Origin of the sequence: Nocardia niigatensis NBRC 100131, assembly GCF_000308655.1 — a bacterium.
Lineage (GTDB): Bacteria > Actinomycetota > Actinomycetes > Mycobacteriales > Mycobacteriaceae > Nocardia > Nocardia niigatensis.
In genome coordinates this window covers 1-56174 of the sequence record NZ_BAGC01000035.1, presented here as the reverse complement: position 1 = coordinate 56174, position 56174 = coordinate 1, and the positions used below count along the sequence as shown (strand labels likewise).

General features: G+C 66.7%; 59 protein-coding genes and 3 pseudogenes. 36 read left to right on the top strand and 26 right to left on the bottom strand.

Annotated features, from left to right (window positions below):
• Positions 1-55 precede the first annotated feature (55 nt).
• A complete protein-coding gene (locus tag ON33_RS09820) occupies positions 56-271 on the bottom strand; it encodes a hypothetical protein (protein WP_040857640.1) in 216 nt (71 codons plus the stop codon).
• A gap of 127 nt (positions 272-398) precedes the next feature.
• On the opposite strand from ON33_RS09820, the gene ON33_RS09815 reads away from it, so the two are divergent.
• The 14 genes from ON33_RS09815 to nuoN all read left to right on the top strand — a co-directional run bounded on the left by ON33_RS09815 (position 399) and on the right by nuoN (position 16829).
• Positions 399-818, top strand: a complete 420-nt coding sequence (locus ON33_RS09815; protein ID WP_040857638.1) for an Rv3143 family two-component system response regulator — start codon at positions 399-401, stop codon at positions 816-818.
• Between the two features lie 329 nt (positions 819-1147).
• The gene (locus ON33_RS09810) at positions 1148-1528 is read left to right on the top strand and encodes an NADH-quinone oxidoreductase subunit A (protein ID WP_033090134.1); all 381 of its coding nucleotides are present in this window, start codon (positions 1148-1150) and stop codon (positions 1526-1528) included.
• A 74-nt stretch (positions 1529-1602) separates the two neighbouring features.
• Positions 1603-2157, top strand: a complete 555-nt coding sequence (locus ON33_RS09805) for a NuoB/complex I 20 kDa subunit family protein (RefSeq protein WP_040857637.1) — start codon at positions 1603-1605, stop codon at positions 2155-2157.
• The gene (locus ON33_RS09800) at positions 2154-2900 is read left to right on the top strand and encodes an NADH-quinone oxidoreductase subunit C (RefSeq protein WP_051151852.1); all 747 of its coding nucleotides are present in this window, start codon (positions 2154-2156) and stop codon (positions 2898-2900) included. Before ON33_RS09805 ends, ON33_RS09800 begins: the two co-directional genes overlap by 4 nt.
• Positions 2900-4231, top strand: coding sequence for an NADH dehydrogenase (quinone) subunit D (gene nuoD, locus ON33_RS09795; protein WP_051151851.1), 1332 nt, complete (start codon positions 2900-2902; stop codon positions 4229-4231). Before ON33_RS09800 ends, nuoD begins: the two co-directional genes overlap by 1 nt.
• Positions 4228-4944 (top strand): NADH-quinone oxidoreductase subunit NuoE, encoded by a 717-nt coding sequence (gene nuoE / locus ON33_RS09790; RefSeq protein WP_040857635.1) that lies wholly within the window; start codon positions 4228-4230, stop codon positions 4942-4944. The genes nuoD and nuoE overlap by 4 nt, the downstream gene beginning before the upstream one ends.
• A complete protein-coding gene (gene nuoF / locus ON33_RS09785) occupies positions 4941-6260 on the top strand; it encodes an NADH-quinone oxidoreductase subunit NuoF (RefSeq protein WP_040857634.1) in 1320 nt (439 codons plus the stop codon). The genes nuoE and nuoF overlap by 4 nt, the downstream gene beginning before the upstream one ends.
• Complete coding sequence (locus tag ON33_RS09780; protein WP_083868788.1) at positions 6257-8728, top strand: NADH-quinone oxidoreductase subunit G; 2472 nt, start codon at positions 6257-6259, stop codon at positions 8726-8728. The genes nuoF and ON33_RS09780 overlap by 4 nt, the downstream gene beginning before the upstream one ends.
• A gap of 7 nt (positions 8729-8735) precedes the next feature.
• Positions 8736-10496: an NADH-quinone oxidoreductase subunit NuoH gene (nuoH, locus tag ON33_RS09775; protein WP_040858035.1), complete on the top strand. Its 1761-nt coding sequence runs from the start codon at positions 8736-8738 to the stop codon at positions 10494-10496.
• 38 nt (positions 10497-10534) lie between these two features.
• The gene (locus ON33_RS09770; RefSeq protein ID WP_051151896.1) at positions 10535-11386 is read left to right on the top strand and encodes an NADH-quinone oxidoreductase subunit J; all 852 of its coding nucleotides are present in this window, start codon (positions 10535-10537) and stop codon (positions 11384-11386) included.
• Entirely contained in the window at positions 11383-11682 is a 300-nt protein-coding gene (nuoK, locus tag ON33_RS09765) for an NADH-quinone oxidoreductase subunit NuoK (RefSeq protein WP_040857632.1), read from the top strand. Before ON33_RS09770 ends, nuoK begins: the two co-directional genes overlap by 4 nt.
• Before the next feature lie 19 nt (positions 11683-11701).
• Positions 11702-13573, top strand: coding sequence for an NADH-quinone oxidoreductase subunit L (gene nuoL / locus ON33_RS09760; protein WP_040858031.1), 1872 nt, complete (start codon positions 11702-11704; stop codon positions 13571-13573).
• On the top strand, positions 13570-15219 hold the full coding sequence (locus ON33_RS09755) for an NADH-quinone oxidoreductase subunit M (RefSeq protein WP_245550454.1): 1650 nt from the start codon (positions 13570-13572) through the stop codon (positions 15217-15219). Before nuoL ends, ON33_RS09755 begins: the two co-directional genes overlap by 4 nt.
• Positions 15216-16829, top strand: coding sequence for an NADH-quinone oxidoreductase subunit NuoN (gene nuoN / locus ON33_RS09750; protein WP_040857629.1), 1614 nt, complete (start codon positions 15216-15218; stop codon positions 16827-16829). The genes ON33_RS09755 and nuoN overlap by 4 nt, the downstream gene beginning before the upstream one ends.
• A gap of 70 nt (positions 16830-16899) precedes the next feature.
• Here the strand turns inward: nuoN and ON33_RS09745 are convergent, their stop codons facing one another.
• The gene (locus ON33_RS09745) at positions 16900-17430 is read right to left on the bottom strand and encodes a hypothetical protein (RefSeq protein ID WP_157184463.1); all 531 of its coding nucleotides are present in this window, start codon (positions 17428-17430) and stop codon (positions 16900-16902) included.
• Positions 17431-17805: 375 nt separating this feature from the next.
• On the opposite strand from ON33_RS09745, the gene ON33_RS09740 reads away from it, so the two are divergent.
• Complete coding sequence (locus ON33_RS09740) at positions 17806-18516, top strand: SDR family NAD(P)-dependent oxidoreductase (RefSeq protein WP_040857625.1); 711 nt, start codon at positions 17806-17808, stop codon at positions 18514-18516.
• A 308-nt stretch (positions 18517-18824) separates the two neighbouring features.
• On the top strand, positions 18825-19427 hold the full coding sequence (locus ON33_RS09735; RefSeq protein WP_063710966.1) for a recombinase family protein: 603 nt from the start codon (positions 18825-18827) through the stop codon (positions 19425-19427).
• Positions 19428-19431: 4 nt separating this feature from the next.
• Here the strand turns inward: ON33_RS09735 and ON33_RS09730 are convergent.
• Positions 19432-20352: pseudogene (locus ON33_RS09730) on the bottom strand (SAM-dependent methyltransferase).
• 125 nt (positions 20353-20477) lie between these two features.
• Positions 20478-21056, bottom strand: coding sequence for a TetR/AcrR family transcriptional regulator (locus ON33_RS09725; RefSeq protein ID WP_040858029.1), 579 nt, complete (start codon positions 21054-21056; stop codon positions 20478-20480).
• Between the two features lie 59 nt (positions 21057-21115).
• Between ON33_RS09725 and ON33_RS09720 the strand changes: the two genes are divergently transcribed.
• Positions 21116-21466 (top strand): VOC family protein, encoded by a 351-nt coding sequence (locus ON33_RS09720; RefSeq protein ID WP_040857623.1) that lies wholly within the window; start codon positions 21116-21118, stop codon positions 21464-21466.
• 94 nt (positions 21467-21560) lie between these two features.
• Here the strand turns inward: ON33_RS09720 and ON33_RS09715 are convergent, their stop codons facing one another.
• Positions 21561-22625, bottom strand: a complete 1065-nt coding sequence (locus ON33_RS09715) for a Tn3 family transposase (RefSeq protein ID WP_051151895.1) — start codon at positions 22623-22625, stop codon at positions 21561-21563.
• A gap of 115 nt (positions 22626-22740) precedes the next feature.
• Here ON33_RS09715 and ON33_RS43225 point away from each other — a divergent pair.
• The 3 genes and pseudogenes from ON33_RS43225 to ON33_RS43220 all read left to right on the top strand — a co-directional run.
• Positions 22741-22965: pseudogene (locus ON33_RS43225) on the top strand (helix-turn-helix domain-containing protein); the annotation flags it as partial.
• 410 nt (positions 22966-23375) lie between these two features.
• The gene (locus ON33_RS41060) at positions 23376-23909 is read left to right on the top strand and encodes a hypothetical protein (protein ID WP_040857622.1); all 534 of its coding nucleotides are present in this window, start codon (positions 23376-23378) and stop codon (positions 23907-23909) included.
• A 31-nt stretch (positions 23910-23940) separates the two neighbouring features.
• Positions 23941-24141, top strand: a pseudogene (locus ON33_RS43220) (integrase core domain-containing protein); the annotation flags it as partial.
• A 121-nt stretch (positions 24142-24262) separates the two neighbouring features.
• Here ON33_RS43220 and ON33_RS09695 read toward each other — a convergent pair.
• Both ON33_RS09695 and ON33_RS09690 read right to left on the bottom strand, forming a co-directional pair.
• Entirely contained in the window at positions 24263-24802 is a 540-nt protein-coding gene (locus tag ON33_RS09695) for a hypothetical protein (RefSeq protein ID WP_051151848.1), read from the bottom strand.
• Between the two features lie 972 nt (positions 24803-25774).
• Positions 25775-26503 carry a VIT1/CCC1 transporter family protein gene (locus ON33_RS09690; protein WP_051151847.1) on the bottom strand — a complete coding sequence of 243 codons (729 nt, stop codon included), beginning with the start codon at positions 26501-26503 and terminating at the stop codon, positions 25775-25777.
• Between the two features lie 236 nt (positions 26504-26739).
• On the opposite strand from ON33_RS09690, the gene ON33_RS09685 reads away from it, so the two are divergent.
• Positions 26740-27060 (top strand): hypothetical protein, encoded by a 321-nt coding sequence (locus ON33_RS09685; protein ID WP_040857618.1) that lies wholly within the window; start codon positions 26740-26742, stop codon positions 27058-27060.
• Positions 27061-27067: 7 nt separating this feature from the next.
• Here the strand turns inward: ON33_RS09685 and ON33_RS09680 are convergent, their stop codons facing one another.
• The 4 genes from ON33_RS09680 to ON33_RS09665 form a co-directional block, all read right to left on the bottom strand.
• Complete coding sequence (locus tag ON33_RS09680) at positions 27068-27409, bottom strand: hypothetical protein (RefSeq protein WP_157184461.1); 342 nt, start codon at positions 27407-27409, stop codon at positions 27068-27070.
• A 134-nt stretch (positions 27410-27543) separates the two neighbouring features.
• Entirely contained in the window at positions 27544-28371 is an 828-nt protein-coding gene (locus tag ON33_RS09675) for an alpha/beta fold hydrolase (RefSeq protein WP_040857615.1), read from the bottom strand.
• Between the two features lie 97 nt (positions 28372-28468).
• Positions 28469-29020 (bottom strand): carboxymuconolactone decarboxylase family protein, encoded by a 552-nt coding sequence (locus ON33_RS09670; protein ID WP_040857613.1) that lies wholly within the window; start codon positions 29018-29020, stop codon positions 28469-28471.
• A 102-nt stretch (positions 29021-29122) separates the two neighbouring features.
• Complete coding sequence (locus ON33_RS09665; protein WP_040857612.1) at positions 29123-29605, bottom strand: NUDIX domain-containing protein; 483 nt, start codon at positions 29603-29605, stop codon at positions 29123-29125.
• 150 nt (positions 29606-29755) lie between these two features.
• Here ON33_RS09665 and ON33_RS09660 point away from each other — a divergent pair, with 150 nt between their 5' ends.
• Both ON33_RS09660 and ON33_RS09655 read left to right on the top strand, forming a co-directional pair.
• Complete coding sequence (locus tag ON33_RS09660) at positions 29756-30604, top strand: alpha/beta hydrolase (protein WP_040857610.1); 849 nt, start codon at positions 29756-29758, stop codon at positions 30602-30604.
• 9 nt (positions 30605-30613) lie between these two features.
• Positions 30614-30973, top strand: a complete 360-nt coding sequence (locus ON33_RS09655) for a VOC family protein (RefSeq protein WP_040857608.1) — start codon at positions 30614-30616, stop codon at positions 30971-30973.
• A gap of 46 nt (positions 30974-31019) precedes the next feature.
• Here ON33_RS09655 and ON33_RS09650 read toward each other — a convergent pair whose 3' ends face one another.
• Both ON33_RS09650 and ON33_RS09645 read right to left on the bottom strand, forming a co-directional pair.
• A complete protein-coding gene (locus ON33_RS09650; RefSeq protein WP_040857606.1) occupies positions 31020-31310 on the bottom strand; it encodes a DUF418 domain-containing protein in 291 nt (96 codons plus the stop codon).
• 146 nt (positions 31311-31456) lie between these two features.
• Positions 31457-32479, bottom strand: coding sequence for a helix-turn-helix transcriptional regulator (locus ON33_RS09645; protein ID WP_040857605.1), 1023 nt, complete (start codon positions 32477-32479; stop codon positions 31457-31459).
• 113 nt (positions 32480-32592) lie between these two features.
• Between ON33_RS09645 and ON33_RS09640 the strand changes: the two genes are divergently transcribed.
• On the top strand, positions 32593-33060 hold the full coding sequence (locus ON33_RS09640; RefSeq protein WP_040857603.1) for a VOC family protein: 468 nt from the start codon (positions 32593-32595) through the stop codon (positions 33058-33060).
• Positions 33061-33110: 50 nt separating this feature from the next.
• Here the strand turns inward: ON33_RS09640 and ON33_RS09635 are convergent, their stop codons facing one another.
• The 4 genes from ON33_RS09635 to ON33_RS09620 all read right to left on the bottom strand — a co-directional run bounded on the left by ON33_RS09635 (position 33111) and on the right by ON33_RS09620 (position 37317).
• The gene (locus ON33_RS09635) at positions 33111-33995 is read right to left on the bottom strand and encodes an NAD(P)-dependent oxidoreductase (protein ID WP_040857602.1); all 885 of its coding nucleotides are present in this window, start codon (positions 33993-33995) and stop codon (positions 33111-33113) included.
• Positions 33996-34605: 610 nt separating this feature from the next.
• Positions 34606-35382: a nitrate reductase molybdenum cofactor assembly chaperone gene (gene narJ / locus ON33_RS09630; RefSeq protein WP_218001394.1), complete on the bottom strand. Its 777-nt coding sequence runs from the start codon at positions 35380-35382 to the stop codon at positions 34606-34608.
• A gap of 157 nt (positions 35383-35539) precedes the next feature.
• Positions 35540-36106 (bottom strand): DUF308 domain-containing protein, encoded by a 567-nt coding sequence (locus ON33_RS09625; protein WP_051151846.1) that lies wholly within the window; start codon positions 36104-36106, stop codon positions 35540-35542.
• A 20-nt stretch (positions 36107-36126) separates the two neighbouring features.
• The gene (locus tag ON33_RS09620) at positions 36127-37317 is read right to left on the bottom strand and encodes a helix-turn-helix transcriptional regulator (RefSeq protein WP_157184460.1); all 1191 of its coding nucleotides are present in this window, start codon (positions 37315-37317) and stop codon (positions 36127-36129) included.
• 191 nt (positions 37318-37508) lie between these two features.
• Between ON33_RS09620 and ON33_RS09615 the strand changes: the two genes are divergently transcribed.
• Positions 37509-38786: a GH25 family lysozyme gene (locus tag ON33_RS09615; RefSeq protein WP_040857598.1), complete on the top strand. Its 1278-nt coding sequence runs from the start codon at positions 37509-37511 to the stop codon at positions 38784-38786.
• A gap of 52 nt (positions 38787-38838) precedes the next feature.
• On the opposite strand, the gene ON33_RS09610 is transcribed toward ON33_RS09615, so the two are convergent.
• Together ON33_RS09610 and ON33_RS09605 are read right to left on the bottom strand one after the other, a co-directional pair.
• Positions 38839-39492 carry a maltokinase N-terminal cap-like domain-containing protein gene (locus ON33_RS09610; protein WP_040857596.1) on the bottom strand — a complete coding sequence of 218 codons (654 nt, stop codon included), beginning with the start codon at positions 39490-39492 and terminating at the stop codon, positions 38839-38841.
• A gap of 56 nt (positions 39493-39548) precedes the next feature.
• Complete coding sequence (locus tag ON33_RS09605) at positions 39549-40697, bottom strand: epoxide hydrolase family protein (protein ID WP_040857594.1); 1149 nt, start codon at positions 40695-40697, stop codon at positions 39549-39551.
• A 127-nt stretch (positions 40698-40824) separates the two neighbouring features.
• Here ON33_RS09605 and ON33_RS09600 point away from each other — a divergent pair, with 127 nt between their 5' ends.
• Complete coding sequence (locus ON33_RS09600) at positions 40825-42162, top strand: cytochrome P450 (protein ID WP_040858018.1); 1338 nt, start codon at positions 40825-40827, stop codon at positions 42160-42162.
• Here ON33_RS09600 and ON33_RS09595 read toward each other — a convergent pair whose 3' ends face one another.
• The gene (locus tag ON33_RS09595) at positions 42163-42786 is read right to left on the bottom strand and encodes a DUF4232 domain-containing protein (protein ID WP_083868784.1); all 624 of its coding nucleotides are present in this window, start codon (positions 42784-42786) and stop codon (positions 42163-42165) included.
• A gap of 99 nt (positions 42787-42885) precedes the next feature.
• Positions 42886-43308, bottom strand: coding sequence for a MerR family transcriptional regulator (locus ON33_RS09590; RefSeq protein ID WP_051151845.1), 423 nt, complete (start codon positions 43306-43308; stop codon positions 42886-42888).
• Between the two features lie 47 nt (positions 43309-43355).
• On the opposite strand from ON33_RS09590, the gene ON33_RS09585 reads away from it, so the two are divergent.
• On the top strand, positions 43356-44312 hold the full coding sequence (locus ON33_RS09585; protein ID WP_040857590.1) for an MBL fold metallo-hydrolase: 957 nt from the start codon (positions 43356-43358) through the stop codon (positions 44310-44312).
• 4 nt (positions 44313-44316) lie between these two features.
• The gene (locus tag ON33_RS09580; RefSeq protein WP_040857589.1) at positions 44317-44925 is read left to right on the top strand and encodes a GNAT family N-acetyltransferase; all 609 of its coding nucleotides are present in this window, start codon (positions 44317-44319) and stop codon (positions 44923-44925) included.
• 53 nt (positions 44926-44978) lie between these two features.
• Here the strand turns inward: ON33_RS09580 and ON33_RS09575 are convergent, their stop codons facing one another.
• Both ON33_RS09575 and ON33_RS40520 read right to left on the bottom strand, forming a co-directional pair.
• A complete protein-coding gene (locus ON33_RS09575; RefSeq protein ID WP_040858014.1) occupies positions 44979-45770 on the bottom strand; it encodes an SAM-dependent methyltransferase in 792 nt (263 codons plus the stop codon).
• A 116-nt stretch (positions 45771-45886) separates the two neighbouring features.
• Positions 45887-46204 (bottom strand): hypothetical protein, encoded by a 318-nt coding sequence (locus ON33_RS40520; protein ID WP_085996712.1) that lies wholly within the window; start codon positions 46202-46204, stop codon positions 45887-45889.
• A gap of 142 nt (positions 46205-46346) precedes the next feature.
• Between ON33_RS40520 and ON33_RS09565 the strand changes: the two genes are divergently transcribed.
• Positions 46347-46529 (top strand): hypothetical protein, encoded by a 183-nt coding sequence (locus tag ON33_RS09565; protein ID WP_040857583.1) that lies wholly within the window; start codon positions 46347-46349, stop codon positions 46527-46529.
• 213 nt (positions 46530-46742) lie between these two features.
• Here ON33_RS09565 and ON33_RS09560 read toward each other — a convergent pair whose 3' ends face one another.
• The gene (locus ON33_RS09560; RefSeq protein WP_245550452.1) at positions 46743-47657 is read right to left on the bottom strand and encodes a coiled-coil domain-containing protein; all 915 of its coding nucleotides are present in this window, start codon (positions 47655-47657) and stop codon (positions 46743-46745) included.
• Between the two features lie 545 nt (positions 47658-48202).
• Here ON33_RS09560 and ON33_RS09555 point away from each other — a divergent pair.
• The 5 genes from ON33_RS09555 to ON33_RS09540 all read left to right on the top strand — a co-directional run bounded on the left by ON33_RS09555 (position 48203) and on the right by ON33_RS09540 (position 53133).
• The gene (locus ON33_RS09555; RefSeq protein ID WP_245550451.1) at positions 48203-49015 is read left to right on the top strand and encodes a TnsA-like heteromeric transposase endonuclease subunit; all 813 of its coding nucleotides are present in this window, start codon (positions 48203-48205) and stop codon (positions 49013-49015) included.
• Positions 49012-51105: a Mu transposase C-terminal domain-containing protein gene (locus ON33_RS09550; RefSeq protein WP_040857579.1), complete on the top strand. Its 2094-nt coding sequence runs from the start codon at positions 49012-49014 to the stop codon at positions 51103-51105. Before ON33_RS09555 ends, ON33_RS09550 begins: the two co-directional genes overlap by 4 nt.
• Positions 51102-51710, top strand: a complete 609-nt coding sequence (locus ON33_RS43215) for an AAA family ATPase (protein ID WP_245550450.1) — start codon at positions 51102-51104, stop codon at positions 51708-51710. Before ON33_RS09550 ends, ON33_RS43215 begins: the two co-directional genes overlap by 4 nt.
• 182 nt (positions 51711-51892) lie before the next feature.
• Positions 51893-52129 carry a hypothetical protein gene (locus ON33_RS43210; RefSeq protein WP_245550449.1) on the top strand — a complete coding sequence of 79 codons (237 nt, stop codon included), beginning with the start codon at positions 51893-51895 and terminating at the stop codon, positions 52127-52129.
• Positions 52126-53133 carry a TniQ family protein gene (locus ON33_RS09540; protein WP_040857577.1) on the top strand — a complete coding sequence of 336 codons (1008 nt, stop codon included), beginning with the start codon at positions 52126-52128 and terminating at the stop codon, positions 53131-53133. Before ON33_RS43210 ends, ON33_RS09540 begins: the two co-directional genes overlap by 4 nt.
• A 41-nt stretch (positions 53134-53174) precedes the next feature.
• Here the strand turns inward: ON33_RS09540 and ON33_RS09535 are convergent, their stop codons facing one another.
• Positions 53175-54077 carry a helix-turn-helix domain-containing protein gene (locus ON33_RS09535; RefSeq protein WP_083868783.1) on the bottom strand — a complete coding sequence of 301 codons (903 nt, stop codon included), beginning with the start codon at positions 54075-54077 and terminating at the stop codon, positions 53175-53177.
• Positions 54078-54180: 103 nt separating this feature from the next.
• On the opposite strand from ON33_RS09535, the gene ON33_RS09530 reads away from it, so the two are divergent.
• Together ON33_RS09530 and ON33_RS09525 are read left to right on the top strand one after the other, a co-directional pair.
• Positions 54181-54936, top strand: coding sequence for an SDR family oxidoreductase (locus tag ON33_RS09530; protein WP_040857576.1), 756 nt, complete (start codon positions 54181-54183; stop codon positions 54934-54936).
• A gap of 229 nt (positions 54937-55165) precedes the next feature.
• On the top strand, positions 55166-55531 hold the full coding sequence (locus ON33_RS09525; RefSeq protein WP_051151840.1) for a hypothetical protein: 366 nt from the start codon (positions 55166-55168) through the stop codon (positions 55529-55531).
• A gap of 271 nt (positions 55532-55802) precedes the next feature.
• Here the strand turns inward: ON33_RS09525 and ON33_RS09520 are convergent.
• The coding region (locus tag ON33_RS09520) for a zinc-binding dehydrogenase (protein WP_157184459.1) at positions 55803-56174 on the bottom strand (372 nt) is incomplete at its 5' end.

The window sequence follows — 56174 nt, the reverse complement described above, 5'->3', positions numbered from 1 at the left end:
CTCCGTGAATGCCTGCCCGCTCGTGGCGTGGAGAATTCGGCGAAATCCGGCTCCGTCAGCACATTACATTCCACAGCGGCTTCAGCGATCGTTCAGCTAACTTCGCCCGCGGAATCCGGTAGATCCGCAAAGTGTCGAACAGGGTGAAGGATCCGAGCCCGCTACCGACCGTCACCAACGGCACATCGATGACCGGGATCCCCGCCTGCCCCGCCAACCCGTCGGTCCACACGTCGGTTTCGATGGGGAGTTGCGTGATGTCTCCCCTCATTCGCCGGGATGGTACCGGTCGTGGATTACGAACAACCGGCCATCGACATATTGCGCGACAGGCGATTCCGCGACGCGCGCGCGACTTCGGGCGAAGCTGCCCCGCACTCCCCCACCAGCGACGTAGCATGCGGAACGTGGCCGATGCGAAACGTCCCGCCGCGGTGCGGGTCCTCGTCTACAGCAATGACGCCGATACCCGGAGCCAGGTGATGCTGGCCCTGGGCAGACGGCCGCACCCGGATCTGCCGCCCATCGAATACCTCGAGGTGGCGACCGGGCCGGTCGTCCTCGAGCGCATGGACGCCGGTGATCTGGATCTGCTGATCCTGGACGGCGAGTCGGCCCCGGAGGGCGGTCTCGGCCTGGCCAAGCAGCTGAAGGACGAAATCGCCGACTGCCCACCGATTGTCGTGCTCACCGGCCGCCCGGACGATGCCTGGCTGGCCAATTGGTCGCGCGCCGAGGCCGCGGTGTCCCACCCCATCGACCCCATCCGCCTGACCGGCGCTGTCCTGAGTGTGCTCGGTAATAGCTTCGCGGCCTGATCTTCGTTCGCCCTCGTGATCAGGGCAAACCCGTGTCACGTGACATTCGCGATTGCGTCCGATCGGTCATAAAAGACCATTCCGAATTCGATCAAACGCATTCGCGAATCGTCATGTATCTTCGCATCCGAGTTGTAGGCTGTGCCGTAGCTCACACGAGCGCGGGCATCGGTATCAATGAAGCCGCCGCCTCACTCCCCGTACGTCCGTGCCGTAGCTGAGCGGTGCCCGGGGAACGAGACTGGCCCGGCGGACGACGATGTCAGCCCGCGCCTCGGCAGCTGCCGTCCGTATTGCGTCGTCCAGCTCGCAGGAGGGGTAGTGCTGTTGTGAATATCGAGGTACCGACCCTGGTGCTCGGCGCGGTAGCCGCCGCGTTCGGGGTGTTCTCCATCTTCCTGGCGGCCCTCATCGGCCCCAAACGCTACAACCGGGCCAAGCTCGAAGCCTATGAATGCGGTATCGAACCCACCCCCCACGCTGTCGCGGGCGGGCCGGGAAATGCTGCGGGCCAGCGCTTTCCGGTGAAGTACTACCTCACCGCCATGCTGTTCATCATCTTCGACATCGAGATCGTCTTCCTCTACCCGTGGGCCGTGCACTTCGACGCGCTCGGAGTGTTCGGACTGGCCGCCATGGCGTTGTTCATCTTCAACGTCTCGGTCGCCTACGCCTACGAGTGGCGGCGCGGCGGCCTCAGCTGGGATTGATCGGCGCACAGGGGATTTCCAATGACACACCCTGCGCGAGGCGGGGTGTCCCGATCCGGGAGATGTAGTCCGACATGGGTCTCGAGGAGAAACTGCCCAGCGGGTTCCTGCTGAGCACGGTGGAAGATTTGGCCGGCTATCTGCGCAAGAGTTCGCTCTGGCCGGCCACGTTCGGCTTGGCATGCTGCGCGATCGAGATGATGGCCACCGGCGGCGGGCGATTCGATATCGCCCGCTTCGGCATGGAGGCGTTCCGCGCCTCGCCGCGCCAGGCCGATCTGATGATCGTCGCGGGCCGGGTGAGCCAGAAGATGGCCCCGGTGCTGCGCCAGGTCTACGACCAGATGACCGAACCGAAATGGGTGCTGGCCATGGGTGTCTGCGCATCCTCGGGCGGCATGTTCAACAACTACGCCATCGTGCAGGGCGTCGACCACATCGTGCCGGTCGACATCTACCTGTCCGGCTGCCCGCCGCGGCCGGAGATGCTGTTGAACGCGATCCTGAAGCTGCACGAGAAGATTCAGGAGATGCCGCTCGGCGTCAATCGCGAGGAAGCGATTCGCGAGGCCGAGCGCGCCGCGCTCGCCAGCACCCCGACCATTCAGTTGAAGGGGCTGCTGCGATGACCTTCGATACACCTACCGGCACGGAGAGCCCCCCGGAGGCGGCGGTGGAACCCAGCGAAAACAGCCCGGAGACAACCGAAGCCGAGCCCGCCGATGAGGTGATCGGCGTCCGCAAGGGCATGTTCGGCGTCTCCGGCACCGGCGACACCTCCGGCTACGGCCGGCTGGTGCGCACGGTCTCCATGCCCGGCGGCACGCCCGCGCCCTACGGTCCCGTCTTCGACGAGATCGTCGCGAATCTGCACCTGGCGCTGGCGAAGACCTTCGACGAGGCGGTGGAGAAGATCGTCGTGTTCCGCGGCGAACTGACGCTGCACATCCGCCGCGAGCACCTGGTGCTGGTGGCGAAGACGCTGCGCGACAACGAAGCCCTGCGCTTCGAACTGTGCCTGGGCGTCAGCGGCGCGCACTACCCCGGCGACACCGAGCGCGAATTGCACGCGGTGTATCACCTCAACTCCATCACCCACAACCGCCGGGTGCGGCTGGAAGTCTCGGTGCCGGACACTGATCCGCACCTGCCCTCGCTGTTTTCGGTGTATCCGACGGTCGACTGGCACGAGCGGGAGACCTACGACTTCTTCGGCATCCTGTTCGACGGTCACCCCTCGCTGACCCGCATCGCCATGCCCGACGACTGGCGTGGCCACCCGCAGCGCAAGGACTATCCGCTCGGCGGAATCCCGGTCGAATACAAGGGCGCGCGCATCCCGCCGCCCGACGAGCGGAGGACGTACAGCTGATGAACGACATCGACACCAAGTCCCGTCGCGACACCGGGGAACGACCCGAACGCCAGGTCACCGTGGTGGGCAACGATTGGGACGAGATCCGCTCTGCCCTGAACGGGGTCGCGGAGGAACGCATCGTCGTGAACATGGGCCCGCAGCACCCCTCCACGCACGGGGTCCTGCGGCTCATTCTCGAAATCGAGGGTGAGACCGTCATCGAGGCCCGCTGCGGCATCGGGTACCTGCACACCGGCATCGAGAAGAACCTCGAGTACCGCAGCTGGGTGCAGGGCACCACCTTCGTGACCCGCATGGACTACCTGTCGCCGTTCTTCAACGAGACGGCCTACTGCCTGGCGGTCGAGAAGCTGCTCGACATCACCGACGATATTCCCGAGCGCGCCAATGTCATCCGGGTCATGCTCATGGAGCTCAACCGCATCTCCTCACATCTGGTCGCGCTGGCGACCGGCGGCATGGAGCTGGGTGCGCTCACCCCGATGCTGTTCGGTTTCCGCGAACGCGAGCTGATCCTGGACGTGTTCGAGACCATCACCGGTCTGCGCATGAACCACGCCTTCATCCGCCCCGGCGGCATCGCGCAGGACCTGCCCGACGACGGCGTGCAAAAGGTGCGCGAACTGCTGGACCTGCTGCCGAAGCGCCTGCGGGACATGGAACTGCTGCTCAACCAGAACCCTATCTGGAAGGCCCGCACCCGCAATGTCGGCTACCTGGACCTGACCGGCTGCATGGCGCTGGGCGTCACCGGCCCGGTGCTGCGTGCTACCGGCCTGCCGCACGATCTGCGCAAGTCCCAGCCCTACTGCGGATACGAGGAGTACGAGTTCGACGTCCAGGTCGACACCGGCTGTGACTGCTACGGCCGCTACCTCATCCGGGTCAACGAGATGAAGGAGTCGGTGAAGATCGTCGAGCAGTGCCTCGACAAGCTGCGGCCGGGCCCGGTCATGGTGGAGGACAAGAAGATTGCGTGGCCTGCCGACTTGCAGCTCGGGCCGGACGGCCTCGGCAATTCGCCGAAGTACATCGGCGAGATCATGGGCACCTCCATGGAGGCGCTCATCCACCACTTCAAACTGGTGACCGAGGGCCTGCGGGTCCCGCCCGGCCAGGTGTACGTGGCGGTCGAATCGCCGCGCGGTGAGCTGGGCGTGCACATGGTCAGCGACGGCGGCACCCGGCCCTACCGGGTCCACTATCGCGACCCCTCCTTCACGAATCTGCAAGCGGTGGCGGCAATGTGCGAGGGCGGCCTGGTCGCGGACGTCATCGCGTCCGTCGCCTCCATCGACCCCGTGATGGGTGGTGTCGACCGATGACCGAGATCCTGCTCAATCTGACCACGCGCCCGATTCCCTACCCGGAGAAGGTACGCGACGGTCTCCAGGTCGAGGCCCGGGAGATCATCGAGCGGTACCCGCACTCGCGTTCCGCACTGCTTCCCCTGCTGCACCTCGTGCAATCGGTGGAGGGGTACGTGTCGGGCACCGGCATCGAATTCTGTGCCGAGCAGCTGGGATTGACCGATGCCGAGGTGACCGCGGTGGCCACCTTCTATTCGATGTACCGGCGCACGCCGACCGGCGACTATCACGTCGGGGTCTGCACGAACACGCTGTGTGCGGTCATGGGCGGCGATCAGATCCTCGCCGAACTGAAGCAGCACTTGGGCATCGAGCATGGCGAGACCACCGCCGACGGCGCGGTCACCCTCGAGCACCTCGAGTGCAACGCGGCCTGCGATTACGCGCCGGTCGTGATGGTCAACTGGGAGTTCTTCGACAACCAGACCCCGGAATCGGCCCGGGGACTGGTGGATGCGCTGCGACGCGGGGACGAGGTGACCGGATCGCGTAGCGGCATCCCGCTGTGCACCTTCCGCGAGACCGCCCGCATTCTCGCCGGCTACGAGGATCAGCGGCCCGGGGCCACCAATGGCGCCGCCGGGCCCGCCACCCTCGCCGGGCTGCATGCCGCCGAACAGCATCCGCATGGCGCCGAACAGCATTCGACCGACGGAGGCACGCAGTGACGACCGCTCTGACTCCCGTCCTCTCGAAGCACTGGGCGGACCCCGAAGGCTGGACCCTGGAGGCCTATCGCCGCCAGGGCGGGTACCTCGCGCTGCCGAAGGCGCTGCGCATGCACCCGGACGAGGTCATCGCCACGGTGAAGGACTCCGGTCTGCGCGGACGCGGCGGCGCGGGCTTCCCCACCGGCATGAAGTGGGGCTTCATCCCGCAGGGCCCCGGCCCGGACGGCATCACCAAGCCGCACTACCTGGTGGTCAATGCCGACGAGTCGGAACCGGGTACCTGCAAGGACATTCCGCTCATGCTGGCGACCCCGCACACCCTCGTCGAGGGCGTCATCATCGCCGCCTACGCCATTCGCGCCTCGCACGCCTTCATCTATGTGCGCGGCGAGGTGGTGACGGTGCTGCGCCGACTGCAGGCCGCGGTCCAGCAGGCCTATGCCGCAGGCTATCTCGGCCGCAATATCCAGGGCTCCGGCTTCGACCTGGAGATCGTGGTGCACGCCGGTGCGGGCGCCTACATCTGCGGCGAGGAGACGGCACTGCTGGATTCGCTCGAGGGCCGCCGCGGCCAGCCACGCCTGCGGCCCCCGTTCCCGGCGGTTGCCGGTCTCTACGCCTGCCCGACCGTGGTCAACAATGTGGAATCCATCGCGTCCGTGCCGTCCATTCTCGCCCATGGCGTGGACTGGTTCCGGTCGTTCGGCACCGAGAAGTCGCCGGGCTTCACGATCTACTCGCTCTCCGGTCACGTGACGCGACCGGGGCAGTATGAGGCGCCCCTCGGAATCACGTTGCGGGAGTTGCTGACCTACGCGGGCGGCGTCCGCAGGGGACACGCCCTCAAGTTCTGGACCCCGGGCGGCTCGTCCACCCCGATCTTCACCGGCGAGCACCTCGACGTCGCCCTCGACTACGAAGGCGTGTCGGCCGCGGGCTCCATGCTCGGCACCAAGGCGCTGCAGATCTTCGACGACACCACCTGTGTCGTGCGTGCGGTGCTGCGCTGGACCGAGTTCTACGCCCACGAATCCTGCGGCAAGTGCACCCCCTGCCGCGAGGGCACCTACTGGCTGGTCCAGCTGCTGCAGCGGCTGGAGAACGGCCAGGGCCACGAGACCGATCTGGACAAGCTCGCCGACATCGCCGACAACATCAACGGCAAATCCTTCTGTGCTCTCGGTGACGGCGCGGCCAGCCCGATCTTCTCCTCCCTCAAGTACTTCCGCGACGAGTACGCCGAGCACATCCGCATCGGCGCCTGCCCGTTCGACCCGGCCCGGTCCACCGTCTGGGCTGAAGGAGCGCGATGACCTCGACAGTGAGCTCCACGACCGGCGGCGGGGTGACCCCGACCGACATGGTGACCGTCACCATCGACGGCGCCACGGTGTCCGTGCCCGCCGGCACGCTGGTGATCCGGGCCGCCGAACTCATCGGCACCCAGATCCCGCGGTTCTGTGACCATCCACTACTCGATCCCGTCGGCGCCTGCCGCCAGTGCCTGGTCGAGATCGAGGGACAGCGCAAGCCTGTCGCCTCCTGCACCCAGACGGTGGCCGAGGGCATGGTGATCAGCACCCAGCTGACCTCCCCCGCCGCCGCCAAGGCCCAGGAGGGGGTGATGGAGCTGCTGCTCATCAATCACCCGCTCGACTGCCCGGTCTGCGACAAGGGCGGCGAATGCCCGCTGCAGAACCAGGCCATGTCCACCGGCCGCGCCGAATCCCGCTTCGACGGCGAGAAGCGCACCTATCCCAAGCCGATTCCGCTGTCGGCGGCCATCCTGCTGGACCGGGAACGCTGCGTGCTGTGCGCGCGCTGCACCCGGTTCTCGCAGCAGGTGGCCGGTGACCCGTTCATCGAGCTGATGGATCGCGGTGCGCTGCAACAGGTCGGTATCGCCGCCGGGGAGCCCATGGACTCCTACTTCTCCGGCAATACCGTGCAGATCTGCCCGGTCGGCGCGCTCACCGGCTCCACCTACCGCTTCCGCGCCCGGCCCTTCGATCTGGTGTCCAGCCCCGCGGTGTGCGAGCACTGCGCGTCGGGGTGCGCCCAGCGCACCGACCATCGCCGCGGCAAGGTCATGCGCCGGCTCGCCGGTGACGACCCGCAGGTCAACGAGGAATGGAACTGCGACAAGGGCCGTTTCGCGTTCGCGTACATCACCGAGCGGGACCGGCTCACCACACCCATGGTGCGCAGCTGGAAGGACGGGACGCTGCAGCCCGCCTCCTGGTCCGAGGCGATCACGGCCGCGGCTCGCGGACTGGCTTCGGCGCGCGGCAATGCCGGTGTGCTGATCGGCGGCCGCGTCACGCTCGAGGACGCCTACGCCTACTCCAAGTTCGCGCGAGTCGCGTTGAACACCAACGACATCGACTTCCGCGCGCGCGAGCACTCGGGCGAGGAGGCCGACTTCCTCGCGGCCCGCGTTGCGGGACAGGGCATCACGGTCGACTACGCGGCGCTCGAACGGGCGCCCTTCGTGCTGCTCGTCGGCTTCGAGGCCGAAGAGGAATCGCCGATGGTGTACCTGCGGCTGCGCAAGGCGGCCCGCAAGAACGGCACTCCGATCTACTCGCTGGCGCCTTACCTCACCCGGGGCCTGCAGCGTATGTCCGGCACCCTGCTGTTCACCGCGCCCGGCGCCGAACCCCATGTCCTGGAAGCGATTCGCACCAGCGAGACCGAAGGCTTCACCGCCGGATACGCGCGCCTGCGCGAGGTCGCGGACCAGCTGCGCGAGCCCGGCGCGCTCATCCTCGCCGGTGAACGCCTCGGCGGCATCCCAGGTGGCCTGTCCGCGGCCGCCCGCCTGGCCGACGAGACCGGCGCCGCCCTGGCCTGGATCCCGCGCCGCGCCGGTGAGCGCGGCGCACTGGAGGCGGGCGCGCTCCCGGTGCTCCTCCCAGGCGGCCGTCCCGTCGCGGATCCCGCTGCGCGCCGGCAGGTTCGCGAAGCGTGGAACGTCGACGACCTGCCCGCGACCCCGGGCCGGGACACCACCGCCATCCTGGCCGCCGCGCCGGCCCTGGGCGCACTGCTCATCGCCGGTGTGGAGGCCGGCGACCTGCCCGACCCGCACGCCGCCCTGACGGCCATCGACGCGGCGAGCTTCGTGGTGTCGATGGAACTGCGCCGCAGCGATATCAGCGACCGCGCCGATGTCGTCTTCCCCGTCGCCTCGGCCATGGAGAAGACCGGCACCTTCCTCACCTGGGAAGGCCGGCACCGCCAGTTCGACGCGGCCCTGCGCGACGCCACCGTGCGCCGCGAGGCCGCTCCGCTGCCCGAATATCGGGTGCTCGACGCCATCGCCACGGACATGGGCATCCGGCTCGGCCTGCCCGACGCCGCCAGTGCCCGAGCCGAATTGGCCGATCTGGGCGCCTGGGACGGACCGCCCGCCGCCACGCCCGTGCACCGCCCGCACCCCATCGCCCAGCCGCACGCGGGTACCGCGGTCCTCGCCTCGTGGCGGATGCTCATCGACCGCGGCCGCCTCCAGGACGGCGAGCCCAACCTGGCCGGCACCGCCCGCACCCCCGTGGTGCGGCTCTCGGCGCACACCGCCGCCGAGATCGGTGCCACCACCGGCGATCCGGTGACGGTCGGCAACGACCACGGCCATATCACCCTGCCCCTGGTCATCACCGAGATGCCCGACCGCGTGGTGTGGCTGCCCATGAATTCCCCCGGCTCCGACGTGCTGGTGCAGCTCGGCACCACACCCGGCCACCTCGTGCGCATCCGACGGGAGGACCACCGTGAGTGACCTGTCCATGTTCGGCCACGACCCCTGGTGGCTGGTGCTGGTCAAATCGATCGGCATCTTCGTATTCCTGCTGCTGATCCCAATGCTCGCGGTGTACGCCGAACGCAAGATCGTGGCGTTCATGCAGATGCGTATCGGCCCCAACCGGGTCGGCCCGCGCGGCAGCCTGCAGTCCATCGCAGATGGTGTGAAGATGCTCCTCAAGGAGGACATCGTCCCGGCCATCGTGGACAAGCCCATCTTCATTCTGGCGCCGGTCATCTCGCTCATCCCGGCCGTGATGGCGTTCGCGGTGATCCCGTTCGGGCCGGAGGTCAGCATGTTCGGGCACCGGACGCCGCTACAGCTGACCGACATGCCGGTCGGCGTGCTCTACATCCTGGCCATGACCTCGGTCGGCGTGTACGGCATCGTGCTGGCCGGCTGGGCGTCGGGCTCCACCTACCCGCTGCTCGGCGGTCTCCGCTCGACCGCGCAGGTCATCTCCTACGAGATCGCGATGGCGCTGTGCTTCGCGGCGGTGTTCCTCCTCTCGGGCACCATGGCGACCTCGGGAATCGTCAAGGCGCAGCACGGAACCTGGTACGTCTTCCTGCTGCTGCCCTCGTTCCTGATCTACGCGGTGTCCATGGTCGGTGAGACCAACCGCGCGCCCTTCGACCTTCCCGAGGCCGAGGGCGAGCTGGTCGGCGGCTTCCACACCGAGTACTCCTCGCTCAAGTTCGCCATGTTCATGATGGCCGAGTACATCAATATGGCGACGGTGTCCGCGCTGGCCACCACGCTGTTCTTCGGCGGCTGGCACGCGCCGTTCCCGATCAGCCTGTGGGCGGGCGCCAACTCCGGCTGGTGGCCCGTGCTGTGGTTCATCGCCAAGGTGTGGGCGTTCCTGTTCGTGTTCATCTGGCTGCGCGGCACGCTGCCGCGACTGCGCTACGACCAGTTCATGAATCTGGGCTGGAAGGTCCTCATCCCGATGTCGCTGGCCTGGGTGATGTATGTCGCCACCCTGAAGGTGCTGCAGGACAACGGAACCCACATCCAGACGCCGGGCATGGTGATCGGCGGCCTCGTGGTCGCGGTGGTGCTGCTGGCGCTGGTCCTGCGGGCCGGGAACGCGGGCTCCGACCGCACCGAGGCCGCCCCGGATCCGGACTCCACGCGCGCCTACTCGGAGTTCCCGGTGCCCCCGATGCCCGCCGAACCGCCCGCGGCCACGGCGAAACCCGGTCTGCTGGAACCGCTCGGCGGCTTCCTGGTCACCGCCTCCACCATGTTCAAGAAGCCGAACACCGAGCTGTACCCCGAGGTGAAGACCCCGACCGCGCCGCGCTATCACGGCCGGCACCAGCTCAACCGGCACCCGGACGGTCTCGAGAAGTGCATCGGCTGCGAGCTGTGCGCGTGGGCCTGCCCGGCCGACGCCATCTACGTCGAGGGCGCGGACAACACCGACGAGGAGCGTTTCTCGCCCGGTGAGCGGTACGGCCGCGTCTACCAGATCAACTACCTGCGCTGCATCGGCTGCGGCCTGTGCATCGAGGCCTGCCCGACCCGGGCGCTGACCATGACCAACGAGTACGAGCTCGCCGACGACAATCGCGCCGATCTCATCTTCGAGAAGGACGACCTCCTCGCGCCGCTGCGGCAGGGCATGCTCGCCCCGCCGCACGCCATGTACCCCGGCGCCGACGAAGGCTCCTACTACCGCGGTGAAGTTCCCGGCGCCGCAAGCGAACTCGCCGGAGCGGAAGGGGCGCAGCAATGATCGGCACAGGACGCGTCGATGCGGTGACGATCACCCACATGTCCCAGCCCGCCCAGCAGATCGTCACCCACACCTCCACCGGTGAGGCGGTTCAGTTCTGGATCCTCGCCGTGGTCGCGGTGCTGGGTGCGCTCGGCATGGTCTGCGCGCGCAAGGCCGTGCACTCGGCACTGTGCCTGGCCGCTACCATGATCACGCTGTCCGCGTTCTACATCGCCCAGAGCGCGCTGTTCCTGGGCATCGTGCAGATCGTGGTGTACACCGGCGCGGTGATGATGCTGTTCCTGTTCGTGATCATGCTCGTCGGCGTGGATTCCGCGGAGTCTCTGCGGGAAACGCTGCGCGGGCAGCGGCTCGCGGTCATCGTGGTGGGCATCGGGTTCGGCATGCTGCTCATCGGCGGCATCGCGCACGGCATGTCCGGCAAGAGCGTCGCCGAGACCGGGCCCGGGCTGGGCGGCAACTACTCCATCGGGGCGCTGGCCGAACTCATCTTCGTGCGCTACGTGTGGGCGTTCGAACTGACCGGCGCGCTGCTCATCACCGCCACCATGGGCGCCATGGTGCTCGCGCACCGCGAACGATTCGGGCCGCCGACCGACCAGCGCACGCTGTCCAAGCAACGGTTCCGGCAGGGCACCCGGGTCACGCCGCTGCCCACCCCCGGCGTGTACGCCCGCCACAACGCCGTCGACGCCCCCGCACGACTGCCGGACGGCTCCTTCGAGGAGCTGTCGGTCAGCACCATCCTGCGGCATCGGCGCAATCGCGCCCACACCGAAGCCGTGGTGCTCACCGTCGGCAATGGCAACGGCAATGGCGACGGCCACAACGGCGCCGACGCGCACGGCAAGAACGGCAACGACTCCCACGAGGAAGGCTTGCGGTGAATCCGGACAACTATCTGTATCTCTCGGCGCTGCTCTTCACCATCGGCGCGGCCGGAGTCCTGTTGCGCCGCAACGCCATTGTGGTGTTCATGTGCATCGAGCTCATGCTCAACGCGGTGAACCTGGCCTTCGTCACCTTCGCCCGCACCCACGGCAACCTCGACGGCCAGGTGTTCGCCTTCTTCACCATGGTGGTGGCCGCGGCCGAGGTCGTGGTCGGCCTGGCCATCATCATGAGCATCTTCCGTGCCCGCCGCTCGACCTCGGTCGACGACGCGAACCTGCTGCGGTACTGACATGGATACCGCACAGATGATGCTGTGGCTGCTGCCGGCGCTCCCCCTCGCCGGCGCCGTGAGCCTGCTGCTGCTCGGCAAGATCAGCGACGCCTGGGGCCACCTTCTCGGCACTCTGTTGGCGCTGGCCTCGTTCGGGGTGGCGGCCTGGGCGTTCAGCGACATGCTGGACCGGACCGATGCCCGGCGGGCCGTGCACTACAGCCTGTTCGAGTGGCTGCCGGTGACCGGACTGAAGGTGGACTTCGCGCTGCAACTCGATCAGCTGTCGATGTGCTTCGCACTGCTGATCACCGGCGTCGGCTCGCTGATCCACCTCTACTCGGTCGGCTACATGGCCCACGATCCGGGACGACGGCGATTCTTCGCCTACCTCAACCTGTTCCTGGCCGCCATGCTGGTGCTCGTCCTCGCCGACAACTATCTGGTGCTCTACCTGGGCTGGGAAGGCGTCGGCCTGGCGTCCTACCTGCTCATCGGGTTCTGGTACGAGAAGCCCTCCGCCGCAACGGCGGCCAAGAAGGCGTTCGTCGTCAACCGGGTCGGCGACATGGGTCTGGCCATCGCGCTCATGATCATGTTCGCGACCTTCGGCACCGTCGACTTCCGGGCCGTGTTCGGGGCCGCCGACCAGGCGAGCACCGGAATCCTCACGGCCATCGGGCTGCTGCTGCTCCTCGGAGCCTGCGGTAAATCTGCGCAGGTGCCGCTGCAGTCCTGGCTCGGGGACGCGATGGAGGGCCCGACTCCCGTGTCGGCGCTCATCCACGCGGCCACCATGGTCACCGCCGGTGTCTACCTGATCGCACGGTCCAACCCGATCTTCGATCTGGCCCCCGGCGCGCAGGCCGCCGTAATGGCCGTCGGCGCAATCACTTTGCTGTTCGGCGCCATCATCGGCTGCGCCAAGGACGACATCAAGAAGGCCCTCGCCGCCTCGACCATGAGCCAGATCGGCTACATGGTCCTCGCCGCCGGCCTCGGCCCGGTCGGCTATGCGGCGGCCATCATGCACCTGCTCACCCACGGCTTCTTCAAAGCCGGACTGTTCCTCGGCGCGGGCTCGGTCATGCACGCGATGAACGACGAGACCGACATGCGGCGCTACGGCGGACTGCGCAAGCTGCTCCCGGTCACCTACGCCACCTTCGGACTGGGATACCTTGCCATCCTGGGTGTTCCGCCGTTCGCGGGCTTCTGGTCCAAGGACCGGATCATCGAGGCGGCCTTCGCGCACGGCGGATTCGGCGGCATCATCACCGGTCTCGCCGCCCTGTGCGGCGCGGGCATCACCGCCTTCTACATGACCCGGGTCATGATCCTCACGTTCTTCGGCGAACGCCGCTGGCGTGCGGGCGTGCACCCGCACGAGGCGCCCGTCTCCATGACCGGTCCGATGATCCTGCTGGCGTTCGGCTCGGTGTTCTCCGGCATGCTGTTCGCCTACGGCTCCTCGCTCACCAACTGGCTGGCCCCGGTGGTCGGCGAGCACCACGGCGAGCCGTTCATCCCGTCCTGGGCGATCACCTTCTTCGCGCTGGCCGTCGTCGCTGCCGGCATCTGGGTGGCCTACGACCAGTACGCCCGCGCCGAGATCCCCGAAACCGCGCCCGCCGCAGGCCCCCTCGTCGAGGCCGCCCGCCGTGACCTCTACGGCGACGCCGCCAACGAGGCCGCGTTCATGCGCCCCGGTCGGCACCTGACCCGCTCGCTGGTTTTCGTCGACAACCGAGGCATCGACGGCCTGGTCAACACCACTGCGGCCGTCATCGGTGGTCTGTCGGCCCGGATCCGGCGGGTGCAAACCGGTTTCGTGCGCTCCTACGCCCTGTCCATGTTCACCGGCGCGGCCCTGGTGGTCGCCGCCCTGCTGGCGGTGAGGTTCCTGTGAACGACCTGGCTAGTTCCTCGTTGGGCGCCGCGCGCGAATTCCCGTGGCTCACCACGTTGTGGGCGGTTCCCCTCGCGGGAGCCGCACTCGCACTGCTGTTTCCGGCGGGCCGGCGGACCGGGGTGCGGATCTTCGCGCTGCTGGTCTCGCTCGGCACCCTCGGCATCGCCATCTGGCTGGCCACCCAGTTCGAAACCGGTGGCGAGCAATACCAGTTCGTCGAGAACCAGAAGTGGATCCCGGCCTTCGGGGCGGGCTACACCCTCGGCCTGGACGGCATCGCACTCGTCCTGGTCCTGCTGACCGCCGGGCTGGTGCCGCTGCTGCTGCTCGCCGGCTGGCAGGACGAACGCGAGGTCGGCACCGGCCCCCGGGTCACGCACTACTACGTGGCGCTCACCCTCGTCGTCGAATCCATGGTGCTGGTCTCGTTCACCGCGTTGGACATTCTGCTGTTCTACGTGTTCTTCGAGGTCATGCTCATCCCGATGTACTTCCTCATCGGCGGCTTCGGGCCGCGGACCGGGGACGTCACGGTACGACAGCAGCGATCGCGGGCCGCGGTGAAGTTCCTGCTGTACAACCTGTTCGGCGGGCTCATCATGCTGGCCGCGGTAATCGGGCTCTACGTCATCACCGCCCGCGACAAGCTCGGCAGCAACGGCGGCGGCACCTTCGACTTCCGGGCGGTCATGGAGGCGGCCAACTCCGGCCATCTCGGCGCGACCCCGGCGGTCCTGAACGCACTGTTCCTGGGCTTCATGTTCGCCTTCGCGGTGAAGGCCCCGCTGTGGCCGCTGCACACCTGGCTGCCCGACGCCGCGGTATCGGCGACACCGGCCAGCGCGGTGCTCATGATGGCGGTGGTCGACAAGGTCGGCACCTTCGGCATGCTGCGCTACTGCCTGCTGCTGTTCCCCACGGCCACGTCGACCTACGCGCCGCTGATCAGCGTGCTCGCGGTCATCGGCATCATCTACGGCGCGCTGCTGGCCATCGGCCAGACCGACGTCATGCGACTGATCGCCTACACCTCGATCTCGCACTTCGGGTTCATCATCCTCGGCATCTTCGCGCTCACCACCCAGGGCGGCACCGGCGCCACGCTGTACATGGTCAACCACGGCATCTCCACCGCGGCGCTGTTCCTGATCGCCGGATTCCTGGTGTCGCGCCGCGGATCCCGGCTCATCGCCGCGTTCGGCGGCGTCCAGAAGGTCGCGCCCATCCTGGCGGGCACCTTCCTCATCTCGGGCCTGGCCACCCTCTCGCTGCCCGGCCTGGCACCGTTCATCAGCGAATTCCTGGTCCTCATCGGCACATTCACCCGGTACCCGGTGGCGGCCGTGCTCGCAGCCTCCGCGCTGGTGCTGGCCGCGCTGTACGTGCTGTGGATGTACCAGCGCATGATGACCGGCCCGGTGAAGGAGGGCAACGAGCGGCTCTACGACCTGCTCCCCCGCGAAATGGTCGTCGTGGTCCCGCTCATCCTCGCCCTGCTGTTCCTGGGCGCGTACCCGAAGCCGGCGCTGGACCGGATCGATCCGGCCGTCGCCAAGACCCTCTCCACCATCGGACAGCACAACCCGGCGCCGGCCGTGCAGCCGGAAGCCGCCCAGACGACCACCGGAGGTGCCCACAAATGAGCGGAGGTCTGCTGCTCGCCGCGACAGTCCCGGCACCGAGCATCGAATACCGGGACCTGTCGCCGATGCTGATCGTGTTCGCCGTCGCCGTCGCGGGCGTGCTGGTGGAAGCGTTCGCGCCCAGGCGATCCCGATACGGCATCCAGCTGGTGCTCGGGCTGGGCGGTCTGGCCGTCGCGCTCGGCGCGGTGATCGGACTCCGCGACGTCCGTGAGACGGCCGTCGTGGGCGCCGTCGCCATCGACGGGGTGTCCCTGTTCCTGCAGGGCACCATCCTCGTGGTCGGCATCCTCGGACTGCTGTTCATCGCCGAGCGCCGCGCCGACCGGATGCCGGTGCGCCGCGAAGGGCCCGGCACCTGGAGCCTGACCGCCTCGCGCGCCGGAGTCGACGCCTTCACCCCGCAGGCGGCGTCCACACCCGGCAGCGTCGACGAAATCGCCGCCACCCGAGCCGGAATCGCGACCACCGAGGTCTTCCCCCTCACCCTGTTCGCGCTCGGCGGTCTCATGCTGTTCCCCGCGTCGAACGACCTGCTCACCATGTTCGTGGCGCTGGAAGTGCTGTCGCTGCCGCTGTACCTGCTGTGCGGCTTGGCGAGGCGGCGCCGGCTGCTGTCGCAGGAGGCCGCGCTGAAGTACTTTTTGCTGGGCGCGTTCTCGTCGGCCTTCTTCCTCTACGGCATGGCGCTGCTGTACGGCTATGCCGGAACCATCCGCCTGGGCGGCATCGCCGAAGCGGTCACCCGGGACAGCGGAAACTCGCACACCCTGGCCCTTCTCGGCGTCGCGATGCTGGCGGTGGGCCTGCTGTTCAAGATCGGCGCGATCCCGTTCCAGTCCTGGGTGCCCGACGTCTACCAGGGCGCGCCGACCTCGATCACCGCGTTCATGGCCGCCGCCACCAAGATCTCGGCGGTCGGCGCGCTGATGCGCGTGCTGTACGTGGCGGTGCCCGACCTGCGCAACGACTGGCGGCCGGTGCTCGCGGCGGTCGCCATCGCAACCATGGTCGTCGGCGCGATCCTCGCCATCACCCAGACCGACATGAAGCGGATGCTCGCGTACTCGTCGGTGGCACACGCCGGATTCATCCTCACCGCACTGGTGGCCGCCACTACCGCCGGTGTCTCGTCCACGCTGTTCTACCTCGCCGTCTACGGCCTCGGCACGCTCGGCGCCTTCGCCGCGGTCAGCCTGGTCCGCGACGAAAACGGCGACGAGGCAACCTCATTGCCCGCCTGGGCCGGCATGGGCCGCCGCTCGCCCTGGCTGGCCACCATCTTCTCGCTGTTCCTGCTGTCCTTCGCCGGCATCCCGCTCACCAGCGGCTTCATCGCCAAGTTCGGCGTCTTCGCGGCTGCCACCGGCGGCGACGCCGCCACGTTGGTCATCGTCGGTGTCATCTCCAGCGCCATCGCGGCCTTCTTCTACATCCGCGTGATCGTCCTGATGTTCTTCACCGATCCGGCGGCCACCCCGCCCACCGTTGTCTACCCGACCCTGACCAGCACCGTCATCGCCCTCACCGCCGCGGCCACCCTGGTCCTCGGCATCTTCCCTCAGCCCCTGCTCGACCTGGCCAAGAGCGCCTCGAGCTTCACCCGCTGAGCATCGGCCAATGAATCGGGCCCGCCGCGAGATTCGCGGCGGGCCCGATTCCTGTCGGGTCCAGTCCGACTCACGGCGTCGGACCGTTGGCGATCCAAACCCGGTACTTGGTCTGCACGCTGTGGTACAGGTCGGTGAGAATGCCGTCGGGTCTCGCGGCCAGTTCGCGGGGACGGCCTTCCACGATGGCTATCTCGAGCGCGCTGCGAGGTGCGATGGGAGTGAGGTAGCCGCCGCAGCGGACCATCGGCCAGACCAGCACATCGGGCGGTGCGTTGTCGAGCACGTTGCACCACGATCCAGCGAACTGGCGCACGAACACTTCCCCGGCGAACCGGCCGAATCGATCGATGAGCGCCCGGTTGGCCGGGTCGAGGACACCGGCGCGATCGGTGATCCGTTCTCGCGCCACCCGAACCGCGGCCTGCAGTCCTCGTAATGTCCAGGGGTCGTCGAGCGCGGCCACGCTCGGCGCGTCCTGCGTGAAGAACACATCGAGCGCGACGGATCGCCCGGCGAGCCAGGCCTGATAATCGTCCATTCGCGGTTCGGCAGGAGCCGAAAGCTGTTGTGCGACCACAGCAGCATCAAGAATCGTCACGACGCTACCCCTTTCGAATTCGGGCACCTGCCATCGAACTCGACATCAGCCCTATCACTGACAGCACGCCCCCGGCCACTGCACACCGGTCCTCCTGCTCGACATCTGACCGGTGGATGGCAAACCATGAGCCTTCTTCGCGTCCATGTGCGATTCCTTGCCAGTGAACACAGCCCGAACAGGAAGTTCACCGTAAGGGACAGATCATCGAAACGGCTCACACCGAGATCGAATGGATACCGAACTAGAAATCGGCTACCTCCTGGCGATCGAAGTGGCGACTGCGTCCCGGACGCGGGATTCCCCGGCCGGCCACGGCTGAACTCCAAAATGCGGGGTTGACCTGGAGTGTGCTCCAAATTCTAGGTTCGAGGCATGAGCAGAATTCTTGTCACCGGCGCGAACAAAGGGATCGGCTTCGAGACCGCGCGGCGGCTCCGCGCGGCCGGGCACACCGTGTACCTGGGCAGCCGGGACGTAGAGCGGGGCGAGCGGGCGGCGAAAGAGATAGGGGCCCGGCCGATTCGGATCGACATCACCGACGAGGGGTCGGTGTCCGCCGCCGTCGAGGCCATCCGGGCCGAGGGCGGACTGGATGTGCTGATCAACAATGCCGGCATCCAGACGGAGATGGGCGCCGATGGGACCGTGGTCGGAGCGGCCCACCTGACGGCCGACGTCATGCGGGAGACGTTCGAGACCAATGTCTTCGGCACCGTGCGGGTGCTGCACGCGTTCCTGCCGGTCCTGCAGGAATCCGCGACGCCGGTGGTCGTGAATGTCAGCAGCGGGCTGGCCTCGCTGACAGGCGTCGCCACCCCCGGCAGCATCATCCACGCCTATCCCGGTGTCGCCTATCCGGCTTCGAAGACGGTCGTCAACATGCTGACCATCCAGTACGCCAAGGCTTTCCCGCGGCTGCGCATCAACTCGGTCGAGCCCGGGTACACCAAGACAGATCTGAACAACTTCAGCGGCCATCAGACCGTTCAGGAAGGGGCCGAGATCATCGTGCGCATGGCCCTCATCGACGCGGACGGCCCGACCGGCGGCTACTTCGACATCAATGGGCCGCTGCCCTGGTAGGGGCTGAAGATCACCCGAAGCAATGCTCGGGCCGTGGCCGTGCGGTGCTGGGTATGTTCGGATGCTGTGGATGGACAGTTGGGGTTCCAGTAGTAACCGCGCGAAAAACAACGGATATGGCCTGACGTCTGGTCGTTGATCCGCCCGCACGGCGGGTCGAAAACGATCGTATTTGTCCCACGCCCAGCCCACCCGTTCCGCGATCGAGAACCCGCAGTTCACGGAGCTCTCAAAACGGGACACAACCCATGTGCGATATCTACGGGACAGAACCTGATGTGTCGGCCCTTTATGGGACAGTTCGGGGCATGGGCCGGTTCGGGTACGCGCGGGTGTCCACGCGCGGGCAGAAGGATGATTCCCAGATCGATGCGCTCACCGCTGCCGGGTGCGAACGGATCTGGGTGGACAAGGCGTCGGGCAAGCTGGCGCGCCGCCCGGAGTGGGACAAGTGCTTCGACCATCTGCGCCGCGGTGACGAACTGGTGATCACGCGGCTGTCGCGCCCTTTTCGTTCGGTGCGGCACATGACCGAGCTCGCCGCCCAGCTCGATGAGCGTGGAATCGATTTGATCGTGCTGAAACAGGGCATCGACACCACTACTCCGGCCGGGCGGTTCTTGTTCCACGGCATCGCCGCCATGGACGAGATGACCGCAGATTTGATCAGCGAGGGCACTCTCGAGGGCCTGGAATCGGCCCGGGCCCGTGGACGATCGGGAGGCCGGCCACCGGCGCTAACCGAGCTGCGGGTACTCAAGGCGCGGGAGATGTACGACGAGCTCGACGCCCGCGGCAAACGCAAGTACACCCTCATTAGATTGCCGAAACCTTTGGAGTGTCACGCAAAACGATCTACCGCCACCTGGACCGAGGCGAGCACGATGCGGCCCGGAGAGCGAGTGAGGTGAGAAGTCAGGCTTCCGGTTCGGCAAGGGTGCCGCTGACATAGAGCATGTCGCCCATCCGCAGGTCGTCGTCCTTCAGTGGCGGGATGTCGTTGGCGGCCAGCAGGTCTCGGACGCTGAATCTGTCCAGAGCCCAGCCGCGGTCGGTCAGGTAGGGAGCGGCTTCGTCGCGGTCTCCGAAGTATCGCAGCCTGTCCATCCCGGGATCGAAATCGTCCGTGCGGAGGTTTTCGGAGATGCGGTGCAGGCGTTCCTTCGTCCTGTCGTCCTGGCCCTGTTTCGGGTTGGGCCTGCTCTCGGTGGCCACTCTGCTTCCGGGCGCGCTGAGGTGAGTGATGGTGTCCAGCAGGCGATCCTGTTGCCTCGGGCGGCAGGTAGCCCAGCAGCCCTTCAGCGCTCCACGCGGTCGTGCAGGAGGGGTCGAACCCGGAGGGGCGCAGGGCAGTGGGCCAATCGTCACGCAGATCGACCGCGGCCACTCGACGGTCGGCAGCCGGTACCGCGCCCAAATCGGCCAGCGTGCAGGTTTTGAATTCGATGACCTGCGGCTGGTCGACCTCGTACACCACGGTCCCGGTCGGCCAGGACAACCGGTATGCGCGCGAATCCAGCCCCGAGGCCAGGATCACTACCTGTGTGATGCCCGCGTTCGTAGCGTCGCGGAAGAATTCGTCGTAGAACCGGTACGCACCTTGGCCAGGTCGATCCACATCTGCTCCACCATCTCATCGGGAGCCGCGTCACCGGACGCCAGCCGGGTGAGCAGGTCGATGCCGACCGCCCGGACGAGCGGTTCGGCGAACGGGTCGTCGATGAGCGCATCATCGGCGCGGGTCGCGATCGCCCGGGCCACGGCCGCCATGGTGGCGGTAGAGCCGACGCTGGATGCCAAGTCCCAGCTGTCTCCGTCGTACCTGGTCGAAGTCATGTTCTGCCCCATCCTTGTCCTGGCTCGGTGTGTATTCGGCAAGTGACAGAACCCTTTTCAGGGTTCAGTTCGACGTGTCGGATTGTTGGTGCGAGGTTCGGGCCGTCGGTGGTCACCCGGTCGAGCTATGTGGTGGCGCTTCGGAGGATCGCGTCCAGCTCTTTCCGGATGGCGGGTGGCGTGGCCGGCTGTACTTGCTGTTGCACAACCGTGCCCAGCAGCCACGACAACACCATGCGCGCCGTCGCAGCGGAATCCTCCACGGGCAGTTGGGCGATGACGTCGCTCAGCAGCGTGTGCATATCGCCGAGGGTGGCACCGACGGCTCCGGAGGAGCTCCGTCGGCCGCTGTCGATCCAGTACTCGAACCATAAGAAGGCCGCGTTGGGTTGCTCGGCGAACATCCTCAGGTAGGCGTCCACCATGGCCCAGACCTTTTCGGCCGGATCGGTTTCGGCGTCGACGGCCCGACGCAGCGCCACCACCATCGCGGCCACATGTTCACCCATGGCGAGATCCACAATCTGGTGGATGTCGTCGAAGTAGTAGTGCACCGCGCTCTTGCTGAGGGGGCTCGCCTCCGCGACCGACCGTGCTGTGCATGCGGCCAAACCATCGCGTGCGAGGACATGTTTGGCCGCGTCGATGATCTGCTCGCGCTTACCGCGCCGGTTGGCCTCGATCACCGGTCTCGTCGCTGTCACGCGACCCAATCTACCCATCCCGTTGCCAAGTTGGGACACTCGACCTAAAGTCAGGACGCATGTCCCAAGTTTTCGTTTTCCACGATGTCCGGACCACTGACCTCGATGCGTCGCGACGCTTCTACTCCGAGCTGTTCGGCTGGCCGATCACCGAATCCCCCGCAGGCCCGATGTTCGGCAATGGCGACGGTCTCTGGGGTGGATTCACCCCGCTCGCGGACGACGATTCGCGTCGCCCGCAATGGATTCCGTACGTGCCTGTGTCCGATGTGGATGCCGCCGCCGAGCAGGCGGTCGCGCTCGGCGCCCGAATCGTCAAGCCCCGCATCGACCTTCCGCCAGGGTCGGTGGTCGTGATCGACGAACCCGGCGGCGCGACATTGGCGCTGTGGCAGGCAACGCAGCAATAACGGCCGGGCCCGTCCCGCGCGGTACCGCCGCGTCGGGCTCTCGCCGACCATGCCCACGACGCCGGACGGCCATCAAATCTCTGGTACTGGTTACCTATCCGCCGAGTGCGAGCCGGGAGTTCATGTTGAGTTTGACCTCGCCGTAGGGCAGGACATGAGACCAGAACAGCGGGGTCAGGCCGCGTTCGTCCTCGGCGGTGAGCACGCCGTCCCATTCGGGGTCGGCAAGGATGTCCTGGATCATCAGGACGTTGACGTAGACGAGGGCGGCCTGGCAGATCCGCAGGCACAACACGCTCATCTCCTGCTCATCGCGCCGGTTGGACGCGATCTCGGAGGTCTTGCCGTAGTAGATGACCGAGTTGGCCCCGTTCCAGGACTCGACCACGTTCAGACCACTGTTGATCTCCCGTTGAAGTTCACGACTGCGCAGGTAGCGACACAGGAAGATGGTCTTCTGGACCCGGCCGAGTTCGATCATCGCCTGATAGGTGGGGTGGGCGGCGTTGGCCTTCATGAATCGGCGCAGGATCGCCTCGGTGGAGGCGGTGCGGGTGCGGATCGCGGTGGCGTACTTCATCATCTGGTCGTACTGCTGGGCGATCAACTCCCACCTGATGGGCCGAGTCATGGCTGGTTTCAGGCCCGGCCACAGATCCGGTTCCCCGGGAGCGGGCCGGTAGAGCCTGCATTTGTTGATGCGCTTGATCCGCGGCAGCAGATCGAATCCCAGGAGCTTGGTTACGCCGAATCCGATTTCGGACTGGCCGTGGGTATCGACATAGGAGGATTCCACTTCCATGTCGGTGCCGTGGTGCATCGCGCCCTCGACCATGGCATGAACCTCCGAGGCCGAGCAGTTGAGCAGCTGGGAGTGGATGACCACCGATCCGTTCTTCTCCACGCTCCAGTAGATGAGCACGCCGCGACGCCCGTAGCGGGAGTGGTGTTCGGTGAAGATGTTCTGGTCGTATGCCCCGAAATGCGTTGAGTCGCTGGCGATAGCGGTCGACGACTCACCCCAGATCGAGGGTTTGCGGGCGGCGAAGGTGGCGTTGGCGATCTCGATCGCGATCCGCCGTGCCGCTTCGGCGTTGAGGTAGCGGCGGCGGGTGTAGCGGATATCGTCCTCGCTGTGTCGGTCGGTGCCGCCGGCCACCGTCCCGCAGATTATGACCACAAGCTGAGACGCCAGTTCTCCGGTTTCACTTCGACGGGACGCCAGTGTCGGTTTGGGGTAGTTAGGTTGGCCATCGGGGTGTCGTCGCCGGTGATTGTTGAACATGATGGGCGCGGTCGCCGAATTCGAACGCGCCCTGATCCTCGAGCGCCAGCGCGAGGGCATCGCCAAGGCCAAGGCCCGCGGCGTCTACAAGGGCCGCAAACCCTCCCTCACGACCGAGCAGGCCCACACCCTGCGCGCCCGCGCCGCCGCCGGTGAGTCGAAAGCGAAGCTGGCCAAGGAATTCGGGGTACACCGCGACACTGTCTACAGCTATCTCAACACCCGCCCTGCCCTCCCGAGGATCATCGGCCGTTGCCCGACGTCGCGGTGTAGGACCACGGGCGGGCGAAACCTGGTACCGCCGCGCCGCCGACAAAGGCAACACCGATGCGATGAACAGCCTTGGGGTCCTGTCCCAGAACCGAGGTGATCGCGACGAGGCCGAAACCTGGTACCGCCGTGCCGCCGATGAAGGCAACACCGATGCGACGGTCAACCTCGGGAAACTGCTCAAGAAACGAAGACGCTGAGCCGAGTGTCAGTCTTCTTAGGCCGGAACCAATTCCGCGGCACACGCGAGGAACCAGTAGTGGCGGGGGGCGTCCTCGACCGATTCCGCCGTCGCGGCGCCGTCAGGGCTGAGCTGCTCAAGCTGAAGTGCGGGCCGTGCGGTAGGTTACCGCCATGCCCGCTGATGCAGACCTCGGCTTCGCGCGCATCGAGGTCGCCCTCGACCTGCCGCTGTTCGAGCCGGAGGAGTCCGAGGTCGGTTTCACGAACTGCACGGCGCGGCTGATGGTGGCGAGCGAGCAGCTCGGTTCCGCGAAACTCCACCTGATCGAATTCGACAACTGCGTCAACCCCGTCGACTGGTCCGAGTGCCAGGGCGACAGACATCTCGCCGAACTGGGCAACGCGGTGTTCCTTCTCCACCACGACCGCTCGTGGGACGTGCAGCACCATGTGCGGGCTGTCCTGCCGCCTGAGGAGCCGGACTGGGCCGTGCTGGTGTCACAGGTAGACGTCGACCACGGACTCGCCGAACGTTATCCCGGCCTCGCTCCGGCCGTTCTGGATGCCGCTCTGGTCGGGGTTCGCCGGCCAGGCGTCGTGCTCGCTGCGCTGCTTGCCGACGAACCTGAACACTTCGCGGGCATCGGGTTCACACGGTGCCCCGATGGGGATCCGCGACTGTCCGTCAAGAACATTCCCTCCTGACCGTACGCCACTGGAATCGACTGGGACCGTGCACAAACGAACCCGGCCCTACACCCCACGTACCAACGGCAAGGTCGAACGGTTCAATGCCACCCTGGCCCGTGAATGGGCCTACATCCGCACCTACAACTCCGAACAGGCGCGCCGGGCGGCGCTGGTTGAGTTCCTCAACCACTACAACCACGACCGCCCACACGCCGGAATCGGACACAAACCACCGATCACCCGAGTTTCGTTACACACCTACCGGCTTACCGACACCGCAACCTTCACACCCAACATCGGACCGAGCAGGCCCGAACAACTCATGCTCGACCTCGACGCCGTGGAACCACCGTCATGAGACACCACATCTAGGTGCCGGAGGTGGGAGGTGTGCGGTACCAGGTTTGAACGTCGGCGAGGGTGGCGGCGGTCGCGTTGACCAGTGGTGCGCCGAATTGTTCGGTGTCGCCGGTGGCAATCACGAACCGGGCCGGCGCGGAGCCGGTGACAACGAGGGTGTAGGTGCCGGTCTGCGCGGCCGAGGCGGTGTCGGCGAGGGTTAGGTACGAGGTCTGGGTGAACGGTTCGAAGAAGGGGGCGCGCGCGGTGTTATCGAGAGTGGTCACGGCTCCGTCGGGGCCGAGGATCGACAGTCGGGGCAATTGCGGGACGGGTAGCTCGTTCTCGGGGGCCAGATCGGGAATGAGGAGCTGGGCATGGAAGGGCTCGCCTCCGGAGAGTTGGATGCGGACCGCGCGTGTGTCGCCGACCGCGCTGGTTCGGCCGTAGAAGGCGAACGAGACGGTTCCGATAGGGGCGAGTGGACTCGTGTCGAGGGCGTCGACGGTGTCGTCCGAGCCGAGCAGGACCGGGGTGTGCGCGGCGGCCGGAGCGGCAAGGCCCACCAAGGCCAGGGCGCTCGCGACGACAGTGAGAATGCGCCGCCGCGGTGCGCGTGGTCGAACTGTTCTCGGTGTGTCAGGATCTGCGTGATCGCCTCCTCGACTCCGGTTCCGATGCTGGTCGGCACCGGGATATGGACATCGCGCGGCAAAAGACGGACGGCTGGTCATCGGCTCATCCTCCCGGCGCTGGCAACGTTGCGCAGGCACCTCGACGAGCACGCTGCCGCCATCGGCCAACGGAAGCGCACCAATTCCGTCATCGCGCCACCTCGCTGTCTCGACGAATGCGCCTGCTTACCCCCACCGCCTGGTTCCTGCACCAACCCAACCCAACGGACGCTATCGATGCCAGGCGGCCTCCACTGGTAAATGTCCTCGCTGCCGCCGATCATTGCACAGGGCCGAAAGCCTCACAGCAACAGGACTTCAGCACCGAAACCGGTCGAGGGCCAGACCGGCAGGGCGGTGACCTCGGTCGCCAGGGACCACTGCTCGGGCTCCCTTTCCGACACACCTTGAGACGCTCACCCAGCGCAGTCGGCCAGCCAGAAGAATTGATCGCCGACGGGTGCGTCACATTGGGGTCTACCTCAAAGGGGTCCCGGTAGTAATCGCGCGTAAGACAACGAAGTTCGCCGGACCTGCTGTTCCAGTGAACCCCCGTCATGCGGAACCGTGCTTATCTCGCATCGGATGCGAGCGATGGACGTCATGATCGACTATTGCCCCTTGCTGACGTATTCGGGTCGAGTCCGTAAGCTGTTGCAAGACAGCTGATCACAGCAGATCCGCCCGCACTTTCGAAGAAAACTTTCGCCATCGCTGCTGGTCAAGCCATTGTCGTTGCCTTTTCGCGCAATTACTACTGGAACCCCCAGTTGGGGAGACGGTCGTTGTTGGCGATGGGGTCGGCGGCCACCGGGCGATTACACCACCCTCATCGGGTGAGACTTGCTCGGCCGCAACGATTTCCGATCAGATCGCGACGCCGACCAGGTGGCCGATCACATAGGTGGTGATCATCGCGAGCGCACCGCCCGCGAGGACTCGCACGGTAGCCCGCGCCACCGGCGCCTGCCCGAGGCGGGCGCCGGTGGCCCCGGTCAAGGCCAGTGCGGCCAGCACCGCGGCCATGGTGAGCGGCACCCGGATGGCATGTGGAGTCAGGATCGCCAGCAGCGGCAGCAGGGCGCCCAGTGTGAACGACAGCGCCGAGGAGAGCGCGGCGTGCAGCGGGTTGGTCAGCCCGTCCGGATCGATGCCGAGTTCGGCTTCCGCGTGTGCGGTGAACGCGTCCCGGGCCGTGAGCTCCTCCGCCACAGCCTGAGCCGTGGCCGGAGAGAGACCCTTCGCGCGATAGATGGCCGCGAGCTCGGCCAGCTCGGCCTCCGGCTGTTCGGCCAGTTCGCGGCGCTCGATTTCCAGCAGGGCGCGCTCGCTGTCGCGCTGCGTGCTCACGGAAACGTACTCGCCCAAGGCCATCGAGACCGCGCCGGCCGCGAGCCCGGCGACACCCGCGGTCATGATCGCGGTGCTGTTGCTGGTGGCCGCCGCGACCCCGACGACAATGCCTGCCACCGAGACGATTCCGTCATTGGCTCCCAATACGCCGGCGCGTAGCCAATTCAGGCGTGTCGCCAATCCCGCTACATGCGGTTCGGTCGCCTGCGCGACCGCCACCGATCCTTCGAAATCGTCCCTCACGGGGGGAACCGTAATGGTTCAGAGGTTTTCCCGCCAGCAAAGAGAGGCTCACCGAAATTAGGTAATGCATTGCATACCAGACATTTTCGGGGGGCTGCTGGAACACCGGCGGCGCGGACACACCGATCGCGACACGTTTGCGACAGGCAGTTTCTCGGCGGATCGCCGTATGTTCGGCCGAGGTTAGCCGTAGCGTTGACACCGGCGTCAGGCGGACAGTTCAAGAGAGCGGCGAGATGCGGCCACAGCCATCAGCGATCGGATTCCTCCGGCACGATGTGTCGGGGGCACAGCAACAGTGGGACGAGGCTCAGATCCAGCATCTGGCTCGCCGGCTCGGCTATGACCTGTGCAAGACCCTGATCTTCGGACCCGAGACCGATCGACCGTTCGTCCGGGTGCGAACCCTGGTCTCCCGGCTCGAGGCCGACGCGGTGATCGTGCCCAGCCTCGCGCATTTCGGCGGTCACATACCCGAGGACATCGTCCAGGTCGCCGACATCATCACGGTGAGTCCCGAAAACACCTACGCGCGCTCGGAAATTCGTCCGGAATGAATCGCGGTCAGGAGGTCGGCGCGCAGTGGGTCCCAAACCCGTTGACCTCACCCGGCAACCATGCTTCCCCGGTCGCCCCGCCGCCATTGTCGTAACAGTGCACCGTGTAATTGTCCGAGCGCTGCGCGATATCGAAAGCGCCGGTGATCGCTCCCATTGCCGGTGCGCCACCGCCCGCGGATACGCAATTGCCGGTTCCGATCCCGTGACCATCGGTGGTCATCGACACCACATCGCACAGGTAGCGTTGGCCGTCGGCGTGAGCTGCCGGTGCTACCGCCCCGACGCCCACGAGCGTCGCGAGCCCGATCATCCCGATTCCCGCACCCCGAACCAGTCGAATCCTCATCGTCCACACCTCCGAACGCCCCCGGATCAGCGTGCTACCAGCCTAATCCTCCCCGATTGCCGTCGACCATGCATCGCCGCCACGGAAAACCTGTGAGGGCGCCGCAGGCGATACATGGTCGTCGACGAAATCGGTTAGTTGTCCTGGAGGATTTCGCGCAGGCGCTTGGCGAAGGCGTCTGGCTGCTCCATGAAACCGCCATGGCCGCCCGGGAACATGGTGGGTTCGATGCCGAGTTCGGTGCCGAGGGCACGCGAGGTGCGGTCGCAGAACTTGTCGGCGGATTCGTCGCCGATGCCGATGATGATCTTCGTCGGGGTGCCGCGCAGCGCGTCGAGGGAGGGTTGCCAGCCGGAGGTGGTGTGCAGCTCGTGGCGGTAGAAGAAGTCGTCGGAGGCGATCGACTGCGGGTCCCGCTCGCCGCCGAACATCTGCTGCAGCACTTCCTCGGGCATGAAAAGGCCGGTCATGGCGAAGAACTTGCGGACCGCGCCGAGCACATCGCCGGTCTCGTAGACGGCCATGATCTCGTCGGTGCGGGCCCGCAGCTCGTCCCGGTCGGCGAGCAGTTCGCGCAGCGGCGGCTCGTGCGCGACGAGGGTCGGGACGAGATCGGGCCGGGCGATGGCCAGCGCAAGACCGGTGATGGCGCCGCCGCTGGAACCGAGCACCGTGGCCGGGCCGAGGCCGACGTGGGTGAGGACGCGAGCCAGGTCGTCGGCGCGCAGTTCCGGGGTCGAGTCCTTGCCAGGATCGGTGACCGGGCTGCGGCCGTGACCGCGCGGATCGCTGCAGAGCACGGTGTGGTCGGTGGCGAGCAGTTCGGCCAGCGCGGCGAACGGCCCGGAATCCATCGGTGCGCCGATCAGCGCGATCAGCGGGCCGCTGCCGCGGACCTCGTAGTAGATGGTGCCGTCGGGTACGGCGAGTGTTCCGGAGGTGACGGGTGCGGTCGAGGTCATGGTCGCTCCAAGTGGTCAGGACATGGACACCGGCTATGACGGCACGACCGCGCCGAATTCATCGCTGCGCGAATGGAAAAGACGTGGCTCGGCGACGTCAGCCGAGCTGCCGGGATTCGGGCAGCGCGCACGTCATGCCCTCCGCCATGCCGACCGGGCGCACCCCGAGCGCCTGGTTCAGCCGGGCCCGCTGGTTCTCCCACGCGATGGTCGCGGCCAGTTCGGCGAGCTGGCCCTTGCTCAGATGGGTCAGCAGCTCGGCGCGAATCTCCTCGAGATCGAGCGAGGTCGGTGTGAGCGTCATGGCCTCGGCATAGGACAGGACCAGCTTGTCCCGCGCGCTGTAGGCATCGCTGTCCCGATATTTCGCCAGCTCGGTGACCTGCGCTTCGGTGAGCCCGCCATAGTGGGCCAGCGTCGACCCGATGTCGAGGCAGAACTGGCAGTTCACCAGGGCGGCCGTCTTCAGCTCGGCCAGCTCCTTCAGATTCGGGTCGAGCCGGTTGGAGAGCAACAGCATCGTCTCGTGGATCGTGGTGCTGACCAGCAGCTGCGGCCGCCGGAGGAGCCAGCCGACGAGATCCGTCCGGTGCCGACGGGCACGCCCCATTGCCTTGACGTAGTGCACGATTCGGGTGATTGCTCGCATGCGCTCTACTCCCCTTCGCGTTTCACGAATGCTCGCCAGGAGGCATCCTAGGCCGAAAACGACGTGGCGTAGTAGACAATTCCGACGAGCTTCGGGCCGGTATCAACCGACGTCGTAACCGTCTTCCAGATAAACCGTAACCCCTGCCGTTCTGGCCCGCCGCGCTCCTGCCACTCGCCTGGCCAGCGCTGCCGGCAGCAGTCGCGCGACCGCCGCGCCATCGCACCAGGTCCAGCTCCGAAGTTCTTCTGCCGGAAGCGCTATCGCGGCAACCTGCTCGGCGTTCAGCATCCCGCCGTCGTACACCATCATCACCCCGTCACCGGGATACGGGCCTTCGGGCACCCAATCGACCACGAGCAGCCGCCCGAGCGTCGGACTCAGCCCCAACTCCTCCCGAATCTCCCGCACGGCCGCGCAGTAGGGCGACTCCCCAGCCTCCACGACCCCGCCGGGCACCTCCCAGTGCGGCTTGTACGTCGGTTCGACCAGCAGCACCCGATCCCGCTCATCGACGAACAGCGCACCCGCGGCCATGCGTTTGCGAGGCAACCCGGCGACGTAGTCGCTCAGTTCAGAACCCATGCGGCACAACACTATCCGCCGACGGTGCTGCTCGGTCTGCCTCGCTTGGAGTTGGCGCAACCCGTGAATCTAGGTAAATTAGTTTTTCACCTAATGCCATTAGGATTACTGTTCGGAGTCGGCCGATCAGTCGAGCGAGGAGAACTACCGATGAAGTCCGCGACGTTGCCTGTGCCGGGCGCGACCCTCTACTACGAAGTGCGCGGCACTGGGCCGCTGGCGTTGTTCCTGCCCGGTGGTGGCGGCGACGCGGCTTCGGTCGATCCGATCGCCGAGGTCCTCGAGGATCGGTTCACGGTGGTGTCGCTGGATCCGCGCGGGTACTCGCGCAGCGTGCTGGACGGCCCGCAGCAGACGCAGCGGGTCGAGGTGCAGAGCGATGACGCCTTCCGGCTGCTGAGCCATCTCACCGATGAGCCCGCCTTCGTCGTCGGGGGCAGCGCGGGAGCCATCGTCGGGCTGGATCTGCTGGCGCGGCATCCGGATCGGGTCCGCCTCCTCATTGCCCACGAGCCACCGTGCTTCGCGGTGCTGCCCGATGCCGCAGAGCATCGCGCGATGATCGATGAGGTCTGTGCGCTGTTCCGCACCGAAGGCCCAGCCGCGGCGGGCGCGCGTTTCCTGGCCGGTATCGGGAACGCGATGAAACCGTCCCCCGTGCCCGCCGAGCTACCGCCGCGTGCCGCGGAGATGTGGGCCCGGCTGGCGGCCAACGGCCCGCTCATGCTGGAGTACGAACTGCGGGAATTCACCTCGTACATCCCCGATTACGAGGCGCTGACCCCGGTGGCCGACCGGGTGGTGCTGGCGGTCGGTCACGAGACTCGGGGTTGCCTACCGTACCGTCCGGCCGTGGAGATCGCCCGCCGGATCGGCCGGGTGGTTACCGAGTTCCCGGGCGCCCACAATGGAATGCGCACCGAAGCACCCGAATTCGGCGCGCAACTGGCCGACGCCATGACCGCTCGCTTGCAGGCCGAAAGCGCTGGGCGCTGTTAGCGTCAGCGCATGATCAGCGGCGCGCACACCATCCTGTATGCCGAGGACGCCGACGCGGCGCGGGCATTCTTCCGTGACGTCCTGGGCCTGGCCCACGTGGACGCGCACGACGGTTGGCTGATCTTCAAGTCGCCGCCCGCTGAACTCGCGGTCCATCCCGCGGCCGCCCCGGACAGCGGCCGCGCCGAGATGTACCTCATGTGCGACGACCTCGCCGTCACCATGGACGACCTGCACGCGAAGGGCGTCGAATTCACCGAGGACGTCACGAATGCGGGCTGGGGCATGCTCACCATGCTGAAAGTGCCCGGCGCCGGGGAGATCGGCCTCTACCAGCCCCGCCACGCCACCGCCTACGACCTGCCCTGACGGTCACCGGCCGCCCGCTGCGAACCTGCCTGCAGCGGAACACGATTCACGTCGGCGCCTGCCGCCGGGCGGGCAGCGACATGTGGGTGGCCGCGCGCAGCAGCCACTCCACCGGACCGTACGGGTGCCAGCGCAACCACCGGGCGCTCCGCTGCAACTGCACCAGGTAGGTCACCACGGCGAGGAACACGACCCCGACGGGCGGCACGTGATCGGCCAGGGCCAAACCGTATCCCGTACAGATCAGCACCACCGACTGGCCGATGCAGTCGGACGCCGCCATCCGTCCGGCGGGCGCGAGCCGTGCCACGGGCCCGGCCCAGCGGTAGCGGGTCATCCAGACGACGCCATGGCCGAGGGTTGCCGCGGGCGCTCGCGGTGGGTTCCGTCGAACTCCCCCAATGCTTCGATGTCCGAACGGGGAGCCCGACTGACCCCGCAACGAGCCGCTCACGCTCCGACGCCCGGCCCAGCGGAGCCGAATCAGGTTGGCGGGAGGACGGTTTCAGCCGCAGGGCGGCGTCGTGCGGCACGGCTCGCACGGCGGGAGAGATCGGCGAATGCCTCACGCAGTGACGGTGGACCGATGACCTCGATCTCGGTGTCGAAACGCGCCAGCGTCGCCGCCAACGCGGCCCATGACCAGGAACCGGTGACCAATCTGGTTCGGGTGGGTCCGAGTTCCTCGACGATGCCGTCGCCGGCGAACGGGATCACTTCCGCGGCAGGGAGATCGAGGAGCACCTCGCCGCGGCAGGGCCAGGTGTTCGCGCCGTCGGAGCCTTTGAACCGGGCCGAGAGGAACGTGGCGATCTCGCCGCCGGGCACGGGCCGGGGTGTGAAGCGCGGCCCGTTGGGGATGCGAAGGGTCATTCGGTCGGCGCGGTAGATCCGCCAGTCCGCGCGTTCGGGGGCCCACCCGACGAGGTACCAGCGGCCACCGCGAACCACGAGGTGGTGTGGCTGCACACGACGAGGCGGGCGCGGACCCGAATCGTCCGGCTCGCTGGGCGATCGGTAATCGAATCGCAGTTCCTCTCCGGATCGGATGGCGGCGCTCAGGGCCAGCAGGATACGCGTGTCGACTTGCGGATCGCCCCCGCCCGATTCGATCGCGGTGATCTCGAGGGCATCGACCCGCTGTCGCAGGCGAGCAGGCAGGACCTGCCGCACTGTCGCCAGGGCGCGCTCGGCACCCTCCTCGATGCCCGCTCCGGTCCCGACCGCGATCCGCAATGCGACAGCCAGCGCGACCGCCTGCTCGTCGTCGAACAGCAATGGCGGGAGTTCGCTCCCCGCTTCGAGCCGGTAGCCGCCGTCGGGTCCTTTGACCGCCCGGATGGGATAGCCGAGCACACGCAGGCGGTCGACATCGCGACGCACTGTGCGCTCACTGACCCCGAGCCGCTGGGCGAGCTGACCGCCGGGCCAATCCTGGTGGACCTGCAGCAGCGACAACAGCGCGAGCAGACGGTGCGAGGTCGACGTCGAGGAGGTGGTCGGCATGAATGCCAGGTTGCCACGAGTAGCGGACAAACCCTGACCGCTACCGGTGACAGGGTGGCTGTCGTCGCCGGAAGCCTCCGGCGGCAAACACATGTCGAAGGGAACAGATCACCATGTCGGTCAACGCTGTTGCGCACCTGAACTTCCATGGCCAGGCCCGGGCCGCCCTGGAGTTCTACCAGTCGATCTTCGGCGGGCAGATCACCATCGCCACCTACGGTGACTTCGGGATGCCGTCCGCGCGGCCCGACGCCGCCAAGGTGGTGTTCGGGCAGATCGTCGCCGACAACGGGTTCCGGGTCATGGCCTACGACGTGCCCGGTGACGACGCACCGGTCGCCGAGGGCGCGCCCAGTACCCGACGCGAGAACGGCACCACCGTCACCCGCGAGCCGTTCTTCCTCTCGGTCCGCGGCGAGACGGTCGAAGAGGTGACCGCGCTGTGGGAACGCCTCGCAGACGGCGCGACGGTCATCGAAGCCTACGGACCCGCGCCGTGGGCGCCCGGCTTCGGGATGCTGCGCGATCGATTCGGCATCACCTGGATCCTGGACGTCGCGGCCGAGTACACCCAGGCGTGAAGCCTTCTCGCAGGGTGTGACCGGGATCCCGGTCACACCCTGACCTCGGGTCATCCCAGGGCCGAACCACGAAGCAGGTCAATCAGTTTCGTTTCGGAGAGATCGCCGTGACCGGCCGCGACCAGCCGCTGAAAGATCTGCTCCGCGGTGTGCCCGAGCGCGGCGGGCGTGCCGACCGCGTCGGCCAGTTCGACGCCGATCCTGGTGTCCTTCAACCGGAGCGCGGCCGTGAAGGCGATATCGCGATCGTGCACACCGGCCGTCATCTCCTCGCACATGCGGACGACGGTCGGGCTGGCGGCCCCGCCTCGCGACAGGGTGTCCGTGACGACCGCCAGGTCGAGTCCGGCCAGCTCGGCGGTGCGCAGCGCCTCCGCGGTGGCGGCGATCTGGATCGAGCCCAGCAGATTCTGGATCAGCTTGTAGCTCGTGCCCGCACCCACTGCCCCGAAATGCACGATGCCGGTGCACAGCGGCGCCAGCAGCGGCCGGGCCGCATCGAGATCCGCCGAATCCCCGCCGACGAACAGGGTCAGCTCGCCAGCGGCAGCCGCGTCCGGCAGCCCGGTCACGGGCGAATCTAGATACCGAAGACCGTACGCCGCAGCATGTTTCGCCAGCTCGAGCACCCACGGCCGCGAGATGGTCGAGAATTCCACCGCGAACGCGCCCGGTGCATACTCCCCTGTCAGCGCACCCGCCGTGCCCATCCAGGCCGCCCGCGAGGCCTCGTCGTCGGCCACCATGGCGAAGACGGCGTCGGCCTCGTGTACCGCTTCCCGAGGTGTCGTCGCGAAGACCGCTCCCGCGGCGACCAGTCCGGCAGCCTTCTCCGGCGTCCGATTGAACACCGTCACCGCGTGCCCGGCGTCCACCAGCCGCGCCGCCATCCCCACACCCATCCGACCTGCACCCAGAAACGCGATCCTCGCCACCCGCCGAACCCTACCGATTCAGCGGAGTTCTGAGCGACGCCGCTGATTTCGTTCGCGACGGCTGCCTCGGGCAGGATGAGGTGTAGCCGGTGTTCATCATGAGTTTCCCTCGATTCGAAGTGTGCGGCCCATCCACTCCGCGGAAGGTGCCGAGCCGATCCGGACACGGCCGCTGAACAGCGGCCATGTTCTCCCCGAGAATCGCCGCCCCCGCAAGGGATCTCGGCGAGATCACCTGATTGTCCTCGCCGTCCGCAACGATTCTCCGAGCAGTGAATTACTCGAATTCCTGCGGAGTACCCCCTCAGGTCCGGAGGCGAGAAACTATCGCGACGGAATCCGGGTAGTTATCGTGAGCTCTCCATATGGAAGGTCATCTGAAACGTTGGAAGGGTGGCAGAGCCGAACATTCGCATATATTTGACCCAATCGGCGTCGGCTTTCCTGGAGTCTTCGTTCGACACACCTCTTGCCGAAAGTCGGCACATCTCTGCACATCCAATCCGGAACCGTCGAATCACCTTCTGCCAGGGCGCATCCGAACTTCTCCGGATTTTGACGATTACTACCGGAACCCTGAATATGTCCGAACCGGATTTAGGGCGCCGCGCTACTGGCCGACATCCTCGTCCGGAGGCCCGGCGGCGACGAGCGCGGCGATGGCCTCGCGTTCGGTGCCGTGCAGGGCGGGCAGGGTCGCCGAGACCGAATCGAGGACGCCCGTCCACGGTGAGGCGGCCTCCCGCAACGCCAGTCGCATGACCTCGATGCCCGGGCGGTGCTCCGCGAGCAACTTCTCCCCGGGAACCGGATGCGCCGAGGCGAATTCGAGCACCACCGCCAGGTGATCGGACAGTTCGTCGTCGACGAGCACCAGTCCCGCGCTGCGGTACACCTGCTTGAACCGCAGCCGAGCCGTGCCGCGTTTGCGGGTGTCGCCGTGGAGAAACCAGGTCAGATAGGGGCTGAAGCGTTTGCGGTGATCGAAGGTGTCGCCGTATCGGGTTGCCGCGGTGAGCGGTTGCGTGGTCTCGAGGTAGGACAGCACCGGATGCAAGGGTGCACCCACTGCCTCGGGCAGGGCCGACGTGGCTCGTGCCAGGATGGGCAGCGAATCGAGCAGCGTCTCATCGGGATACCCGAGCAGCAGCGACTGCACCCGCCAGGCTGCGGTCCGACGGCTGTCTCCGAGTTCGGGTCGCGCGGGCTTGCTTCTCGTTTGCGTTGCCTCCCCGGTTGTTTCGGCATGAGCCCGTCGCCGTCCGCCGCGCAGGTATTCACTGCGCAGGTCCGGCGGCATCTCGGCGCGGTTGAAGAATCGCCTGGAACGGATCAGTGCCTCGGTGAGCTCACCGTCCACCACACCGCTGCCGTCGTTTCGCGCCATCCATCTCTGCCTCTCACCGTGTCGCGGCGGCATCCGTCGCGTGATCGATCGCCCGACCACACGAACAGACCGAACGTACTGGTAAATTCTGGGAAATTGACGAATTTCCTCTTGGTTAGTTATGTGAAGGCAATTCGGTTTTCGACGATGCGATTTGTCAGACAGTTTCGACGGTCCCACGCTCGATGCGGGCGCCGAGCAGGATCTCCGAGATGCCGAGGGCAATGGTCAACAGTCCCACCACGATCGACAGCGACGTCAGCGACCCGAACGGCACCACCGCGACCACCAGGCCACCGGCCACAGTCAGCAGGCCGACCACCTCCAGCCGGCCCGCCCCCGCGTACTGCTCCGACCACACCCCCACGAGCGCCTGCACGATGCCCCGCACCACCCACGCCATCCCAATCCACAAGGACAGCAACGCAACCCATTCACCACTCGTGAAAGCCCAGGCTGCCAGCATCAGTGCGATGGCCGCGCTCACGAACTCCAGTACCTTCAGCGTGGTGGTGATCCGGGCCCCGAACGCCATGACCAGCTGCACCGCCGCCGAGGCCACCAGCGTGAGCCCGTAGAGAATCCCCGCCACCGACTCCGACTTGTCCGGCCACACCGCCATGACCACCCCCAGCGCCATCGAGCAGCCGCCGGTCACGACCAGCGACTGCCAAGCCCAGTCGGCGAATACGTCGGTTCGCCCCTCGATCCGATTGGCGGGCATGCATAAATGATATGTCCGATTCACCTAGGCAACTGGACGTTAGCCTGCTCATCGGCTCCGGCGCGTCGCCCGTCGGCGAATTGCGCGGCGCCCGAGAGCACGCACGACAGCAGCCGGACGAGCTCGGCCTGCCGGTTGGTGCCGGTCTTGGCGAATACCTGACGCAGGTGGGTGCGTGCGGTATTGACCGAGATGTAGAGCTCCTCGGCAACCGACGCCAGCCCGCTGCCGCGCAGTACCTGGAAGGCGACCTGCGATTCGGCCCGGGTCAGCCCGTAGAGTTCGCGCAGGGTTTCGCGGCCGCCCGGCTCCTCACGTTCGGGATCGACGACCACCATCAACGCCCGGCGGCGGGGTGACTCGTGCGGACCCGGGCAGAGCGGCAGGATCGACACGGTCAGCGGCAGTCGGCCGCCCGTGCGTGGAATGAGCAGGCGGGCCGCGGCATTCGACGGGTCGGACCGCACGGCCGCCGCCAGCAGCCGGCGCAGCCGGCGCGACACCGCGGGGTCGTTCGATTCCAGGCGCGCCTGGGCGCCCAGGCGCAGACCGTCGCGGGCGCGCAATATGGCCAGCGCCGCGGGGTTGGCGTAATCGACTCGGCCGCAACCGGATACCAGCGCCAGTCCGTGGCGGTGGCGGTCGAGCACGCTGCGGGCGAGATCCCGGTCGATGACGGCATCGGTCAGCCGCGCTCCGATGCCGAGGGCGTGGTCCAGATGCGGAAGGGACAACCTCAGCACCTGCTCGGCCAACTCCCGGTCCAGGTGCCGGTCCGCGTGCGGATAGACGGCGATCCAGGAGCCCGGTGTCGCCAGCCGCATGTACACGCCGTCCCCGAGCTCGTAGGGCGCGGCCCAGCCGGTGACGAACGGATGCCGGCGCCCGCCATCCGGCGGGATCAGCTCGCTACCGGTGAGCACCGTTGCGGTGAGCGCGAATTCGAGCGCGGCCGCGAAGGGATCGATACGTCCATGGCGCTCGTTGTAGCTATCACGCAGCCCATCGGTGGTGCTCGCGGTCATGTACCGCCGCCCGCCCTGGTTCGTGACGAGGCAACAGTGGTGGCCGCCGAGGCTGTCGGTGATGGCTCGCAGTGCGCGCGTCCACGCGCCGGGCTGCCCGGTAGCCCGGTTGATCTCCGCGATCAGCTCGGAGAAGCGAGCCAGCGAGATGCCGGTCTCCCCCATGTTCATTGCATTGCCCCCCACTGTAGAACGATCACGTCCCAGGCCGCCGAGCCCCGGCCGGAGGTGATACCAGTTTATCGGCCGAGCGCACCGGGTTATCCCCGAGAACTTCATCTGTTCGGGTGAGGATTCCGGCGGGCGATCCGGCTTTACTCGGGGCACAGCAAACGGCCGGTCACCGGATTGGCTGTGCTACAAGGGGGAGCAGACTCATGGGCTTCATCAGGTATTGGCCCATGGCCGCCGGGCGGGTGGTCACCTCGGGCTTCGGGCCGCGCGACGACGGCTTCCACTGGGGCGTGGACTTCGGCAAAGAGGGCGGCAGCGGAGGCGAGCCGGTGTACGCGTCCCAAGGCGGGACGGTCGTGTACGCCGGTGCCGCAACGGGTTTCGGCGGACCGGATCCGGCGGGCTGGCTGGTCGTCGACCATCCCGCGGCCGACGGCGGCGGCACCACCGTCTACGGGCACATCGTCCGCGAGGTCGAACTGGGTAGCCGGGTCGAGGCCGGGCACCGCATCGCCCATGTCAATCCCGACTCCGGCACCAATGGTGGCGTGCCCCCGCATCTGCACTTCGAGTGGCACCGGTACTCGTGGGTGCCGCCGGGTCCGGATCGCCTGGACCCGCTCACCATGCTGACCGACGCCGCCGAACCGCCCGCGCCCGACCAGAACGGAGCCGATATGACTTCCAGCGCAACGATTTTCGGCATCGACATCTCGCACTATCAGGACGGGCTCGACCTCACGGAGGTCTTCGCCGAGGGATTCGAGTTCGTCATCGCCAAGGTCAGCGAGGGCGACTACTACACCGACGACTCCTGGCCCGCGTTCCGCGACGCCACCCTGGCGGCCGGCAAGATCCTGATCGGCTATCACTACGTGCGCGGCGATGTCGACGCCGACGCCCAGGCCGCGCTGTTCGTCGACCACCTCGGTGATCACGGCATCCCGGCCATGCTCGACCACGAGCTGAACTCCGGCGACATCGGCGTGTTCGAGGCGGTGCGCACCGCTATCGAGAACCGTGGGGTGCACGTCGCGCTCTCGTATCTGCCGCGCTGGTACTGGCAGGGCACGATGGGCTCACCCGACCTCAGTGGAATCCCGCCGCTGATGACCTCGAATTACGGCGACGGCCGCTCCGGCTACGCCTCGGTCATCTACCCCGGCGACGACGACATCGGCTGGCAACCCTACGGCGGGGCCGAGGTCGCGGTATTCCAATTCAGCGACAGCGGCTCGGTGGCCGGTCGCTCCCTGGACGTGGATGCCTTCCGGGGCAGCCCCGATCAATTCCGCGCCCTACTCACAGGAGACGACATGAGCTTCACCGACGACGACCGCCGCATGCTGCGGGACATCTGGACCCAGCTGCTCGGGCAGGACGGCCACGGCTGGCCCCAGCTCGGGCAGAACGCCCAGGGCCAGAATCTCACTCCGGTCGACGCCCTCAGCGAGATCAAGAAGGACATCGAACACGACTGAGCCACGGCCGGGTGCGCCGCGGACGTACCGCGCGTCAGCGGCCGGCCCGCGGCTACGGAGCGCTGAGGAAGACACCACGCGACGAGGTGCCGTCCGCGGCCGACCACGGTGCATCGACGTGGCTGCGCTCGCGCTGGAGCGCCGGTCCGAGAGTGAGGCGGCGGTGGACGCGGATCAGCTCCGGGCCCGCGTTGGTCGAGCGTCCGGAATCGAAGGCGATATCGGTGTGGGTGTCGGTGTCGATGACCGTCGGACGGAATCCGGGTGCGGGCCAGAGAATGTCGCCGGGGACCACGTGCACGGTCAGGTCCGGGGTGTCGCTCATGCTCTGGTCCTGGGCGGTGGCCTTGCCGGTCAGCAGGTGGGCGGCCTGCTCGATGAAGACCGGGTCGTGGGCGGCGTCGTAGAGCCAGCGCGGGCCCAGCACACCGTGCTCGGCGGTGCCGATCAGGGCGTCACCCAGATCCTCGACCGGCGCACCGCGATAGGTCATGGGAATCAGATATGTCACCGGCTCCGTGCCCGAGGTGTCGGTGACGACCATGAGATCGATACCCACCTCGCCATTGGGATCGTCGAGCCGGAAGCCGCCGGATTTGGCGAGGGCGGGCGACGCGGCGCCGGTGTACCAGTGCCGGGTGGGTAGCCACCGGGCCAGCAGCTCCAGCTTGCTGGGCGTCATGGTCGTCTTGTGGATCTCCGCCATGCCGCCATCCTGCCAGAGTTGAGCAGGATGGCAGCGGAACTGGTTGCGGCGGTGCGTTATTCGTTGGATCCGCGCAACTTTCGGAAGAAGTCCCGCAGATCGGTGGTCAGCAGATCGGGGGCTTCCATGGCGGCGAAGTGGCCGCCACGATCGAACTCCGACCAGTGCACGATGGTGTTACCCCGCTCGGCGACGCCGCGGATACTGCTGCTACCCGGGAAGGTCGCGACACCGGTGGGCACCCCCGAGTCGGCCGGTTCCGCACCCCATTGCCGGGATTCCTTGTACAGGCGCATCGACGACCCGGCGGTGTCGGTGAACCACAGCAGTGACGCATTGGTGAGAAGCAGGTCGCGGTCGATCGCGTCATCGGGTGTCGACTTGGCCGGATCCTTGTAGGTATTGACCACATCCATCACCCACGCGAGCATCCCGGCCGGCGAATCGGACATCGCGGGGGCGAGAGTCTGCGGGCGCGTGGAGTGCATGCCCGCGTAGCCGGAAGTCTCCAGGTTGTCCCAGCTCCGATAGCGAGCCAGCTTCCGCTGATCGCCCTCGCTCAGTCCGGCGGCGTCGAAGTCCGGGCCGGGGATCGTGATCGGGTCGTTGAGGTGGACACCGGCCACGCGCCGCGGCGCGATCCGGCCCAGCTGCGGCGCGATGAAGGAACCGGCGTCGCCGCCGTGCGCACCGTATCGGTCATAGCCCAGCACCGCCATGAGCTGCGAGATCAGTTCCGCACTGCGGTCGGTCGCGGCATCACCCGCCCGGCGGGTCGGGCCCGAGAACCCGAACCCGGGCAGCGTCGGGATGACGACGTGGAAGGCGTCCGCGGGATCGCCGCCGTGGGCGCGGGGATCGGTGAGCGCGCCGATCATGCCGGTGAAGTCCTCGAACGGCCAGCCGTGCACCAGCACCAGTGGCAGCGCGGTCGGCTCCGGCGAGCGGACATGTGTGAAATGCAGTCGCTGACCGTCGATTTCGGACAGGAACTGCGGGTGACGATTGCGTTCGGCCTCGTGGATCCGCCAGTCGTAGCCGCTGCCCCAGTACTCGCACAGTTCCCGCACGTACGCGGTCGGAATGCCGTAGGTCCAGTCCACGCCGGGCAGGTCCGCGGGCCAGCGGGTGCGGGCCAGGCTGGTCCGCAGATCGTCGATGTCGGTGTCGGGAATGTCGATTCGGAACGGCTCGAAAATCGTCATGTCGCCACCGTAGGAAGGAACTAGGTCAGATTCCGTCCTATACCGTCAGCGGATTCCGCTGCGGTACGCGCGCGTTCTAGGCTGTTGGACAAGCGTTTCAGCCGCAGTGACGCGGCCGGGTGAAGGGATCAGCATCGTGGGCACCGCTTTTCCACCGGGACCGCCATTGCCGCGTGCGGTGCAGACCGTCCTCTACGCCAAGTGGCGGGGGACCCTGCTGCGCCGATCGGCCCGCCGCTACGGTGACGTCTTCACCCTGCACCTGGTCGCCCCCTACGCCGAGAACCTGGTCGTCTTCTCGCGTCCGGAGCACATTCGCGAGATCTTCGCCGCAGACCCCGCGGATCTGCATGCCGGCGAGGGCAATCGGCTGCTGGTGCACATCATGGGCGAGCATTCGCTGCTGCTCACCGACGAGGACGAGCACGCGCGGGCGCGGCGGCTGCTCATGCCGGCGTTCGTCGGCTCGTCGCTGCGCGGCTATCGCGGGCTGGTCGACACCATCGCCACGACGCATGTCGACCGGTGGGTGTCAGGGTCGACCGTGCTCACGCTGGACGCCATGAACGACCTGACACTCGATGTCATCATGCAGGTGGTGTTCGGCATGACCGATGAACGCCGCCGCGCTCAGCTCGCGCCGCGGCTGCGCCGCATCGTCAATATCGATCCGATCATCTTCTTCGGCTGGAAATATCCGTTCCTGGAACGCCGCGGACCGTGGAAGCGCTTCCGCGAGAACCAGAACGCCATCGACGAGCTGCTCTACAGCGAGATCGCCGAACGCCGCGCGCATCCGGACCTGGAGACCCGCACCGATGTGCTGTCGCGGCTGCTGGCGGTCGGATCCGGCGAGAACTCCACCGACACACCGCTGTCCGATGAGGAATTGCGCGACCATATGGTGACCCTGCTGCTGGCCGGGCACGAGACCACCGCATCGGCGCTGTCTTGGGCCTGCCACGAGCTGGCCGCCAATCCGGAGGTGCAGGCCGAGGCGCGCCGGGCGGCGCACGACGGTGACGAGAAACATCTCGAGGCGGTGCTGAAGGAGGCCATGCGCCTGCACACCGTCATCGGCGGGACCGGGCGGCGGCTCACCCGCGACATGACCCTCGGTGGCTATGACCTGCCGAAGGGCACCGTGGTCGCGACCTCAATCCTGCTGGCGCACCGGCGCACCGAGGCCTTCCCGGACGCCCTGACCTTCCGGCCCGAACGATTCCTGGACGGATCGGTCGCCGCCAACACCTGGCTGCCGTTCGGTGGCGGGGTGCGGCGCTGCATCGGCGCCGGGTTCTCGCTCATGGAAGGGACGGCGGTACTGCGGGAAATCCTGACCCGCTACCAGCTTTCACTGCCCGAGGGTGCGGGCAGCGAACCGTCGCGCATGCGCAACATCACCCACGTTCCGGCACACGGCGCGCGTGTCGTGGTCACCACGGACACCACTGTTCGAGTCTGACTACTGGCCCTGCCCGGTGACCGGGTGCACGTGCAGGGCACAGCTGTCGATTGTCACTGTGACAGTGCGGGTGTCGGTCGAATTCGGCGGCGTGACCTGCAAACTCGTGTACAGGGGGCACCCGCTGCCGGCGGCGTCGAAGGCGACGCCCTCCACGATCGCGGTGCCCGGACGATCGGATTCCAGTGTCACAGTGGGCGGTTCGTCGCTGCCCTCCGGCAGTCCGCCCATGTATCCGCGTGGGGTCCGGTCGGCGTGCAGCAGTGGGCCGCCCGCGCCGGTGTCGACACCCGGATAGCCGGTGAGCGTGCAGGGAGCCGCGCCCGCGGCAAGGCTGAAAGTGAGTTTCACGCCGCGGTGCCCGGTGGCCGGAGACATGACGGCGGCGGTCACGTCGACCTGGCCGGCGCCGCAGGTCGCCTGCCGCGCCGGGACGGTGGTCGGCACGCCTTGGGAACCCAGCGTGGTGGCGGGAGCCTTGGCGCTCTCGCCTGCCGTGGTGGCTTCGCCTGTGGCTGCCGGCGTAGTGGCGGGTGGCGACGTGGTGGGCGTACTCGACGAGCACGCCGCCAGCCCGAGTGCGAGCGCCCCGGTTGCAGCGAGAATCCCTGTGCGATAGCGCATTTCCCAGTACCTCCCGGTTCGGGAACGTCGGCGGGTGCCCTGGCGTCCTCACCCCGTGTATCGATGCACGCCGCGCGTATGTGAGCGCTCTCCCCCAGCCTACGGCCGGTCCGGGAACTCGACGGTCCGCCGCGCGTGCGCTCGCGAGACGAACTCCGAGCACTCGGGGCATTCGCTGATGATCGGATGGGTGCATTCGAGCAGATGCTCGAGGAATCGGTCCGTCGCCTGCAGCAGTTCGATGCGTTCGCGCACCTCGGCGCGACGCTCGGCGATCATGTCCCGCCGGCTGGTGCACTCGCTCATCCCGAGTTGCCGGATCTGGTCCAGCGAGAGCCCGGTTCGCTGCAGTGTCTGGATGATGCGGGCGTAGTCGAGGATGTGCTCGTTGTAGCTGCGATGGCCCGATGGGCTGCGCGGGGGCGCGAGCAGCCCGACCGACTCCCAGTGCCGCAGCACGTGGGACTCCACGCCGAGCACGGCGGCGGCGTCACCGATTCTCATCTCCTGGGTCGTGGCCACAGTTCACCTCTTTACTTCATGTCGACCTTAAGTATTAGCGTTCCAGCATGTCCGATCCAGTACGCAAGACCACTCTCTGGCAATGCTGCACCGCCGCAGTGAGTTCCCTGCACGGCGCCGTCCGCCCGCGGCGCGTCGACGAACGGTTCCTGCGCTCGCTCACCGACGCCGGACTGCCCACCCCCGAACGCACGGTCACCGTCACGGCGCTGCCGCAGTTTCCGCGGTCGGCACCCACCAGCGCGATCGTGGAGGGCGTGTTCACGCCGAGTCGCCTCGCCAGCTCGCTGACGTCTTTCGTCGTCCAGCATCCCGAGGCCACCTTCATCGTCGACCCGAGTTACTGCCTCGACGCCGAACACCGCGCCATCGCGCAACTGCACGGCGTGATCCGCCCGTTCGTCCGGCCGCCCGTGGAGACCATCCCGACCATCACCGCGCTGCAGGGCGAATCCACCTTTCCCGCACTCGATTTCGCGCTCCCGACCCACGCCCACTGGGATCACGTGTGCGGGCTGCTCGATTTCCCGGACCTGCCGGTGCACCTGCACAGCACCGAGCGCGCCTGGGCCATGACAGGTCCGGTGGCGCCCGTCGGCGGCGTGCGGGACGCGCTCGTGGATCGCCCCGTGGTCGAATACGAGCTGGACGGCCCGCCTGTGCTCACCTTCACCCGCAGTCACGACCTGTTCGGCGACGGCAGCGTGGTCCTGGTGGATCTCGCCGGGCACACACCGGGCAGCGTCGGCGTGCTCGCGCACACGGCCCGCGGCTGGATCCTGCTCGCCGGCGATGCCGCCTGGCATGCGCTGCAGATCGAGCGGGTGCGCCAGAAGCCCGGCTTCCCAGGGCTTTTCGTCGACGAGAACCGCGACCTGGCGTTCCGGACCCTGCACCGGCTGCACCTGGTCCAGCGCCTGATCCCGGTCATCCCCACTCATGATCACGACGCGGCACAGCAACTCGCTGCACACCGTGAGGAGGCCACCGAGCCGCTACCGTGAACGCATGGGGATCACCGTACGCCCGGCGCAAATGTCCGATATACCCGAGTTGGCGCGTGTGCTGGGTATCGCGTTCTCCGACGATCCACTCATCGTCTGGTTGATCCGGGACGACGCCACCCGGGCCCGCCGCGCCGCCGGTCTCTTCGCCGCCCAGGCCCGCCACCATTTCGTGCCCATGGGTGGCGTCGAGGTGGCCTGCAATGACGCGAATTCGGTAGTGGGCGCGGCACTCTGGGCTCCGCCCGGCCACTGGCACGTCGACGACAGCGCGATGCTGCCCCAGTTGCCGGGCCTGGCCGGCGCCTTCCGGTACCGTCTGCTCGTCGCGGCCAGGCTCGCCGACCGCATGGCCGTGGCCCATCCCCGCGAACCGCACTGGTATCTCGCCGTTCTCGGCACACTGCCCGGCGTCCGCGGTCAGGGCTACGGCCAGGCGCTGATGCGGTCCCGCCTGGACCGCTGTGACGCCGAGGGCATCCCCGCCTACCTGGAATCCAGCAAGCCTCAGAATGTCCCGTACTACGAGCGCTTCGGCTTCGATGTCACCGGCACCCTCGCCGCCCCCCAGGACGGACCGTCGCTATGGCCCATGTGGCGCGCTCCCCGCTGACAACGATGCGCTGGTGGCGATAAGTACCGCCACCAGCGCATCGTCATTGCGGACTATTTCTTCTGGGCCATCCCGCCCACGACGAGCTCGCCCCAGATGTTCAGTTCCGGCCTGGGCTCCCCGTCCTCCACGGGATCGGGACGCCACTGGGCACAGGGGCGCAGACCGTCCTCGTCGAGGGTCAGTGTGCCGAAGCAGGACTGGATCTCGGCTTCGGTCCGGAATCGTCCGCGGCCGAAGGCTTCCAGGATCTTCCTCGCGGTCGCGAGGGCCTCCCGGGTCACGCCGGTACAGAAATGGGAGATGTAGGTATGGCTGCCCGACGCCGCTCGATCGGTCCAGTACTGGACCACACCGATCGGGTCCTCCTCGTCATTGACGAAACTGAGGGTGATCGCGAACAGGATGCCGACCGGTTCGTCGAAGTTGATGAGGCGCTGCACGTCGGGATGCTTGTCGATGCCGGCAGGATCCCGAATATCGGCCTCCAGCACCGCGATTCCGTCATCGACGGCGAGCAGCGCCCGGCCGTGCGCCACGACGAACGGGTCGTCGTCGACGTAGACCACGCGGGCCTCGGGCTGGACCTGCCGCACCACGTCGTGCACATTGACACCGGCGGGCAGACCGCAGCCCATATCGATGATCTGGCGGATTCCGGCTTCCGCCATGATCCGGGCGGCGCGGAGGACGGCCTCCCGGTTGGTGATGGCCAATTGCTCGGATCCGGGTAGGTCCTCGATGAAGTAGTCACCGAGATCCTTGTCGACACCGTAGTTGTCGCGTCCGCCGAGCACGTAGCTGTATACGCGTGCCACGCTCGGCCGGGACTGCCGCGCTCGCATGGCGTTGATGTTCAAGTGTCACACCCCTCTTTCCCCACCGACGATACCGCTATCCACCAGGAAATCCTGCGCCATCCACGCAAACATGGCCAGTCGTCCGGAAAGACCGATCGTGCCTATTGTGTGGCGTTTGCCGCAGCCGCCGTCGTCGGCGCGGCCACGGTGGTTGTCGTTGTGGGAGCGGTGGTTTGGGGCGGGGTCGTCGTCGTGGTGACCGGTGCGGTGGTTCCCGGATCCGTGGTGGAGGTCGGGGCGGCCGTCGTGGTCGGTGTCGGGATTATGGACGCCGAGACCGGATCGGGGCAATGGCCGAGTATCTCACCGAGACGGTTGATCTCGGCATTGCTGCGTGGGTCACCGGCATAGTTGATCTGGTCGGTGCACTTGACGTAGCCGTCCGGCGCGGGGGCTCCGCCGGGACCCGGGTCGGACACGGGCGGAGTGTCGGGCGACTCGCCCGGGGGCTGCTGCTGTGGCGCACCACCGCCCGGCGGACCGGCCGCGGGACTTCCCCCGGCCGGTCCGCCGCCAACCGGACTCGCCACGGGCGCACCGGAAGTCGTCGAGGGCGCCACCGTGCTCGTCGCACTGACCGACGGCTTCGCCGTCGTCGGGCTCGCGGTCGACTTCCCCGAGTCGCTCGAGCAACCCGCCACCAGCGCGACCACCGGTGTCATCGTCAGCACCGCGATACGCGTGGCCGTCTGCAGGCGCGACCGACCACGCCATTCCGCCAGAGCGGACATTGATTCCTCCTGAGCGCGCAGCCCCAGCCCGACTCATCCGCTGCGCCAGAACACCTTTCGCCCGATCCATGATTGAACCGGCCGCCTGAATCCAGGGGTTTTGAGACCCTTGGATCGACCCTATGGGCTCCAGCAACCGGACACCATCAGGCTCGGTGCCCCCAATTCCGTGGGCCACTTATCGATCGGGTACCTGCGATTTATCGATTGAGCCCGGCGGCAGTGCTCAGGACTTCGCCGCAGGGGCCGGATCACGCTGCGCGAGCAGAGCATCCAGCTGTTTCTCGGCGCGCTCGGCACGGGCGAGGGTCTGGGTGCGGGCATCGTCCAGGGCGGCGAGCCGTTCGGCCGCCTCCTGCCGCGCCTTCTCGACGGCGGCCGCAGTTTCCGCGCGCACCGTCGCGAGGTCGGCGGCGGCCTGCCGACGTACGTCGCCGAGTTCGGTCCGCGACCGATCCAGCTCGGTCCGGGCCGCCTTGAGTTCGTCCCGGGTGTCGGCGACCACCTGATTGCGTTCGACCACAGCGGCTTCGGCGCGCTCGATGGTGCGCTCGGCGTCGGCTGACCGCTGCACAGCGAGGTCGCGTTCCGCGCCGGCGGCGGTGATCCGCTGCGTGGCGTCCCGGCGCACCTGCTCGATTTCGGCGGCGGCCTTCGACCGGGCGAGCTCGATATCTTCGTTGGCCTGTTGGCGCGCCCGTTCGATGTCCTCGGTGGATTCCCGTCGGATGGTGCGGATCTCGGCCTCCGCCTCGGCCCGTGCCGCGAACACATCGTCGGCCGCCTGCTTGGTGACCCGCTCGACTTCCTTCAGCGCGTCGTCCCGCGCGGTGAGTGCTTCCGCGATTCGTCCCTCGGCCTCCTCTGCGGCCAGCGCCGCATCCTCGGCCGCCGATTCGGCTGCCGCCCGGGCCTCTTCGGCCTCGCGCCGTGCTTGCTCGGCGGCCACGGTGGCCATCTCCGCCTCGGCGATCCGTCGTGCCGCGTCCGCCTGCACGGCCTGGACCTGGGCCTCCGCCACCGCGGGATCAGCCAGCGTCGACAATTCCGCGACAGCGGCATTGAGCGTCGTGCCAAGCTGTTCGGCGATCGTCCGGAACTGTCCGAGCAGTTCATCGGCGCGCAACCGAGCCACGGTCACCGGCCCTCGTTGCGTCACAGTGACATTCGCCGGGGATGTTTCCCCCTCGCTCTGCTGCTGCCTCTGCCGCTCTCGCCAGGCCCGCCAACGCGTGTGCTCCGGATGATCACAGTATTCCGACGGACGTCCCGGCCCTCCGCCGCGCGTAATCGGTTGGGTGCAGCCTGGGTAGTTGCAGATGCTCGACACGACGCAAATCGTAGCGTTGGTTTCGTCAAACCCAACGGAAGGACACGAAACGAAACCTGAACAGCTCCAGATCAAACCGAGTCGTCCTGACCTCCGATAAGTGAACGTTATCGGCGGTCAGATTCCCCACTCCCCCTGAGAGACGTTGATTTTAATTCGTTTACGTTTGGTTGGTGCAAACGCTATGAAATCACAACGAAACCCTTCAAAAACTGGGCACGCATGTACGCCCGTACCAATTGTCGGTTCTCAGGTGAGGTGTCGGAGTCTCACGAGACCTGTCGTACGCATGGCGTGTTCTCAGCTGATCTGTCGGAAACGAACCTTTGATCTTGCGAAGTCGCGACGATAGTTCGGTGCTGAGTGCACCGGCGGGCCAATGGGGTCCGGGCCTGGGCATGGACGTCGATGGGTTCGAGGCCGCGTTCGTGTCGAAGTCCGGTGTGGAGCGGCGAATTCGATGGCAGGGTCTGCCGGCGGTGGTGGGCGAGATCGCTGGTCCGGTGCGGTCGTTCCGGTCCCATCGTGGCCAGAGAAATTTTCCCGGTTGGTACTGGTCGGCGACGACGGGCGGGCGCGTCGGGTTCGAGTCGTGGGTCGAGCGAGATCATTTGGTGGCGTTGGACTTCGATCCCGAGGTGGTCGACGTCGTGTCGCAGCCGTTCTGGCTGGTCTGGCGGCAGGACGGCGGCAAGCAGCGTCGGCATGCGCCGGATTTCCTGGTGCATAGGACGGGTGCGCGGTGGTTGGTCCTGGATTCGCGGCCGAGGGAGTTGATCGGGGACCGGGATAGAGCGGCGTTCGCGGTGATGGCGCACGCTTGCGCGATGGTGGGTTGGGGTTATGCCGTGTGGGATCGGCTGGATCCGCTGCTGGCCGCGAATCATCGCTGGTTGGGCGGCTATCGCCATCCGCGCTGTTTCGACGGAGCGGTGGCACGTGAGCTGCTGGAAACGTTCACGCGGCCAAGGCCGTTGATGGACGGAGCCGAGATGGTGGGTGATCCGCTGCGCACATTGCCGGTCCTCTATCACCTGCTCTGGCGGCAGTGGTTGGTGGCGGATCTGTCGGTGGTGTTGTCGCACCGCAGCGTCGTGTGTGTCTCACCGAAGTTGTCGGATCTGTCGGACATGGCGCAGGGGCCCTTGCACAGGGAGGAGCACCAATGATGTTGGAGCGGCCGGGCGTGCTCACCGTCGGTGACCGGGTGGTCTTCGGAGGGTTCGCGCATGCGGTCGTCGCGATCTCGGGGACCAAGATTCGGTTGCTGTCCGACAGCGGTGAGGCGAGCGTGGTCGCTCTGCCGTTCCTGTTGGCGGCAGAGGATTTCGAGCTGGTGGGCTCGGCCCCGCTGCCCAGGATCGAACCGCGGGGACTGCTCGAGTCATTGCCGGAGAAGGCGCTCGCGGAGGCCAGGGAGTGGGAACGTCACGTGATGGAGGTCGAGACCGGGCTGCCGCCCGGCGCGGGCGAAGGCGCAACGCCGCGACCGCAATACGATCCGGCGACGGTGGTGGTCACCGACCGAGAGAAGGCCAAAGCGGTCGAGTTGAAGGTGAGTGCTCGGACCGTTCAGCGCATGCGGCGCCGATATCGTGATCAGGGATTATGGGGTCTGGTCGATTCACGCTACGTCCGGCTGCTGGAACCGACCGGGCAGGTCGATCCACGGGTAGTCGCCGCCGCAACAGCGGTGATCGCAGCACAGACCCATACTTCGACCGGCACCAAATCGCGTGTGATCGAGCAGGTTCGGCGGCTGCTCGATGACGAGCACGGGCCCGGAGCAGTGCGGTTGCCGTCGAAGGCGACGTGCTATCGCCTGCTGGAGGTGCTGGCGGCGGGCCGACATACATTCGGGTCGGCGGTCACCCGCCGACAGACAGCGAACAAGCCCGACCGGGTTTACACCCCGACCACTGCGGCGCGGCCCGGGGAGCTGGTTCATCTGGACACGACACCGCTGGATGTGATGGCGGTGATGGACGACGGGGTGCTCGGCCGCGCCGAGTTGGTGCTGGCCGTCGATATCGCCACTCGCACCATCTGCGCTGGGGTGCTGCGGCCGGTCGGCGCGAAATCCGTTGATGCAGCGTTGATGCTGGCACGCATGATGGTCCCCGAGCCGATGAGGCCGGGCTGGGATCAAGCGTTGGCGATGTCGGCGTCGCGGATCCCCTATCAGCGGCTGGTGTCATTCGACGCCCGGATGGCCTTGGCGGCGGCCAAACCGGTGATCGTTCCGGACACGGTGGTCGTCGACCATGGGAAGGTCTTCATTTCGGAGGTGTTCTCCCGCGCTGCGGACACTCTGGGCATCTCGGTTCAGCCCGCCCACGAGTTGACCGCGACCGACAAGGCGATCGTCGAGCGCACCTTCGGATCGATCAATACCCTGTTCTGTCAGCATGTTTCCGGCTACACCGGCCGCGATGTCACCCGCAGAGGCAAGGACGTCGAAGACCGCGCTGTCTGGCCGCTGGCGGATCTGCAAGAGTTGTTCGATGAATGGGTCCTGGCCGGATGGCAGACCCGTCTCCACGATGGCCTGCGGCATCCGTTCACCCCGAATCAGAACGCCTCCCCCAACGACACCTACGCGGCACTGATCGCTGCCGCCGGCTACGTCCCGGTCACGCTCTCGGGCGAGGACTACATCGAGTTGCTGCCCGCACACTGGCGGGCGATCAGCGATGCAGGCGTTCAGATCGACTATCGCACTTACAACAGCAACGAACTTCGGGTCTGCGCTGGTCAAAGCTCCGGGATCACATCGAAGAGCGGACGTTGGGAAGTGCATTACGACCCTTATGACGTCTCGCGGGTTTGGGTTCGCAACCACCGTGGTCATGGATGGTTGACCGTTCCCTGGACCCATCACGGCATCGTCCGCCAGCCTTTCGCCGACTTCACCTGGCGCGCCGCACGCAAACTCGCCGCGCAGCGCGGTGTCGATGACGCGAACGAAATGGCTGTCGCGGTCATCCTGGCCGCGCTGCTGCGCCGCGCCGAAACAGGCCCCGACACCAGTCGGCCGCTGGCCCGCACCGCCTCCACCCGCGCGATGACCAATCATCTTCCCGCCGAACTGGTCTCCGAGGTCGGCCGCTGGCGCGCCTCGATCCCCGAGCACCCGGCGCTCCCACCAGCAGACACGGCCGAGGACGGCGGTGAGGTGACGGTGATCGAGGCCGATGGCGTCGAGGTCGTTCCCTTCGGTCTGCTCGATCCCTTCGATGAGCGGGAAGGACGCTGGTGACCTCCCTACAGCTGGACGCGCGGCACCCGCTGGCGACCAAGGAAGGATGGTCGCTGTTTGTCGGGCAAGCCAATCCCGAACCACCCCAACTGCTCTCGGACAACGACCTCGAACGCATCGACGATCTCGAGCGGGATCTCTACAACGAAGCCCGCCAGGACTACCACTCCTCACTACTGCTGGTCGCCACACCCGATATCCGCAAGATCATTCACACCGGACAGAAACTGATCGTCAACAACCGTGGCAAGCAACTCGGTCGCCGCGGCCTGCTGATCTCCGGAGCCAGCGGCACCGGCAAGTCCACCTCGATCACCCAGCTGGGCAAGCGATTCCAGCTCGACTTCGAGCGCCGCAACCCGGGCATCCCCGACCGGATCCCGGTCGTCTATATCTTGATCCCGCCCGACGCCGACCCGAAATCGCTGGCTGGTGAGATGGCCGTGTTCCTCGGCCTGCCGGTCGGCCGCTGTGACGGACCACAATCATTGGCACACGCGGTCGCGGCCGTGATGCGCCGGGCCGGAACAAGATTGGTGCTCGTCGACGAGATCCACCGGCTGGATCTGTCCACAAAAGAGGCAAAGGGGCCTCTGATCAGCTGAAATATTTCTTCGACACGGTCTCGGCGACCTTCGTCTACTCCGGACTCGACCTCGAGGAAACCAACCTGTTCTCCGGAGTTCGGGGACGTCAGATCGCCGGCCGGTTCATCCCCGTCAGCACTGCGGCGTTCTCCTACAACACCATCGCGGCGAAAAACGACTGGAAGAAACTGGTCGCGACCATGGAGCAGTCACTGCGACTGCATCGCCACAAGGTCGGCACTCTTCTCGAATGGGCTTCCTACCTGCACGCCCGCACCGGCGGCATGATCGGCAGCCTCGACCAACTCGTTTACGAGGCCGCCAACGACGCCATCAGCGACGGCTCCGAGAAGGTCACCAAGGCCCACCTGGAAGCGGTCATTCTCGACATTGCAGCGGGCAACCAATACGAACCGCGACGGAAACCGCGGCAATGATCCTCGCGCTCTGGCAGCGACCAGCGACGCCACTGCCGTTCTCGGTCCGGCCAGTTCGCGGCGAGACCACCTCGTCCTATCTCTTCCGGCTGGCACGCACCAACGAGCTCGTCGTCCCCACCACATTGCTGCGCGCTCTCGGCGAACCCTCAGTCAGCCTGGATCGATATATGCTGCGAGACCACGAAGAGATCATGCTCAACCGGACCGCCCAGCAACGGCTCGCGTGTTTCGCCGGGATGCCGCTGGAACGACTGCGCAGCAGCCTGCCGTTGCCCGCTCTGGCTGACACACGCGAAAAGCCCTCGCCGCGAACAGCGATCCAGATCATCGGCTCACACATTCGCGACCACTGCGCATCCTGCTGCGCACGAATCCCAGGAAACCCTCCGATCCAGATCTACTTCGCGCACTCGTCGATCATCTGCCGACGGCACCGACGCTGGCTGGGCACTCGATTCGAACGAGTTCAGATCGACCTCTCCGGGTCTCTGGAAATTCTGACCGCATACCGTCGGCGCGACAGACTGTTTCGCGCTGAGGAGAATCAGCATTGGGTCGACACACAGTTCGCTGCCGCGCAGGCGGTCACGACGGCATGGTCGCGCATCACGGACTCGTTCTACCACACGCCCCTGCTCCGACGCTGGGAAGCACGATCGGCTGTTCTCGCTTCCGCGACAAAGGTTCCCGTCCCACCATCGCTGGTCATGATGCCGGAAACCGTGATCATCGCCGAGGCGATCTGCGATCCCGTCTGGCGCCATCAGATCGCCACCGCCGAGCACTACTTCCAACAGAAGAATTTCTACGCTCACATGGTCGAACAGCTCGGATTACGCCGCACCACGGCCTACGCCTTCAGCGCCTACAACGATCCACTGCGGGACTGGGTCGAACGGCATCGCCTTCAGCACCGAAGCACCTACAGCACCACAAAGACCCACAGCGTCACGAAGAGCCGACGGGCCAGACAACGAACAGCTGGCCGGGAATTCAAGTGAATGGGTTCGCGGAAGATCTCACTGTCCTCGAAATATCCGTATCAGCTGGGTGTTTCCGGCGCGAGATTGCCTTTGCGCTGCTCATCGCCGAATCTCGGGAATGCCTCAGAGATGGTTGTCCAGCCTGAATCAACGAGTGTGTTCAGAAGCACCAGCGCCTGGGCACCAGCCGTTCCCGGTTCGGCCCGATAGATGCATAACGTCTGTTGGCCACGGGGGAGGATCAAGATCTCGGGTTCGAGTTCGAACGTTCCGGCCTGGACATGTCGAAAGGCCTTGCGGCGGCTAACAACCGCGCGGACATCGTGTCGCGACCACAGCCGCGCGAAATCGCTCGAAGTCATCGTCAGTTCCCCGATGAGCTGCGTCAGCGCCGGATCACTTGCGCGCTCAACCGACACTCGTCGCAGATGACCCACCATCTCTTCCGCGACAGCGTTCCAGTCGGGATACAGGTCACGAGTTTCGGAAAGCAGGAACATACGCCGGGCCATGTTGCGTTCGACGAACTCGTTCAAACCGAGCAGAGCACCGCCGACCGGAGTCCACGCAAGTGCATCCAGGTGCTGACCCATTACCACCGCGGGCAGGTCCGCAACGCGGCCGAGGATCTCACGCACCCCATCGCGCACGACTTCCGATTCAACCTGACGCCGCCGGAATGCGTTCGACGCACGGCCTACCAGGGAAAGACGCCGCACATGCTCGCGTTCGATCTCGTTGAGTCCCAACGTTGTGGTGATCGCGTCGAGGATCTGTTCCGAGGGCCGGACACGCCCTTGCTCGATACGGGTGTAATAGTCAGGACTCAACCCCGCCAGCAACGCTAGCTCCTCCCTCCGCAGGCCAGGAACACGGCGCACGCCGCCGCTCGGCAAACCGACGTCGCTCGGTCGTATTCCGGCTCGCCTCGCCTGCAGGTAATTCCCCAGTTCAGAAGCCATGCCACCAGCATGCCCGACCGAAACCACTTGTGAGTGGCCCGATTCGACCTAGGCAAATTCAACATCTGGCTGACCAACATCGACCACCTCCAAGCTGCTGAACATGACTACGAACCCCTTGTCCGGCCGGGTCGCCCTGGTGACCGGCGCAGCATCGGGCATCGGCGCTGCCACAGCCCGCCGGCTGGCCGCCGACGGCGCGCGCGTCGCGCTCGTTGCCCGCCGGACCGATCGACTGCGGGCGCTGGCCGACGACATCGGCGACCGAGCTCTAGCCCTCCCAGCCGATCTCACTCAGCTCGACACGATCGACCCGCTGATCGACGAAACCACCGATCGCCTCGGCACGATAGATCTGCTGGTCAACAATGCCGCGATCATGCTGCCCAACCCTGTCACCGACCAGCGGGGCAAGGAATGGCAGCGCATGATCGATCTCAATCTCGCTGCCCTGCTACACATCACCCGCGCCACACTCCCAGGCCTCCTCAGCGCGGCCGTCGACGGCCGCGCAGCCGACGTCGTCAACATCTCTAGCACCGGTGCCGATGCCCCGGTTTCAGCATTCGCCGTCTACGGCGCAACCAAAGCCGCCGTCAGCTACTTCTCCCGCGCGTTGCGAACCGAACTCGCAGCCACCGGCGTCCGAGTCACCGACATAAAGCCCGGAGGCGTCGCCACCGAACTGTTCGACCACGCCACCCACCCCCAACTCCGTGAGCGAATGGTCGCTGCTTCCAACAGCGGAAAGCTCCTCTACGCCAACGATATCGCCGACACGATCAGCTACGTCGTCACCCGCCCCGAACACATCTGTCTGTCCCAGATCACCGTCGTTCCCCGGACCCAACCAGCGTGATATTTCGCACCTACATGACCCTGCTTCCAGGAAACCGCCATTTAGCATGAGACATGCTCACGAGCAGATACTCATCCGCAGTTGGCGGACCGCAGGTCAGACAGTCGCACTCCGCCAACTCGGCTGAGAACTGACACTCGCGGGGGCGACGGGGCAGGCCGAGGCGCGTCCGTGACGAGATAGATTTGCGCGGAACCGCAATCAACCGATTCGGAAGGCGGGATGTGGCGTGTCCGATGAAGCACCGATCAATTGGGACCATCTCAAAACACGGCGGCCCACCGACGCCGACCGGATAGCGCTGCGAGCCGCACTCGTCGAGCGAGCCCTAGCGGTCAAGCAACACGGATGGGACGACTACCGCAACGCATGGACGCCCGGCGAGGTCGCCGGCGTCGCCTACCTCCTGCAGGACACCGCGCTTCTGGAAGAGCTCGAGGAACACGAGGGTTCGGTGCTCACCCGGTTTGCCGGAGACCTGTACGGCTTCCAAGGCGCTCGCAAAGAGATCGAATCCGGTCTGGTCGATACCCAGGCCTGGTTCGCCGCCGCCCGCAAGGAATTGAATGCCCGCATTCCCCGCGCGGACCGATAGAGCGAGTCGGATCTGCGTGTGAGTAGTTGGCGTACAGGAAATGATCTTGGTCGGTTAGCACTCCGTCCTGGGGCCTCGCTGAGGCTCACGGAAAGATCGTCGAGCGGTTGCCGGCGCTGGCTACCACAGGCGCTCAACGACTCCACCGGCGCGACCCGGACTGTTTGCGCAGTGTCGGAACATCATGAAGCGGCTCATCAAGAGCGCGACTCCGATTGCAGTTTCGCCGTTGCCCGGTCGCAGGCGGCGCGGCCGGGCTCGGCGGTGGAGGTCATCCTGGCGTAATGATCAGCTTGCCTCGCTTGGCCGTGCCGTTTTGTTCGAGTTCGGTGAGTGCTGGGATGGCTTGCGAGAGCGGGACGGTGCGGCTGATCGGTACCCGCAGTGTTCCCTGGCCGGCGGCTCGGGCGACCTCTTCGAGGTCTTTGGTGACCGGTCGGGCAATCATGGCGTGGAACGGCCCGGGCAGGACACTTCTGGCGAGGTTCGCCGGGGTGGGGAGGATGCTGATGATGCGGCCGCCCGGCTCGAGTATCGTCCGCGCGACTTTGACCGGGAGCGTGCCGGCGGTGATGAGGACGAGGTCGAACCGCCTTGTGAGCGAGGTTGCTGCGTTCGGTTCCCAGGACAGCCCGCTGCTGAC

Coding starts and splice junctions, on each gene's coding strand:
- ON33_RS09820 (WP_040857640.1), bottom strand. CDS start 271: ATGAGGGGAGACATCACGCAACTCCCCATCGAAACCGACGTGTGGACC.
- ON33_RS09815 (WP_040857638.1), top strand. CDS start 399: ATGCGGAACGTGGCCGATGCGAAACGTCCCGCCGCGGTGCGGGTCCTC.
- ON33_RS09805 (WP_040857637.1), top strand. CDS start 1,603: ATGGGTCTCGAGGAGAAACTGCCCAGCGGGTTCCTGCTGAGCACGGTG.
- ON33_RS09800 (WP_051151852.1), top strand. CDS start 2,154: ATGACCTTCGATACACCTACCGGCACGGAGAGCCCCCCGGAGGCGGCG.
- nuoD (WP_051151851.1), top strand. CDS start 2,900: ATGAACGACATCGACACCAAGTCCCGTCGCGACACCGGGGAACGACCC.
- nuoE (WP_040857635.1), top strand. CDS start 4,228: ATGACCGAGATCCTGCTCAATCTGACCACGCGCCCGATTCCCTACCCG.
- ON33_RS09780 (WP_083868788.1), top strand. CDS start 6,257: ATGACCTCGACAGTGAGCTCCACGACCGGCGGCGGGGTGACCCCGACC.
- nuoH (WP_040858035.1), top strand. CDS start 8,736: ATGTTCGGCCACGACCCCTGGTGGCTGGTGCTGGTCAAATCGATCGGC.
- ON33_RS09770 (WP_051151896.1), top strand. CDS start 10,535: ATGTCCCAGCCCGCCCAGCAGATCGTCACCCACACCTCCACCGGTGAG.
- nuoL (WP_040858031.1), top strand. CDS start 11,702: ATGCTGTGGCTGCTGCCGGCGCTCCCCCTCGCCGGCGCCGTGAGCCTG.
- nuoN (WP_040857629.1), top strand. CDS start 15,216: ATGAGCGGAGGTCTGCTGCTCGCCGCGACAGTCCCGGCACCGAGCATC.
- ON33_RS09740 (WP_040857625.1), top strand. CDS start 17,806: ATGAGCAGAATTCTTGTCACCGGCGCGAACAAAGGGATCGGCTTCGAG.
- ON33_RS09735 (WP_063710966.1), top strand. CDS start 18,825: ATGGGCCGGTTCGGGTACGCGCGGGTGTCCACGCGCGGGCAGAAGGAT.
- ON33_RS09720 (WP_040857623.1), top strand. CDS start 21,116: ATGTCCCAAGTTTTCGTTTTCCACGATGTCCGGACCACTGACCTCGAT.
- ON33_RS41060 (WP_040857622.1), top strand. CDS start 23,376: ATGCCCGCTGATGCAGACCTCGGCTTCGCGCGCATCGAGGTCGCCCTC.
- ON33_RS09685 (WP_040857618.1), top strand. CDS start 26,740: ATGCGGCCACAGCCATCAGCGATCGGATTCCTCCGGCACGATGTGTCG.
- ON33_RS09680 (WP_157184461.1), bottom strand. CDS start 27,409: ATGAGGATTCGACTGGTTCGGGGTGCGGGAATCGGGATGATCGGGCTC.
- ON33_RS09675 (WP_040857615.1), bottom strand. CDS start 28,371: ATGACCTCGACCGCACCCGTCACCTCCGGAACACTCGCCGTACCCGAC.
- ON33_RS09670 (WP_040857613.1), bottom strand. CDS start 29,020: ATGCGAGCAATCACCCGAATCGTGCACTACGTCAAGGCAATGGGGCGT.
- ON33_RS09665 (WP_040857612.1), bottom strand. CDS start 29,605: ATGGGTTCTGAACTGAGCGACTACGTCGCCGGGTTGCCTCGCAAACGC.
- ON33_RS09660 (WP_040857610.1), top strand. CDS start 29,756: ATGAAGTCCGCGACGTTGCCTGTGCCGGGCGCGACCCTCTACTACGAA.
- ON33_RS09655 (WP_040857608.1), top strand. CDS start 30,614: ATGATCAGCGGCGCGCACACCATCCTGTATGCCGAGGACGCCGACGCG.
- ON33_RS09650 (WP_040857606.1), bottom strand. CDS start 31,310: ATGACCCGCTACCGCTGGGCCGGGCCCGTGGCACGGCTCGCGCCCGCC.
- ON33_RS09645 (WP_040857605.1), bottom strand. CDS start 32,479: ATGCCGACCACCTCCTCGACGTCGACCTCGCACCGTCTGCTCGCGCTG.
- ON33_RS09640 (WP_040857603.1), top strand. CDS start 32,593: ATGTCGGTCAACGCTGTTGCGCACCTGAACTTCCATGGCCAGGCCCGG.
- narJ (WP_218001394.1), bottom strand. CDS start 35,382: ATGGCGCGAAACGACGGCAGCGGTGTGGTGGACGGTGAGCTCACCGAG.
- ON33_RS09625 (WP_051151846.1), bottom strand. CDS start 36,106: ATGCCCGCCAATCGGATCGAGGGGCGAACCGACGTATTCGCCGACTGG.
- ON33_RS09615 (WP_040857598.1), top strand. CDS start 37,509: ATGGGCTTCATCAGGTATTGGCCCATGGCCGCCGGGCGGGTGGTCACC.
- ON33_RS09610 (WP_040857596.1), bottom strand. CDS start 39,492: ATGGCGGAGATCCACAAGACGACCATGACGCCCAGCAAGCTGGAGCTG.
- ON33_RS09605 (WP_040857594.1), bottom strand. CDS start 40,697: ATGACGATTTTCGAGCCGTTCCGAATCGACATTCCCGACACCGACATC.
- ON33_RS09595 (WP_083868784.1), bottom strand. CDS start 42,786: ATGCGCTATCGCACAGGGATTCTCGCTGCAACCGGGGCGCTCGCACTC.
- ON33_RS09585 (WP_040857590.1), top strand. CDS start 43,356: ATGTCCGATCCAGTACGCAAGACCACTCTCTGGCAATGCTGCACCGCC.
- ON33_RS09580 (WP_040857589.1), top strand. CDS start 44,317: ATGGGGATCACCGTACGCCCGGCGCAAATGTCCGATATACCCGAGTTG.
- ON33_RS09575 (WP_040858014.1), bottom strand. CDS start 45,770: ATGCGAGCGCGGCAGTCCCGGCCGAGCGTGGCACGCGTATACAGCTAC.
- ON33_RS09550 (WP_040857579.1), top strand. CDS start 49,012: ATGATGTTGGAGCGGCCGGGCGTGCTCACCGTCGGTGACCGGGTGGTC.
- ON33_RS43210 (WP_245550449.1), top strand. CDS start 51,893: ATGGAGCAGTCACTGCGACTGCATCGCCACAAGGTCGGCACTCTTCTC.
- ON33_RS09540 (WP_040857577.1), top strand. CDS start 52,126: ATGATCCTCGCGCTCTGGCAGCGACCAGCGACGCCACTGCCGTTCTCG.
- ON33_RS09535 (WP_083868783.1), bottom strand. CDS start 54,077: ATGGCTTCTGAACTGGGGAATTACCTGCAGGCGAGGCGAGCCGGAATA.
- ON33_RS09530 (WP_040857576.1), top strand. CDS start 54,181: ATGACTACGAACCCCTTGTCCGGCCGGGTCGCCCTGGTGACCGGCGCA.